The organism is Litoreibacter arenae DSM 19593, from assembly GCF_000442275.2.
GTDB lineage: Bacteria > Pseudomonadota > Alphaproteobacteria > Rhodobacterales > Rhodobacteraceae > Litoreibacter > Litoreibacter arenae.
This window is the reverse complement of sequence record NZ_KE557306.1, coordinates 656,214-711,268: the sequence shown is the minus strand read 5'-3', so window position 1 is coordinate 711,268 and position 55,055 is coordinate 656,214. Positions and strand designations below refer to the sequence as shown.

The 55,055-nt window shown below is 61.0% G+C and carries 58 protein-coding genes and 2 pseudogenes (1 of these 60 only partly in view); 32 read left to right on the top strand and 28 right to left on the bottom strand.

Translation table 11 applies throughout. The features are described from left to right. Positions 1–17: 17 nt before the first annotated feature. The 4 genes from THALAR_RS03640 (at position 18) to THALAR_RS03625 (ending at position 2,396) form a co-directional block, all read left to right on the top strand. Positions 18–527, top strand: coding sequence for an SspB family protein (locus THALAR_RS03640; RefSeq protein WP_021100131.1), 510 nt, complete (start codon positions 18–20; stop codon positions 525–527). A 95-nt stretch (positions 528–622) separates the two neighbouring features. Continuing rightward, positions 623–2,014, top strand: coding sequence for a class II fumarate hydratase (fumC, locus tag THALAR_RS03635; protein ID WP_021100130.1), 1,392 nt, complete (start codon positions 623–625; stop codon positions 2,012–2,014). Next, positions 2,011–2,184: a DUF4169 family protein gene (locus THALAR_RS03630; protein ID WP_021100129.1), complete on the top strand. Its 174-nt coding sequence runs from the start codon at positions 2,011–2,013 to the stop codon at positions 2,182–2,184. The genes fumC and THALAR_RS03630 overlap by 4 nt, the downstream gene beginning before the upstream one ends. Next, entirely contained in the window at positions 2,181–2,396 is a 216-nt protein-coding gene (locus THALAR_RS03625) for a ribbon-helix-helix domain-containing protein (protein WP_021100128.1), read from the top strand. Before THALAR_RS03630 ends, THALAR_RS03625 begins: the two co-directional genes overlap by 4 nt. Positions 2,397–2,961: 565 nt before the next feature. Here THALAR_RS03625 and THALAR_RS03620 read toward each other — a convergent pair. Genes THALAR_RS03620 through THALAR_RS03610 form a run of 3 tightly spaced genes read right to left on the bottom strand, consistent with a single transcriptional unit; the run spans position 2,962 to position 6,048 of the window. Continuing rightward, positions 2,962–3,438 (bottom strand): DUF3592 domain-containing protein, encoded by a 477-nt coding sequence (locus THALAR_RS03620; protein ID WP_021100127.1) that lies wholly within the window; start codon positions 3,436–3,438, stop codon positions 2,962–2,964. Beyond that, positions 3,431–4,783, bottom strand: coding sequence for a cytochrome P450 (locus THALAR_RS03615; protein ID WP_021100126.1), 1,353 nt, complete (start codon positions 4,781–4,783; stop codon positions 3,431–3,433). The genes THALAR_RS03620 and THALAR_RS03615 overlap by 8 nt, the downstream gene beginning before the upstream one ends. Next, positions 4,780–6,048 carry a hypothetical protein gene (locus tag THALAR_RS03610; RefSeq protein WP_021100125.1) on the bottom strand — a complete coding sequence of 423 codons (1,269 nt, stop codon included), beginning with the start codon at positions 6,046–6,048 and terminating at the stop codon, positions 4,780–4,782. The genes THALAR_RS03615 and THALAR_RS03610 overlap by 4 nt, the downstream gene beginning before the upstream one ends. Positions 6,049–6,130: 82 nt before the next feature. On the opposite strand from THALAR_RS03610, the gene THALAR_RS03605 reads away from it, so the two are divergent. Continuing rightward, on the top strand, positions 6,131–6,358 hold the full coding sequence (locus tag THALAR_RS03605) for a sulfurtransferase TusA family protein (RefSeq protein WP_021100124.1): 228 nt from the start codon (positions 6,131–6,133) through the stop codon (positions 6,356–6,358). Positions 6,359–6,397: 39 nt separating this feature from the next. Here THALAR_RS03605 and THALAR_RS03600 read toward each other — a convergent pair whose 3' ends face one another. Further along, the gene (locus THALAR_RS03600; RefSeq protein ID WP_021100123.1) at positions 6,398–9,805 is read right to left on the bottom strand and encodes an indolepyruvate ferredoxin oxidoreductase family protein; all 3,408 of its coding nucleotides are present in this window, start codon (positions 9,803–9,805) and stop codon (positions 6,398–6,400) included. A 148-nt stretch (positions 9,806–9,953) separates the two neighbouring features. Here THALAR_RS03600 and THALAR_RS03595 point away from each other — a divergent pair, with 148 nt between their 5' ends. Next, on the top strand, positions 9,954–10,859 hold the full coding sequence (locus THALAR_RS03595; RefSeq protein ID WP_021100122.1) for a LysR family transcriptional regulator: 906 nt from the start codon (positions 9,954–9,956) through the stop codon (positions 10,857–10,859). 220 nt (positions 10,860–11,079) lie between these two features. On the opposite strand, the gene THALAR_RS03590 is transcribed toward THALAR_RS03595, so the two are convergent. The 4 genes from THALAR_RS03590 to THALAR_RS03570 all read right to left on the bottom strand — a co-directional run bounded on the left by THALAR_RS03590 (position 11,080) and on the right by THALAR_RS03570 (position 15,454). Further along, positions 11,080–11,397, bottom strand: a complete 318-nt coding sequence (locus THALAR_RS03590) for a hypothetical protein (protein WP_154666738.1) — start codon at positions 11,395–11,397, stop codon at positions 11,080–11,082. Positions 11,398–11,705: 308 nt separating this feature from the next. Beyond that, positions 11,706–12,872, bottom strand: a complete 1,167-nt coding sequence (argE, locus tag THALAR_RS03580) for an acetylornithine deacetylase (protein ID WP_021100119.1) — start codon at positions 12,870–12,872, stop codon at positions 11,706–11,708. A gap of 4 nt (positions 12,873–12,876) precedes the next feature. After that, entirely contained in the window at positions 12,877–14,061 is a 1,185-nt protein-coding gene (locus tag THALAR_RS03575; RefSeq protein ID WP_021100118.1) for a M24 family metallopeptidase, read from the bottom strand. A 19-nt stretch (positions 14,062–14,080) separates the two neighbouring features. Continuing rightward, positions 14,081–15,454: an aspartate aminotransferase family protein gene (locus THALAR_RS03570; protein ID WP_021100117.1), complete on the bottom strand. Its 1,374-nt coding sequence runs from the start codon at positions 15,452–15,454 to the stop codon at positions 14,081–14,083. Between the two features lie 319 nt (positions 15,455–15,773). Between THALAR_RS03570 and purL the strand changes: the two genes are divergently transcribed. The 4 genes from purL (at position 15,774) to THALAR_RS03550 (ending at position 18,974) form a co-directional block, all read left to right on the top strand. Beyond that, positions 15,774–17,933 carry a phosphoribosylformylglycinamidine synthase subunit PurL gene (gene purL / locus THALAR_RS03565; protein WP_021100116.1) on the top strand — a complete coding sequence of 720 codons (2,160 nt, stop codon included), beginning with the start codon at positions 15,774–15,776 and terminating at the stop codon, positions 17,931–17,933. Between the two features lie 72 nt (positions 17,934–18,005). Continuing rightward, positions 18,006–18,230: a BolA family protein gene (locus tag THALAR_RS03560; RefSeq protein WP_021100115.1), complete on the top strand. Its 225-nt coding sequence runs from the start codon at positions 18,006–18,008 to the stop codon at positions 18,228–18,230. Between the two features lie 3 nt (positions 18,231–18,233). Then, a complete protein-coding gene (gene grxD, locus THALAR_RS03555; RefSeq protein WP_021100114.1) occupies positions 18,234–18,596 on the top strand; it encodes a Grx4 family monothiol glutaredoxin in 363 nt (120 codons plus the stop codon). 12 nt (positions 18,597–18,608) lie between these two features. Then, entirely contained in the window at positions 18,609–18,974 is a 366-nt protein-coding gene (locus THALAR_RS03550; RefSeq protein WP_021100113.1) for a glutaredoxin domain-containing protein, read from the top strand. A gap of 74 nt (positions 18,975–19,048) precedes the next feature. Here the strand turns inward: THALAR_RS03550 and tkt are convergent, their stop codons facing one another. Next, the gene (tkt, locus tag THALAR_RS03545) at positions 19,049–21,064 is read right to left on the bottom strand and encodes a transketolase (RefSeq protein ID WP_021100112.1); all 2,016 of its coding nucleotides are present in this window, start codon (positions 21,062–21,064) and stop codon (positions 19,049–19,051) included. 214 nt (positions 21,065–21,278) lie between these two features. Between tkt and THALAR_RS03540 the strand changes: the two genes are divergently transcribed. The 15 genes from THALAR_RS03540 to THALAR_RS18320 all read left to right on the top strand — a co-directional run bounded on the left by THALAR_RS03540 (position 21,279) and on the right by THALAR_RS18320 (position 33,459). Beyond that, on the top strand, positions 21,279–21,728 hold the full coding sequence (locus tag THALAR_RS03540; protein ID WP_021100111.1) for a hypothetical protein: 450 nt from the start codon (positions 21,279–21,281) through the stop codon (positions 21,726–21,728). Positions 21,729–21,731: 3 nt separating this feature from the next. Next, a complete protein-coding gene (locus THALAR_RS03535; RefSeq protein WP_021100110.1) occupies positions 21,732–22,115 on the top strand; it encodes a cell division protein ZapA in 384 nt (127 codons plus the stop codon). Between the two features lie 127 nt (positions 22,116–22,242). Beyond that, positions 22,243–22,791 carry a fasciclin domain-containing protein gene (locus THALAR_RS03530; protein ID WP_021100109.1) on the top strand — a complete coding sequence of 183 codons (549 nt, stop codon included), beginning with the start codon at positions 22,243–22,245 and terminating at the stop codon, positions 22,789–22,791. A gap of 72 nt (positions 22,792–22,863) precedes the next feature. After that, the gene (gene msrB, locus THALAR_RS03525) at positions 22,864–23,337 is read left to right on the top strand and encodes a peptide-methionine (R)-S-oxide reductase MsrB (protein ID WP_021100108.1); all 474 of its coding nucleotides are present in this window, start codon (positions 22,864–22,866) and stop codon (positions 23,335–23,337) included. 194 nt (positions 23,338–23,531) lie between these two features. Continuing rightward, positions 23,532–24,530 (top strand): type I glyceraldehyde-3-phosphate dehydrogenase, encoded by a 999-nt coding sequence (gene gap / locus THALAR_RS03520; RefSeq protein WP_040817149.1) that lies wholly within the window; start codon positions 23,532–23,534, stop codon positions 24,528–24,530. A gap of 24 nt (positions 24,531–24,554) precedes the next feature. Continuing rightward, positions 24,555–24,698, top strand: coding sequence for a hypothetical protein (locus THALAR_RS18540; protein WP_021100106.1), 144 nt, complete (start codon positions 24,555–24,557; stop codon positions 24,696–24,698). Between the two features lie 127 nt (positions 24,699–24,825). Further along, on the top strand, positions 24,826–25,830 hold the full coding sequence (gene gap, locus THALAR_RS03510) for a type I glyceraldehyde-3-phosphate dehydrogenase (protein WP_021100105.1): 1,005 nt from the start codon (positions 24,826–24,828) through the stop codon (positions 25,828–25,830). Positions 25,831–25,930: 100 nt separating this feature from the next. After that, on the top strand, positions 25,931–27,109 hold the full coding sequence (locus tag THALAR_RS03505) for a phosphoglycerate kinase (protein ID WP_021100104.1): 1,179 nt from the start codon (positions 25,931–25,933) through the stop codon (positions 27,107–27,109). Between the two features lie 3 nt (positions 27,110–27,112). Further along, positions 27,113–27,883, top strand: coding sequence for an SDR family NAD(P)-dependent oxidoreductase (locus tag THALAR_RS03500; protein WP_021100103.1), 771 nt, complete (start codon positions 27,113–27,115; stop codon positions 27,881–27,883). An 86-nt stretch (positions 27,884–27,969) separates the two neighbouring features. Further along, complete coding sequence (locus tag THALAR_RS03495; protein ID WP_021100102.1) at positions 27,970–28,863, top strand: fructose bisphosphate aldolase; 894 nt, start codon at positions 27,970–27,972, stop codon at positions 28,861–28,863. A 116-nt stretch (positions 28,864–28,979) separates the two neighbouring features. Next, positions 28,980–29,282, top strand: a complete 303-nt coding sequence (locus THALAR_RS03490; RefSeq protein ID WP_021100101.1) for an FtsB family cell division protein — start codon at positions 28,980–28,982, stop codon at positions 29,280–29,282. A 126-nt stretch (positions 29,283–29,408) separates the two neighbouring features. Continuing rightward, on the top strand, positions 29,409–30,410 hold the full coding sequence (pdhA, locus tag THALAR_RS03485) for a pyruvate dehydrogenase (acetyl-transferring) E1 component subunit alpha (RefSeq protein ID WP_021100100.1): 1,002 nt from the start codon (positions 29,409–29,411) through the stop codon (positions 30,408–30,410). A gap of 3 nt (positions 30,411–30,413) precedes the next feature. Then, entirely contained in the window at positions 30,414–31,787 is a 1,374-nt protein-coding gene (locus THALAR_RS03480; protein WP_021100099.1) for a pyruvate dehydrogenase complex E1 component subunit beta, read from the top strand. A gap of 12 nt (positions 31,788–31,799) precedes the next feature. Beyond that, a complete protein-coding gene (locus tag THALAR_RS03475) occupies positions 31,800–33,092 on the top strand; it encodes a pyruvate dehydrogenase complex dihydrolipoamide acetyltransferase (RefSeq protein ID WP_021100098.1) in 1,293 nt (430 codons plus the stop codon). Positions 33,093–33,291: 199 nt separating this feature from the next. Next, positions 33,292–33,459 carry an SH3 domain-containing protein gene (locus THALAR_RS18320; RefSeq protein ID WP_154666737.1) on the top strand — a complete coding sequence of 56 codons (168 nt, stop codon included), beginning with the start codon at positions 33,292–33,294 and terminating at the stop codon, positions 33,457–33,459. A 76-nt stretch (positions 33,460–33,535) separates the two neighbouring features. On the opposite strand, the gene cysE is transcribed toward THALAR_RS18320, so the two are convergent. The 7 genes and pseudogenes from cysE to fabF form a co-directional block, all read right to left on the bottom strand. After that, positions 33,536–34,345, bottom strand: coding sequence for a serine O-acetyltransferase (cysE, locus tag THALAR_RS03470; RefSeq protein WP_021100096.1), 810 nt, complete (start codon positions 34,343–34,345; stop codon positions 33,536–33,538). Between the two features lie 107 nt (positions 34,346–34,452). Then, positions 34,453–35,103, bottom strand: a complete 651-nt coding sequence (locus THALAR_RS03465; protein ID WP_021100095.1) for a DUF2793 domain-containing protein — start codon at positions 35,101–35,103, stop codon at positions 34,453–34,455. Positions 35,104–35,155: 52 nt separating this feature from the next. Next, positions 35,156–36,445: a phage tail protein gene (locus tag THALAR_RS03460; protein WP_021100094.1), complete on the bottom strand. Its 1,290-nt coding sequence runs from the start codon at positions 36,443–36,445 to the stop codon at positions 35,156–35,158. 22 nt (positions 36,446–36,467) lie between these two features. Next, positions 36,468–37,364 (bottom strand): annotated as a pseudogene (locus THALAR_RS03455) (phage portal protein); the annotation flags it as partial. Between the two features lie 157 nt (positions 37,365–37,521). Continuing rightward, positions 37,522–38,850, bottom strand: coding sequence for a DNA-packaging protein (locus tag THALAR_RS03450; protein ID WP_051153649.1), 1,329 nt, complete (start codon positions 38,848–38,850; stop codon positions 37,522–37,524). Positions 38,851–39,359: 509 nt separating this feature from the next. Further along, entirely contained in the window at positions 39,360–40,517 is a 1,158-nt protein-coding gene (mltG, locus tag THALAR_RS03445; protein ID WP_021100090.1) for an endolytic transglycosylase MltG, read from the bottom strand. A 7-nt stretch (positions 40,518–40,524) separates the two neighbouring features. After that, on the bottom strand, positions 40,525–41,778 hold the full coding sequence (fabF, locus tag THALAR_RS03440; protein WP_021100089.1) for a beta-ketoacyl-ACP synthase II: 1,254 nt from the start codon (positions 41,776–41,778) through the stop codon (positions 40,525–40,527). A gap of 153 nt (positions 41,779–41,931) precedes the next feature. Between fabF and THALAR_RS03435 the strand changes: the two genes are divergently transcribed. Continuing rightward, positions 41,932–42,603, top strand: coding sequence for a glutathione S-transferase family protein (locus THALAR_RS03435; RefSeq protein ID WP_021100088.1), 672 nt, complete (start codon positions 41,932–41,934; stop codon positions 42,601–42,603). On the opposite strand, the gene mgtE is transcribed toward THALAR_RS03435, so the two are convergent. The 8 genes from mgtE to fabD form a co-directional block, all read right to left on the bottom strand. Beyond that, positions 42,567–43,910 carry a magnesium transporter gene (mgtE, locus tag THALAR_RS03430; RefSeq protein ID WP_021100087.1) on the bottom strand — a complete coding sequence of 448 codons (1,344 nt, stop codon included), beginning with the start codon at positions 43,908–43,910 and terminating at the stop codon, positions 42,567–42,569. The two genes, THALAR_RS03435 and mgtE, sit on opposite strands and share 37 nt — an antisense overlap. A 78-nt stretch (positions 43,911–43,988) precedes the next feature. Continuing rightward, positions 43,989–44,612 (bottom strand): DUF2270 domain-containing protein, encoded by a 624-nt coding sequence (locus THALAR_RS03425; RefSeq protein ID WP_021100086.1) that lies wholly within the window; start codon positions 44,610–44,612, stop codon positions 43,989–43,991. A 240-nt stretch (positions 44,613–44,852) separates the two neighbouring features. Next, positions 44,853–45,041, bottom strand: a complete 189-nt coding sequence (locus THALAR_RS03420; protein ID WP_021100085.1) for a hypothetical protein — start codon at positions 45,039–45,041, stop codon at positions 44,853–44,855. A 556-nt stretch (positions 45,042–45,597) separates the two neighbouring features. Then, complete coding sequence (locus THALAR_RS03415; RefSeq protein WP_245622337.1) at positions 45,598–45,978, bottom strand: BLUF domain-containing protein; 381 nt, start codon at positions 45,976–45,978, stop codon at positions 45,598–45,600. Between the two features lie 194 nt (positions 45,979–46,172). Beyond that, the gene (locus THALAR_RS03410; RefSeq protein ID WP_021100083.1) at positions 46,173–46,406 is read right to left on the bottom strand and encodes an acyl carrier protein; all 234 of its coding nucleotides are present in this window, start codon (positions 46,404–46,406) and stop codon (positions 46,173–46,175) included. Positions 46,407–46,625: 219 nt separating this feature from the next. Beyond that, positions 46,626–47,363: a 3-oxoacyl-ACP reductase FabG gene (gene fabG / locus THALAR_RS03405; protein WP_021100082.1), complete on the bottom strand. Its 738-nt coding sequence runs from the start codon at positions 47,361–47,363 to the stop codon at positions 46,626–46,628. Positions 47,364–47,387: 24 nt separating this feature from the next. Next, a complete protein-coding gene (locus tag THALAR_RS03400) occupies positions 47,388–47,948 on the bottom strand; it encodes a COG3904 family protein (RefSeq protein ID WP_051153561.1) in 561 nt (186 codons plus the stop codon). After that, complete coding sequence (gene fabD, locus THALAR_RS03395) at positions 47,941–48,879, bottom strand: ACP S-malonyltransferase (RefSeq protein WP_021100080.1); 939 nt, start codon at positions 48,877–48,879, stop codon at positions 47,941–47,943. Before fabD ends, THALAR_RS03400 begins: the two co-directional genes overlap by 8 nt. A gap of 229 nt (positions 48,880–49,108) precedes the next feature. Here fabD and THALAR_RS03390 point away from each other — a divergent pair, with 229 nt between their 5' ends. Next, on the top strand, positions 49,109–49,483 hold the full coding sequence (locus tag THALAR_RS03390) for a cupin domain-containing protein (RefSeq protein WP_021100079.1): 375 nt from the start codon (positions 49,109–49,111) through the stop codon (positions 49,481–49,483). A gap of 90 nt (positions 49,484–49,573) precedes the next feature. Then, positions 49,574–50,767, top strand: coding sequence for a cytochrome b/b6 domain-containing protein (locus THALAR_RS03385; RefSeq protein WP_021100078.1), 1,194 nt, complete (start codon positions 49,574–49,576; stop codon positions 50,765–50,767). Here the strand turns inward: THALAR_RS03385 and THALAR_RS03380 are convergent. The 3 genes and pseudogenes from THALAR_RS03380 to THALAR_RS03370 form a co-directional block, all read right to left on the bottom strand. Next, a pseudogene (locus THALAR_RS03380) lies at positions 50,764–50,946 on the bottom strand (nucleotide-binding domain containing protein); the annotation flags it as partial. The gene THALAR_RS03385 and the pseudogene THALAR_RS03380 sit on opposite strands and share 4 nt — an antisense overlap. Before the next feature lie 46 nt (positions 50,947–50,992). Then, entirely contained in the window at positions 50,993–51,892 is a 900-nt protein-coding gene (ltnD, locus tag THALAR_RS03375) for an L-threonate dehydrogenase (protein WP_040817623.1), read from the bottom strand. A 154-nt stretch (positions 51,893–52,046) separates the two neighbouring features. Then, the gene (locus THALAR_RS03370; RefSeq protein WP_021100075.1) at positions 52,047–52,616 is read right to left on the bottom strand and encodes a YceI family protein; all 570 of its coding nucleotides are present in this window, start codon (positions 52,614–52,616) and stop codon (positions 52,047–52,049) included. Positions 52,617–52,779: 163 nt separating this feature from the next. Here THALAR_RS03370 and THALAR_RS03365 point away from each other — a divergent pair, with 163 nt between their 5' ends. The 4 genes from THALAR_RS03365 (at position 52,780) to rplI (ending at position 54,911) form a co-directional block, all read left to right on the top strand. Further along, the gene (locus THALAR_RS03365; protein ID WP_021100074.1) at positions 52,780–53,502 is read left to right on the top strand and encodes a hypothetical protein; all 723 of its coding nucleotides are present in this window, start codon (positions 52,780–52,782) and stop codon (positions 53,500–53,502) included. 154 nt (positions 53,503–53,656) lie between these two features. Beyond that, positions 53,657–54,007, top strand: a complete 351-nt coding sequence (gene rpsF / locus THALAR_RS03360; RefSeq protein WP_021100073.1) for a 30S ribosomal protein S6 — start codon at positions 53,657–53,659, stop codon at positions 54,005–54,007. Positions 54,008–54,038: 31 nt separating this feature from the next. Next, entirely contained in the window at positions 54,039–54,266 is a 228-nt protein-coding gene (gene rpsR / locus THALAR_RS03355) for a 30S ribosomal protein S18 (RefSeq protein ID WP_021100072.1), read from the top strand. Positions 54,267–54,278: 12 nt separating this feature from the next. After that, positions 54,279–54,911 carry a 50S ribosomal protein L9 gene (gene rplI, locus THALAR_RS03350; protein ID WP_021100071.1) on the top strand — a complete coding sequence of 211 codons (633 nt, stop codon included), beginning with the start codon at positions 54,279–54,281 and terminating at the stop codon, positions 54,909–54,911. A 138-nt stretch (positions 54,912–55,049) separates the two neighbouring features. Here the strand turns inward: rplI and THALAR_RS03345 are convergent, their stop codons facing one another. Beyond that, positions 55,050–55,055, bottom strand: the 3' portion of a protein-coding gene (locus THALAR_RS03345; RefSeq protein ID WP_021100070.1) for a hypothetical protein. Its footprint extends 576 nt past the window's final position; 6 of the gene's 582 nt are visible here — the last part of the coding sequence; the start codon falls outside the window, past its right edge; its stop codon occupies positions 55,050–55,052.

Here is a 55,055-nt window from a genome sequence, read left to right as displayed (position 1 = left end):
AGCGGGGCTGAGACGACATGTCCGACACGATCGACTATGGCAACAAGATGCATCGCGCCATGCGTGGGCTTATTGCCGAAGTGTTGGAAGATGTCGGCGCACACGGCCTGCCGGGCGATCACCATTTCTTCATAACCTTTGACACCCGCCATCCGGATGTGGAAATGGCCGACTGGCTGTTCGACCGCTACCCGTCCGAGATGACCATCGTTGTGCAACACTGGTTCGACAACCTGATCGTGGCCCCGGACGGGTTCCAGATCACCCTGAACTTCGGCGACAATCCGGAGCCTTTGGCGATCCCCTTCGACGCCATCCGCACCTTTGTCGACCCGTCCGTGGAATTCGGCCTGCGGTTCGAGTCTCAGGACGACGAGGAGGAGGAACACGAGGTGGTGGACCTGCCCGACGTGGACCTTGCCGAAGCGCTGCATCTGGACAAGGCGGAGACGGGCAAAGACGACACCAGGGGCAAGCCCGCCAAGGACGCCGACGTGGTCTCGCTGGACGCGTTTCGCAAGACCTGAGCGCCTGTTAGCGCAACCGGTGCGCTCCCCCCGATTGTCATCCTGCCCGCACCCCGCTACATCGGGGAAAACCTGATTTTCTGGAAGGACGATCCATGACCGACACGCGCACCGAGACCGACAGCTTTGGCCCTCTGGAGGTTCCTGCCGACAAGTATTGGGGGGCGCAGACGCAGCGCTCGATCATGAATTTTCCGATTGGCTGGGAAAAGCAGCCCGTGGCCATCGTGCGGGCGCTTGGGGTGATCAAGAAGGCCGCCGCGACGGTCAATCTGGAGTTCGGCGATCTGGATGCGGAGCTTGCGCCTGCCATCCAGCAAGCGGCGCAGGAGGTGATCGACGGCAAGTTCGACGACAACTTCCCGCTGGTGGTCTGGCAAACGGGTTCCGGCACGCAGAGCAACATGAACGCGAACGAGGTGATCTCCAACCGCGCCATCGAGATCATGGGCGGCGAGATGGGGTCCAAGAAACCCGTCCACCCCAATGACCATTGCAACATGGGCCAGTCCTCCAACGACACTTTCCCCACCGCGATGCATGTCGCTATCGGCATGGTGGCCCGCGACACGCTGCTGCCGGGGCTGCGCAAGCTGCACGCGGCGTTGGAAGCCAAATCCGAAGAATTCAAGGACATCATCAAGATCGGCCGCACCCACACGCAGGACGCGACGCCGTTGACTTTGGGTCAGGAATTCGGCGGCTATGCGCACCAGATGAAAAAGGGCATCGAGCGGGTCGAAATGTGCCTGCCCGACATCTACGAGCTGGCCCAAGGCGGCACGGCGGTCGGCACGGGCCTGAACACCCGCAAAGGCTTTGCAGAAAAGGTCGCGGCCGAAATCGCCGCCATCACCGGGCTGCCCTTCGTGACCGCCCCCAACAAGTTCGAAGCACTTGCCGCCCATGACGCCCTGGTCATGTTCTCCGGCGCGTTGAAAACCGTCGCCGCGTCGATGTTCAAGATTGCTAACGACATGCGGTTTCTGGGCTCCGGCCCCCGCTCCGGTCTGGGCGAGTTGATACTGCCGGAAAACGAGCCGGGCTCGTCGATCATGCCGGGCAAGGTGAACCCGACGCAGGCCGAGGCGCTGACCATGGTGTGTATCCACGTCATGGGCAACGATGCCGCTGTGGGCATGGCTGGTAGCCAAGGCCATTTCGAGCTCAACGTCTACAACCCGATGATGAGCTACAACGTCATCCAGTCCATGCAGCTACTCGGCGACGCGGCGGGCAGCTTCACCGACAACATGGTGGTCGGCACGCTGGCCAACAAGGAACGCATTGACAAGCTGATGAAAGAGTCGCTGATGCTGGTGACAGCGCTGGCGCCGACCATCGGCTATGACAACGCCACCAAAGTCGCCAAGACGGCGCATAAGAACGGCACGACCCTCAAGGAAGAGGCGATTGCCCTTGGCTTGGTGGACGAGGAAACCTTCGACCGCGTGGTGCGGCCGGAAGATATGATTGGACCGAAATGAAAGCCAAGAACCTGAGCAAGGCTCGCAAGGAACGCACACGCGCTGACAAACGGGCACAGGGCGATGCCAACGCGCTCAAATTCGGGCGCACCAAAGAGCAAAAGCAGGCTGACATGAAGGCGCAGCTTGCTGCGCGCTCCAAACTCGACGGTCACAAGCTGGACAAATGAGCCGCCCGCTGAAACGTTCCCTGACCCTCAAGGGGCACCGCACATCGGTGTCGCTTGAGGACGAGTTCTGGTATGAATTCCGCCGTATCGCCAAAGAAAAAGACCGCCCGATCAACGATCTGGCGGCCGAAATCGACACGAGTCGCGCACCTGACCTAGGGCTGGCCTCTGCTATAAGACTCTTTGTGTTGAACGACCTGAAATCGTCTTAGACGAACGCCCAACACCGAAATGCGTTCTGGAGCGTGCCGTTTCCAAGTGAACGACGTTTTTACGTTCCTTCATCAAATTCAGACATCTTAAACCGGATAGATCGGCCTCGAACAACTCCGCCAACTCATCGCGCTCCAGCGTATTGGAGGACACCATAGCGCGTTTCAGATGCACACGTCGTGAAAGAGTTGGAATCGCGATTCGAAAGTGAGGCATCCAATGCAAACCAAACGGGCGTTTAGTAGGCTCTGAGGTGTCGGCAATATTCGTCATGGCAGCTTTCCTTTCGGTCAGTAAGCGGAATATTGCGGATCAGAGCGTAAAAAGCAGGGGGGAACGGTAAAAAAAATTCCCCACACCTGAGAATACCGATTCGTTAACAAATAATTAACATCTTGTTAAATAACGATTAAATTATAATTGCGCTGATTTGTGCGACAAAAATGACGCTACGTCAAATCAAAAATTTGGAGTGCAATAGGGTATTTTACAGGTCTGAATTTCAGCGAATATTAGAGGATTCTGAGCAATTTATCGCCGAATCGGGTACGGTTTAACGTAGCGTTAGGGCCGTCTTAGCTGTGAAATGCGCGTAAATCCGCGCACGACAATAAACCAGATTGACGCCAGCACCATGACAGCACCGGCAAATGTAAATGTCCACATCACGGCTGCCAGCCCGAGATGTCGTTTGAACGGCACCTGAATCGCGATCGACTGGTCTTGCGCGCGCCACAGCACCGTTACCCGGTCACCTTTACGGAAGTTGTAGTGGCTGGAGCCGGATTTCACGCTCATCTCCCGCAGCACTCCTCCGGGGTCGGTGAACTCCACCCGTGGCGTGAATGTCAGGTAGCCGTCACTTGGCGAGACGCGGTGACTGCGTGTCTCCACAATGCGGCCCGGCACCGGCTCACCTGATGAAGTCAGCTGCCAGAACACACGATCCGCGTTGCCCGCGCCAAGAAGCGGCAGCCCAAGCACGAAGCAGAGAGTGATTACGGCCCATGGCGGTCGGACGCCCTTGCGATAGTCAGGCATCGGGCGCTCTCCTCGTCAGCTTCAGCCAAATCCCGTCTTTGGAGCGTACGGTCAAATGCGCCACGGGAACAGGGGTGCGCTCGGTGGTCTCAAACCGGAAGTTGCGCACCAGCATGGACAAGAGCAGCGGCCCCTCGACCATGGCGAACCCCGCGCCGGTGCAAACGCGCGGACCACTGGAGAACGGGATGAACGCCTCGCGCATACATTGCTTGCCGTTCTCGGTGGCCCACCGCGCGGGGTCGAACCCGTCGGGATTGTCCCAGAGCCGTTCATGCCGGTGCAGGTGCCAGGGCGAGATCACCATCTGCGCGCCGGGTTGTATGTCGCGGTCGCGGAGGCGTTCGGGGCATGTGGACTCCCGCACCATCATCGGCACGGGGGGATAAAGCCGCAGCGCCTCGCGAAACACATCGCGGGAAGTACGCAGTTTCGACATCACCTTGAAGTCGCAACCCGCATCAAGCGCCTTCGCTTCCTCGGCCAGCTTTTCCTGCCAGTCGGGGAACAGCGCCAAAAGATACAGCGTCCATGCCAGAGCCGACGCGCTGGTCTCGTGGCCTGCGAGGAAGAAGATGGCGACTTGGTCGACCATTTCCTCGGTGGTGAAGGTCTCGCCCGTCTCAGGGTCCGCCGTGGTCATGATCTTGGTCGCCAGATCGTCCGGCGCGGTGCCGTCCTTGATCTGCGCCATGCGGGTCTCGGTCAACTGCCGGATCAGCGCACGGATGGAGCGTGCGGTCTGCTTGGTCCTGGCGCGGTGCAAACGTGGCATCCACGCGGGGCCTTTGACGAAGGCGGCAAGGTTCAGGATCGGCTGCGTGCGCTGGTAGTCGCGGAACTCGGTGAACACGGCCTGCGCGATGCGATCCTCTATGGGGATCGAGAACAACGTGCGGAAAATCACGTCGGCTGCTGCGAAGCTGGTGGCCTCCTCGACCTCTTGCGTGCCGTCTTTCAGCCGTGCGACCGCCGCCTGCCCTGCGGCCCACATCGCGGGGAAGGTGTCGCGCAAACGGCCACCCTCGAAGGCCGGGTCGATGATGCGGCGTTGCCGTTCCCACACCTCACCGTTCGTCAGGAAGACCGAGTTGCCCAGCAGCGGTCGCAGCCCCGCACCGATGCGATCGGACTTGGGGAACGCTCTGGGGCGTTCATTTAACACTGTCTTAACCAGTGACGGCTGGTTGATAAGATAGCTGCGGAAGAACGGCGTTCTGAACTCCGCCATCCATGCGCGATAAAGTTTCGCGGGTTGCGCCGACAGGATGTCCTGTCGGAACAGCCGCAGATATTTCAGCAACGACACCTTTTCGGGCCGCGCGGGCGGCTTGGGCGGGATCATGTCATGTCCGTGTAGCCTGACGCCTCGACGTCGATGCGGGAGCGTGATTGCGGGCGGTCGTGGTAGCGCTCGTGCAACGTCAGCGGGCCTGCGGTGATCTGGAAATAGTCGTAATCCTTGGGCCGGTCGAAGGCGCAAAGATACTGGAAATGCAGCCGGAAGAAGCGCCAGCGCAACTCTGTCCATTTCTCGGGGCTGAGGGACTGGGTAAAGGCGGCAGAGAAAACCAGCGGCCACTTCTTGTCCTGCGGCTCGACGCCGGAAACCGACACCGGATCGCAGAGCGCGAAGGAGCAGCCGTCGCCCGGCGCTGTGACGTCGATCCATGTGAGCGCATCGCTGGAGGAAAGAAAATGAAGATCGCCACGTAATTTACTGGCTTTTGGCAAGAAAGAGACCATGGGCACCACCTGCCCGAGGCTGAGAAAAGCCAGTTTCGGGCCATCCTCCGGTACGCCGCCTTCACGGATCAGATCCGCCAGAATGGACACCGCCAGATGCGCGCCGGAGGAATGGCCGACGACCAGAACCTCGTCCACGTCGTCTTGTAGGGCGGTGGCGATAGTGGCGCGAAACTCGGCCATCCGGTCCTCCAACGCGGGCGGATTGGCCCCCATGTAGCGGGCGGAATAGGCGTAGTCATGCATCAGGTAATAGGCGTAGAGCTTGCCGTCCTTCTTTTGGAACCAGCGGAGAACGACCGCGACCACCCCTGCCGTAACAACCCATCCCGATACATTGAGTATCCATAAATATTGCCCGGAGATAAGCGGGCCCAGCACCATGCGCAGCACCCGCTCGCCGCCCCATTCCAGCAGCCCTGCCGCAATGCGGCCCAGCAGGAACGCCAGCAGCAATTGCCCCAGCAACATCCCGATGGGATAGAGCGCCGCGATGATCGGCCCCTTGCGCAGACGCATCAGCCGGAACAACGCGCCGGTGGCGATATACGTGAACGCGGTGCGAACCAGCTGCCAGTAGGTCGCGGGGATGGAGTTGGACATGGAGTTGCGCACGATATCGGACCAGACCAGCACATCGACCTGTGCCTCCGTGCGCTGGCCGTCGATGATGGCCGACGCGTGCCAGCCATAGGCGCCCTCTTCCGCTTTCGGTTTCAGATCAATCTGGTATCCGCTGATCTTCGCCTGCTCCGCGCCCTCTTTGCGGTACAGCTCGCGGTAGCGGCGCGGATGTATAGGATCGTAGCCGGGGATGTAGAACACCCGCCGCCGTTTCACGCTTTGATCCGTCGCCATTTCCATGGCCGCACGTTAGCCCGCAGTTTTGGCAAAAGTAAGAAGCGCTTGCATGGACAAGGCCCCGCGTGTCGCCTAGATCACGGTTATGGATCATGACGCCGAACTCGACGCATTGGGGTTGCTTTGCCCCCTACCTGTGCTGAAGGCCCGCAAGCGGTTGCAGGCGCTCGCCTCGGGTCAGGTGTTGCGGGTGCTGGCCGACGATCCGGCGGCGCTGATCGACATGCCGCATTTCTGTGCCGAAGCTGGTCACGAGCTGGTTGGCGTGACCGAGGACGGGGCGCATCATATCTACCTTCTGCGCAAGGCCTGACGGGCCCTTCGGGGAGAATATTTTAGCCAAGATGAAACGCTATTGCGCGGCCATTGCGGGCTCTGTCGTGTTGAGGCTGGCCAACAATTCCTCGCGCCGTTTGGCGGCCTTGGCCTCGTTGGCCTCTTTCACCGGACCGAAGCCGCGAATTTGCAAGGGCAGCTCCGCCAATGCGATGGCCGCGTCGCGGTTGGAGGCGGCGAGGATTTTGGGCAGGTCATCCTCGTATTGCTTTATGAGGGCACGTTCCATCTTGCGTTCGTCACTATAGCCGAACGGGTCGAACGGCGTGCCGCGCAGGGATTTGAGCTTGGCGAGGATGCGGAAACCGCGCTGCATCCATGCGCCGTATTCCTTCTTCACCGGACGACCGTTGGCCCCCATCTTCGAGAAGATCGGCGGGGCCAGATGGTAGGTCAGCTTCAAGTCGCCGTCGAAGGCGTCCCGCGCCTTGGCTTCGGTGTCGAGATGCAGCCGCGCGACTTCGTATTCGTCCTTGTAGCTCAACAGCTTATGGTAGCCTTTTGCCACGGCCTCTTTCAGCGCGGGATCGTCGATCTGCGCCAGCGCCTTCTCGTAGCGTTTGGCCAGCCTGTTGGACTGGTAGTCCTTCAGATGGTCACTGCGGAAGGCGATTCTCTCGTCGAGCGACTTGGGCAGCTTAACCACCTTATCGGTGACATAATCCGCCGCCTGCTCCGGATGCTCCGCGGCCCAGCGGCCAAGGGCGAAGGCGCGTTTGTTGCGCTCGGGTGCGGCACCGTTCAGCTCGATGGCCTGCATCAACGCGTCATGGCTGATCGGCAGCAAACCCTTTTGCCACGCGGCGCCAAAAATCATCATGTTGGAATAGATGCTGTCGCCCATCAGCACGCGGGCCAGATCGGATGCGTCAAAGAACTGCACGCGGTCTTGCAGGCGGGCTTCCAGCGACAATTCAAGCCGGTCGGAGGGGATCTTGAACTCGGTGTCGCGGGTGAAATCGCCGGTGACGATTTCGTGGTTGTTGACCACCGCGCCGGTGCGCCCTGTGGTCATCAGGCCAAGCGTCTTGGCCCCTGCGGTCACCACCAGATCACCGCCGATCACGGCGTCGGCCTCGCCGGTGGCGACGCGGATTGCGGTGATATCGCCGGGTTTGTTGGCAAGGCGGCAATGGATATGCACCGCGCCGCCCTTCTGGGCCAGCCCCGCCATTTCCATCATGCCAGCACCCTTGCCGTCGATATGCGCGGCCATGGCCAGCACCGCGCCGATGGTCACCACACCGGTGCCGCCGACGCCGGTGATGACGACGTTATGGGTGCCGTCGATTTCCGGCAATTGAGGCTCCGGCAAATCGGGCAAATCCACCTCGGCGGTGGCCTGTTTCTTCAACTCCGCCCCCTCGATGGTGATGAAGGACGGGCAGAAGCCGTTGACGCAGGAGTAGTCCTTGTTGCACGACGACTGGTCGATGGCGCGCTTGCGGCCCAGTTCGGTTTCGACCGGCACGATGGAGACGCAGTTGGACTGCACCCCGCAATCGCCGCAGCCTTCGCAAACATCGGTGTTGATGAATACCCGCTTGTCGGGGTCGGGAAACAGCCCGCGTTTGCGGCGGCGGCGTTTTTCGGCGGCGCAGGTTTGCACATAAACTATGGCCGATACACCTTTGACCTTGCTTAATTTTTCCTGAACCGCAGGAAGCTCGGCCCGCTCGTAGCTTTCCAGATCGCGGGGGAATTGGGTCAGGTCGACATCTTCTTTCTCGTCATAGACCAGCACCAGATTCCTGATGCCCATCGCCTTGAGTTCGGCCACGATGCGCGGCGCGTCCAGATCGCCTTCATTGGGCTGACCGCCAGTCATCGCGACCGCGTCATTGTAGAGAATTTTGTAAGTAATGTTCGTCCCCGCCGCGATAGCCGCGCGGATCGCCTGGATGCCGGAGTGGTTATAGGTCCCGTCGCCAAGGTTCTGGAATACGTGTTCGCGTGTGCTGAACGGCGCCTCACCGATCCAGTTCGCGCCCTCGCCGCCCATCTGGGTGAAGCCGACGGTGTCACGGTCCATCCATTGCACCATGTAATGACAGCCGATCCCCGCATAGGCGCGGGAGCCTTCGGGCACCTTGGTGGACGAGTTATGCGGGCAACCGGAGCAGAAATACGGCAGCCGCGCCGCGATGTCCTGCGCGTTGTCTGACCGTTTGGCCTCTGCCAGTTTCGCCAACCCCGCTTCGATGCGATCCGTGCGGCGGCCTTCCTCGATCAGGATGTCGCCAATTTTCTGAGCGATATCAATCGGGTCAAGGGCGGCACGGGTCGGGAACAACTCCAGCCTGCGGCCGTGCTCCCAGGTGTCGCCCTTGTGCCAGCCATAGACGCGCTGGCCGTGGTGGTCGTCGAACAACGCCTCCTTGACCTGCACCTCGATCAGCTTGCGCTTTTCCTCGACCACGATGACCAGATCAAGGTCCTTCGCAAAGTCGTGGAAGCTGTCCATGTCCAGCGGCCAGACCTGTCCGATTTTGTAGGTGGTAAGCCCCAGACGCTCGGCTTCCGCCGCGTCGATGCCCAAGAGAGAGAACGCGTGTTGCAGATCCAGCCAGTTCTTGCCGGCGGCGGCGAAGCCGATCTTCGCGCCGGGTTTTCCCCAGACGCGCTTGTCAATTTTATTAGCCTTCGCAAAGGCTTCCGCCGCAAACCTGCGGTAGTCGATTACGCGCGCCTCTTGCAGTTGCGGGGTGTCCACGAGGCGGATGTTCAGCCCGCCGTCGGGCATGTCGAATTCCGGCAGCACAAACGACATGCGGTCGGGACGGCCATCGACGACCGAGGTCACCTCGATCGTATCCTTCATTGTCTTGAGGCCGACCCAAAGGCCCGAGAACCGCGACAAGGCCCAGCCATAAAGCCCGTAATCCAAAATTTCCTGAACGCCCGCAGGTGACAGCACGGGCATATAGGCGTCGACCATCGCCCAGTCGGACTGGTGCAAGGTGGTGGAGGATTCGCCGGTGTGGTCGTCCCCCATCGCCATCAGCACGCCGCCATGGGGCGAGGTTCCGGCCATGTTCGCGTGCCGCATCACGTCGCCGGAGCGGTCCACGCCGGGGCCTTTGCCATACCACAGACCGAAGACGCCGTCATAGCGCCCCTCGCCCCGCAGCTCGGCCTGTTGCGCACCCCAGATCGCGGTTGCGGCAAGGTCCTCGTTCAAACCCGGCTGGAAGGTAATATCGGCCGCGCCCAAGACCTTGGACGCTTTCGACATCTGCAAATCGACCGCGCCAAGCGGCGAGCCGCGATAGCCTGTGACCAGCCCGGCGGTGTTCAGCCCTGCGGCGCGGTCGCGTTCCTTCTGCATCAAAACAAGGCGCACCAGCGCCTGCGTGCCGTTCAGCAAGACGGGTGATTTGCTCAGATCGAAGCGGTCGTTCAGTGAAATGGATTGAGTCCCCATGTCGCGCCTCCCAGTGCTCAGGTTACAGGCATCATAGGTCACAAAAGCTGACCTATCAACCGATTTTTGCAAACAGTTCTTTGCGGGTGAAGCCCGAAGGGCTACATGGTCTGAAATTATAACGCCTAACTTAGAAAGTGGGTCCGTAATGGATTGGGACAAGCTCAGAATTTTTCACGCCGTCGCGGATGCGGGCAGCCTGACCCATGCCGGTGACACGCTGCACCTGTCGCAATCCGCCGTGTCCCGTCAGGTGCGCGCGTTGGAGGAATCACTGAACACCAACCTGTTTCACCGTCACGCCCGCGGCTTGATCCTGACCGAGCAAGGCGAGCTGCTGTTCGACGCCACCCGCGCCATGACCAAGCGGCTTGACGCGGCCTCGGCTCGCATCCGCGACAGCGAGGAGGAGGTGTTCGGCGAGCTGCGCGTCACCACCACCATCGGCTTCGGCACGCTTTGGCTGGCCTCCCGCCTGTCGAATTTCTACGCGGATTACCCTGATCTCAACATTGACCTGATGCTGGACGAGCGGGTTCTGGACCTGCCCATGCGCGAAGCCGACGTGGCGATCCGGATGAAGGAGCCGTCACAGGCCGATCTGGTGCGCAAACGTCTGATGTCCGTGCGGATGCGGCTTTACGCGACCCGTAGCTACCTGGAGACCCACGAGATGCCGCAGACGATCGAGGATCTGCAGGAGCACCGTCTGATCTGCCAGAACCTAAGCTCGGAACAGGTGTCGGCGGGGGCCACGATGGTGCGTGAATTGATGAGCTACGACCTGCCCAGCCTGCTGACCGTGAACAACTATTTCGGCTGTCTGCAAGCTGTGCGCAACGATCTGGGCATCGGCGTCCTGCCCGATTACGTGGCCATTGACGACCGCGATCTGGTGCGGGTGCTACCGGAAGTCGAGTCGAATGCGGTGCCGGTTTTCCTTGCCTACCCGGAGGAGCTGCGGCAATCCAAACGCATTTCCGCCTTCCGCGATTTTGTGGTGGCCCAAATCGACGCGCAGAAGAAACGCGCGCAAATGATTGAAAACGGCTGATTAAGGCTCGATATGCACCCCGCGCATAGCCGATATGCTTTAATTTCAGCCTATTTTTCTTGAACCAGAGCAGTCTGACGCCTAATTCTTGTGCATGGGCGGCGCTGAGGCGCTTCCCACCTCCCTGTTGGACTTCGGCCGAGCTTTATGCTCGGCCTTTTTTTTTGCGACGTGCAAAACCTGAATGTCGTCCGATGTCGTCAAGGCAATCCCAAAAACTCTAGAGACTTGCCTCCGCCGCCCGTTGCAGTCCCATCCCAAGAAAGACCATGCCCATCAGACCGACGAAGGCGAGGCCGAAAATCGCGTATACCAACCGCCCGACAGGGCTGAAATCCCCGAAATGCTGATACATCTCGTTCATCGGTATGCCGCGAGGTTTGAACAACATGGTGAGGGCGAAAAATACCATGGTCACGACAAACAGCACGCCGACATATTGGTCCATCCAGTCCGGCCCACGAACAAACCCGAAATCGAAAGCATAGACCTGCGTTGGGATAAGAAGCGAAAGAAAGATAAGAACTTGACGGCTCATGGTCGTCTCGTGAGATAAAAATAGGCGTTGTGCGATGCCACCCGTTTTGGCGGCCAACTGCGCCGCGGACAGCATCGGCGCGATCTGTTTCGCGAAACAATCGGGCTATTTTTCGACAGTACAACGCAACATTTGTGACAGTGACCTATCGAAGAGCTTCACCCCTTCCCTTCCGGCGCTGCTGCAATATGACATGCGCAAGCAGAAATGCGCCGGGGAGGTCGAAACATACACGAACCACAAATCACCGATGATCCGTTCGCGGCACACGGGCTTTTGCTCGGCCTTTTAAGCGCGCTCTGCGTGAGTTATCCGTCAACCGGCGCGGACAGTTTATCACCGAGCTTTTCCAGCATCGTCAGGCACTGCGCCAACTGGTCGACGGCCACGAATTCATCCGCCTTATGCGCCTGCTCGATCGAGCCGGGCCCGCAGACCACCACATCCATGCCCAAGGCCTGAAACACACCGGCCTCGGTTCCGAACGCCACTACGTCGGCGCCATTGGCTCCGGTCAGGGCGGACAGGATTTGCAGGGCTTCGTTATCGTCGGTCGGCGTCAGCCCCGCGACCTCGCCGACGACCTCCGTTTCGATGGAGGCGTCTGGATAGACCGCGCGCATGGCGGGCAACAGCACGTCGTCGCAATAGGCCTTGACCTGCGCCTTGACGAACGCCGCGTCACTGGCCTGCACCGGACGCAGGTCCCAGTCCACCTGCGCTTTGGGGGCGATGACGTTATGCACCGTCCCGCCGTTCAACGCGCCGACGTTCAGCGTGGTCCAGGGCGGGTCAAAGCGGCTGTTTTCAGGATATCTGGATTTCAACTCGTCGCGCAGGTCCAGCAGGCGGCCAACGTAGCGGGCGGCGTATTCGACGGCATTCACCCCAAGATGCGGGGCGGAGCCGTGGCCCTCCAACCCCTGAAAATGCGTCGAGTACTCGCAACAGCCTTTGTGGCCTTCGATGATCCGCATGCTCGTCGGCTCCCCGATGATCGCGATGGCGGGCTTGATCTCGCGGTCGATCAGGGTTTGCGCAAGGTTTTGCGCGCCGATGCAGCCTGTCTCCTCGTCATAGGTAAAGGCGAAATGCAAAGGCCGGTTGAGCGTGCCTTGCGCATAGCGCGGTGCCATCGCCAAGGTGGCCGCGATAAAGCCTTTCATGTCGCAGGTGCCGCGCCCGAACAGCAGGCCGTCTTGTTTCCACAGTCTGAACGGATCGCTCGACCAGTCCTGATCGGTGACAGGCACCACATCGGTGTGCCCCGACAAAACGATGCCGCCATCGCCGTCCGGCCCGAGGGTGGCGAAGAGATTGGCCTTCTGCCCGCGCTCGTCCAGCAGCACTTCGACCCGTGCGCCGCAGTCCTCCAGACGGGTGGCGAGATAGGCGATCATCTCCAGATTGCTGTCGGCGGACACGGTGGGAAAGGCGATCAGGTCCGACAGGATATCGGTCGTCTGCTCGATCATCGGGTCAGTCCTTCACAAACAGTTTGCGCTCGATGTCGCATAAGGTTTCAGCGGCACCATCCTCCCGGATCAGGATCGTCTCGGTGGTCTCCAGCCCCCAGCTGTCCATCCACAGCGCGGGCATGAAATGGAATGTCATCCCCGGCTCAAGGACAGTCTCGTCCTCGCTGCGGATGGAGGCCGTCCGCTCGCCCCAATCCGGCGGATAGCTCAGGCCGATCGCGTAGCCCATGCGGCCCGAGCGCTCGATGCCGTGCTTGGCCATCACCTGCATGAAGGCATTGGCAATGTCGCAGGTCCGGTTGCCTGCCCGCGCAGCCTCCAGACCGGCGGCGAGCCCTTCCATCTGGGCCTGTGCCGTGCGGAGCATTTCATCCGGCGGCGTGCCAAGAAACACCGTGCGGCAGAGCGGCGCGTGATAGCGGCGATAGCAGCCGGACAGCTCGAAAAACGTCGCTTCCCCCTCGCGCATGGGGGCGCCGTCCCATGTCAGGTGAGCAGCGGTGGCGTCGAGGCCCGACGGGGTCAGCGGCACAATCGCGGGGTAGTCGCCCCAGTCGTCACCAACACCGGAGATGCCCGCATGCATGATATCCGCCACAAGGTCGTTCTTGCGCACGCCGGGGGCCGCGCGGTCGATCGCGGTCTGCACGACCTTTTCCGAAATCCGCGCCGCCTTGCGGATGAAGGCGATCTCGGCGTCGGATTTGACCAGCCGCTGCCAGTTCACCAGCGCGGTCGCGTCGATCAAATGCGCTTGCGGCAACTCCTCCGTCAGGACGGCGTGGGCTTTGGCCGAATAGTAGTAGTTCTCCATCTCGACGCCGATACGCGCGCGCTCCAGCCCGCGTGCTTTCAGGTGCGCCGCAAGATCCTGCATCGGGTGTATCACCGTCGACTGCACGTAATGGTCGCCATAGCCGACGATATTGTCTTGCTGCATCCAGCAGGTCCGGCGGCCGCCCATCATGTCCATATGACGGCCCCACCAGACCGGTTCGCCCTCCATGGTGAGGATCACGCCTTGATGCACGTAGAAGGACCAGCCGTCATAGCCGGTCAGCCACGCCTGATTGGACGGGTCCGTGACGAATATCGCATCCAGCCCCGCCGCGGACATGGCCGCGCGGGTTTTGGCGATGCGTCGGTCATATTCCGAAGTCTCGAATGCGGAGTTCTGCGTAGCCATTATGTATCCCTTCGTAGCGTCAGCCCAGAACAGAAGTTACGGCCTGATAGGTTGCGGCAACCACCTGATCGGCCTCGGCGCGGGTCAGGCAAAACGGCGGGGCGAAGCCCAGAATATCACCTTGCGGCATGGCCCGCGCGATGACGTTGTTCTGCTCCAGCAGTTTGCCCGCGATCTGCGGCCCGATCTTGTCGCCCGCGTCATAGAAACGGCGGCTCTGCTTGTCGGCCACGAACTCGACCGCGCAAACCATCCCTTCCCCGCGCACATCCCCGACATGGGGGTGGTCGCCAAGGGCGGCGCGCATTTCAGCGTTCAGATACGCCCCAACCGTGCCCGCATTCTCGACCAGCCCCAGCTTGTCGATCAGCTCAAGGTTGGCCACGCCCGCAGCGGCCCCGATGGGATGCGCCGAGTAGGTCCAGCCGTGCCCGATGGGGCCGTTCTCGTCGGTGCCTTGCTCCAGCACCGCCCACATTTTGTCGGAAACAATCGACCCCGACAGCGGCGCATAGGCCGATGTCAGCCCTTTCGCGATGGTGATGAGATCGGGGCGCATGCCGTAATGGTCCGAGCCGAACATCGTCCCGAGCCGCCCGAACCCGGTGACCACCTCGTCCGCGACCAGCAATATGTCGTGGCGGTCCAGAACCTCCTGGATCGCGGGCCAGTAGCCTTCGGGCGGTGGCACGATCCCGCCCGTACCAAGCACCGGCTCCCCGATGAACGCGGCGATAGTGTCGGCGCCTTCACGGTGGATCATCGCCTCAAGCTCGGACACGCAATGGGCGACGAACGCGCTTTCGCTTTGTCCCGGATCGTCGCGCCGGAAGTAATACGGGGCCTCGGTATGGATCACCTGCGCCAGAGGCAAATCGAACTTCTTGTGAAACAGCTCCAGCCCCGTCAGCGAGCCGGTCATAAGGCCCGACCCGTGATAGCCGCGCCAGCGCGAGATGATCTTCTTTTTCTCGGGGCGGCCCAGAATGTTGTTGTAGTACCAGATCAGCTTGATGTTGGTCTCGTTCGCGTCGGAGCCGGACAGGCCGAAATAGACCTTGGACATATGATCGGGCGCACGGTCCAGCACCATTTTCGCAAGCGTGATCGAAGCCTCGGTGCCGTGCCCCACATAGGAATGGTAGTAGGCCAGTTCGCGGGCCTGCTCGGCGATGGCCTCGGCAATTTCCGACCGCCCGTAGCCGACATTGACGCAATAAAGCCCCGCGAACGCATCCAGCATCCGGTTGCCGTCGCGGTCCTCGATATGGCACCCCGACCCGCCGGTGACGACCCGGTGAGGCACGTTGCCCCGCGCGAATTCGGCAAGGTGGGTGGACGGGTGAAAGAAGTTCTCGCGGTCCCATTGTTCGAGTTTGTCGTTATGTAGCATGGCTTACCCTTCGGCTTTGGCGGCGCGCCGCCTGATGACAAATGACTGAAGCCTGTTGCACGCATCACGCCATATCGGCCTGAAAGATGAGCAGACGGCTCCGCTCCCCCAAGCAGCAGCGCGCAATGCCTTTATTGCCAAGGTAATGCCGCGACTGAACCACGCCTGCTCGAAAAAAATCAATGATTTTTTTGTGGGGGACGCGCGCTGCTGCCTCCGGACAGGTGAGGCGCTCAAAGAACAGCCCATTCCCCCTTCCCCCTGCGGCCCTCCTGCAATATGACGTGCGCAAGCAGAAATGATCCGGGGACGTCGAAGCATGCAGGAACCACAAATCACCGATGATCTGATTGCGGCGCACGGGCTTTCGCCTGACGAATACGACCGCATCCTGGAGATCATCGGCCGCGAGCCGACCTTCACCGAACTCGGCATCTTTTCGGCCATGTGGAACGAGCACTGCTCCTACAAATCCTCCAAGAAATGGCTGCGCACGCTGCCCACCGAAGGCCCGCAAGTGATCTGCGGTCCGGGCGAGAACGCAGGCATCGTGGATATCGGCGATGGCCAATGCGTCGTCTTCAAGATGGAGAGCCACAACCACCCGTCATACATCGAGCCCTACCAAGGGGCTGCGACCGGTGTGGGCGGTATTCTTAGGGATGTGTTCACCATGGGCGCGCGCCCGATTGCGGCAATGAACAGCCTTAGCTTCGGCGAGCCGGACCATCCCAAGACCAAGCAGCTGGTCAACGGCGTGGTGGCGGGCATCGGCGGTTATGGCAACTGCTTTGGCGTGCCGACCGTGGGTGGCGAAGTGCGCTTCCACCCAGCCTATAACGGCAACTGCCTTGTGAACGCCTTTGCGGCAGGCATCGCGGATACCGACAAGATTTTCTACTCCGCCGCGTCCGGCGTCGGCATGCCCGTGGTGTATCTGGGTGCCAAAACCGGCCGTGACGGGGTTGGCGGCGCGACCATGGCCTCGGCGGAGTTCGACGACACCATTGAAGACAAGCGCCCCACCGTGCAGGTTGGCGACCCGTTCACCGAGAAACGCCTGATGGAAGCGACGCTGGAATTGATGGCGACAGGCGCGGTTATTTCCATTCAGGATATGGGGGCCGCTGGTCTCACCTGCTCTGCCGTGGAAATGGGCGACAAGGGTGGCTTGGGCGTAAAGCTGCATCTGGAAAAAGTCCCGCAGCGCGAAGAGAACATGAGCGCCTATGAAATGATGCTGTCCGAGTCTCAGGAACGCATGTTGATGGTGCTGAAGCCGGAACTTGAGGCCGAGGCCCGTGCGGTGTTCGAGAAATGGGACCTCGATTTTGCCATCGTCGGCGAGACCATCGACGAGGACCGTTTCCTGATCCTGCATAACAACGAAGTCAAAGCCGACCTGCCGCTGAAGACGCTGTCCGGCTCTGCGCCCGAATATGACCGCCCTTGGGTGGCAACCCCTGCCCCCGCCCCGCTGGAGGACATCCCCCAGGTCGATGCCATCGACGCGCTGCGCATACTTCTGTCCAGCCCGAACTATGCGCGCAAGCAATGGGTGTGGGAGCAATATGACAGCCAGGTCATGGCCGACACGATCAATCCGCCCGGTGCGGGCGCTGGCATCGTGCGGGTGCACGGCACCGACAAGGCGCTGGCGTTTACCTCCGACGTGACCCCGCGCTACGTCAAGGCGAACCCGATCGAGGGCGGCAAACAGGCGGTGGCGGAAGCCTACCGCAACCTGACCGCCGTGGGTGCGGTGCCGCTGGCGACCACCGACAACATGAACTTCGGCAACCCTGAAAAGCCCGAGATCATGGGGCAATTCGTAGGCGCTATCAAGGGCATAGGGCTTGCAGTTAAGGCGCTGGATATGCCCATCGTTTCGGGCAATGTCTCGCTCTATAACGAGACCGACGGCACCGGCATCCTGCCCACACCGACCATCGGCGCGGTCGGTCTGATCCAGCATCTGGACGACATCATCGCAGGCACCGTGCGCGACGGTCATGTGCTGTTGATGGTCGGCGACGCGGAAGGCCATCTGGGCCAGTCCGCCCTGCTCGCCGAAGTGTTCAACCGCGAGGACGGCGACGCGCCGCATGTCGATCTGGACGCCGAAAAACGCAATGGCGACTTCATCCGCGCGCAGCGCGAGTGGATCGACGTCTGCACCGATGTGTCCGACGGCGGCGTGGCCTTGGCCGCGTTCGAGATGGCGGATGCTGCTGGCGTCGGTCTGACCTTGGACGATGACACCACCCAAGTGGTCTTCGGCGAGGATCAGGGCCGCTACCTGATCGGCTGCTCCTTCGACAAGGCCGAAGCCTTGATGGGGGCCGCCGGACAGGCGGGTGTGACCCTGACAAGCATCGGCAAATTCGGGGGCGATCAGGTCACGATCGGCAGCTCCTCCGCCCCGCTGGCGGAGTTGTCGGAAATCTACCACACCAGCTTTGAGCAGGCGGTGGGCTAACACGGGTTGTCAGTCACCACGCGGCTGCCTACCTTCTATTCAACGACCACCTGACAGGAGCCCCGTGCGCCCATGCAAACCAAAGAGATAGAAGACCTGATCCGCGAGAGTTTTCCCAACGCGCAGATCGAGGTGCACGGCGACGACGGCGCACATTTCTCGGCGCTTGTGGTGGATGAAAGTTTCAAAGGCCAGAACCGTGTGCAGCAACAACGTGCGGTGATGGCAGCTGTGAAAGACAAGGTGGACAGCGGCGAATTGCACGCGCTGGCCCTGACAACGAAAGCACCGGAGTAAGACATGAGCGACGCTAATACCCAGATCAAAGACACCGTGACCAGCAACGATGTAGTGCTGTTCATGAAAGGCACCTCAAGCATGCCGCAATGCGGCTTCTCGTCGAAAGTGGCGGGCGTGCTGAACTACATGGGCGTCCAGTACAAGGACGTGAATGTGCTGGAAGATGACGGCATCCGTCAGGGGATCAAGGAATACTCGGACTGGCCGACCATCCCGCAACTCTACGTCAAAGGCGAGTTCGTCGGCGGCTGCGACATCATCACCGAGATGACCCTGTCGGGCGAGCTGGATACCCTGCTGGAGCAGAACGGCGTCAGCTTCGACAAGGACGCGGCGAACAAGATCCGCGAACATAACAGCTAAGGGGGCTGCGCGATGAGCGATGAGATCGAGGAATATCTAAGCGACATCTTCTCGGAGCATCGCGTCGTGCTGTTCATCAACGGCCCCGTGCAGTCCCCTGCGGATGCGGAATCGATGATGGCGCGGGATATTCTCGCGGCGCTGAAGATCGACTTTCACCCTGTCGATGTCAGCAGTGACCCTCGCATTCTGCCTGCCGTGCAGGAGCGGTCCGACTGGCAACAACTGGCGCAGCTGTTCATTGACGGGCAGTTCATCTGTGACAGCTTCAACCTGACGCCTGCGCTGAAAACCAAGCAGTTGGACAAAATCCTGAAAGACAAGAAAATCCCGTTCGACGAAGCCGTTGCGCAGCAGTTTCGGGACATGAACCCGTAGGCGGGTAGCAGACACAAAAAAGCCCGGCGAAGCGATGCTTCTGCCGGGCTTTTTTTTATTTCCATAGCGGCGACTTAGAGCAGACTCTTCACCTTCTCGGCCACATCCTTGGCGGTGATGCCGAAATGCTTGTAAAGCTCCTCCGCCGGTGCTGATGCGCCAAATCCGTGCATACCGATGAAGCCGGATTTCTCGCGCTTGCCACGCTCGCCGAACAGCCAGCGGTCCCAGCCAAAGCGGATCGCGGCCTCCACGGCGACACGCACCGGACCAGCTGGCAACACCTTGCGGCGATATTTCTCGTCTTGGCTCTCGAACAATTCCCAGCACGGCATGGAGACGACGCGGGTGCCGATGCCCTCGGCCTCCAGCAACTCGCGGGCGGCCAAGGCGATTTCCACCTCGGAGCCGGTGGCCATGATGATCGCCTGACGCTTGCTCTCGGCCTCGGCCAAAACGTAAGCCCCCATCGCGGTCTGGTTCTTCAGCGTGTGATCCTTGCGCACGGTCGGCAGGTTCTGGCGCGACAGCGCCATCACGGTGGGCGTGGTTTTCGACGTCAGCGCCAGTTCCCAGGCCTCGGCGGTTTCCACTGCATCCGCCGGGCGGATCACGTTCATGTTGGGCGTCGCACGCAGCATGGCGAGGTGTTCCACCGGCTGGTGGGTCGGGCCGTCTTCGCCGAGACCGATGCTGTCATGGGTCATGACGTAAGTCACCGGCACGCCCATCAGCGCGGACAGGCGCATGGCCCCGCGGGCGTAGTCGGTAAAGCACATGAACGTCCCGCCGTAAGGCTTTGTTCCACCGTGCAAAGCCATGCCGTTCATCGCGGCTGCCATACCGTGTTCGCGGATGCCGTAATACATGTAGCGGCCCTTGCGGTTCTCGGGGGAGAACACGCCCATATCCGACGTCAGAGTGTTGTTGGAACCAGTCAGGTCGGCAGAGCCGCCGAAGGTTTCCTGCATGATCGGGTTGATCACCTCCAACGCCATTTCGGACGCTTTGCGGGTGGCCACCTTGGGCTGGCTTTCGCTAACCTGCTTTTTCAGCGCCTTGATCGTGGCGGACAGCTTCTTCGGCGCGTCACCTGCGTAGCAACGGGCAAATTCCTTCTGCTTGGAGTTCGACACCTCGCCCAGACGGGTTTCCCACGCCTTGCGGTCCTCTGCCCCGCGCTTGCCGATGTCTTCCCACTGGGATTTCACGTCGTCGGGGATTTCGAACGGGCCGTAGCTCCAGCCATAGGCTTCCTTGGTGTCGCGGATCAGCTCGTCCGAGGTGAGTGCGCCGTGGCCCTTGGAAGTGTCCTGCGCCGAGGAGCCGAGCGCGATATGCGTCTTGCACGCGATCATCGACGGCTTCTTGGTCTTCTTGGCCTTCTCGATAGCCGCGTCGATCTGTTCGGGATCATGGCCGTCAATTTCCTGCACATGCCAACCGGACGCCTTGAAGCGTTGGACTTGATCGGTGCGGTCGGACAGGTCCACTTTGCCGTCGATAGTGATGTTGTTGTTGTCCCAGAACACCACAAGGCGGCCCAGCTCGTGGCGGCCTGCAAGGCCGATGGCCTCCTGGCTGACGCCTTCCATCAGGCAGCCGTCACCGGCGATGCAGTAGGTGTAGTGGTCCACAATCTTCTTGCCGAAGCGCGCGCGCTGGCTTTCCTCGGCCAGTGCGAAACCCACCGCGTTGGCGATGCCTTGGCCCAGCGGGCCGGTGGTGGTCTCGATGCCCTTGGCGTGGCCGTATTCGGGATGGCCTGCGGTGATCGCGCCCAACTGGCGGAAGTTCTTGATCTGCTCCAGCGTCATGTCGGAATAGCCCGTCAGGTGCAGCAGCGAATAGATCAGCATGGAGCCATGGCCCGCCGACAGGATGAAGCGGTCGCGGTCGGGCCAGTCGGGGGCGGACGCGTCGAACTTCAGGTGCTTCTCGTAGAGGACGGTGGCAACGTCGGCCATGCCCATCGGCATGCCGGAGTGGCCGGAATTCGCCGCCGCGACAGCGTCGAGGGTCAGCGTGCGGATGGCGGCAGCGCGCATCCAGTGTTCGGGGTGGGCTTTGCGCAGGGCTGCAATATCCAAGGCTCTTATCCTTATGAGGCGGTGCGTGTTGGGGGCGGTGATACCAGCGTGGGCGCGAAGTTCAAGACGCGTCGACCGCCGCTTTGCCACAACATCCGCTTAAAGGGGAGGCATTCGCCGCAATCTGTGGTTAAAATCAAGCCTGTGAGGCATGGAGTTGATTCGTGGCGGGATAAACCGCCTTTCGGGTCCTCCCACGAGACGAGGAAGACAAATGACAGACGTCACCGAGCTGGAGCAGCGCATCATTACCGCGCTGGACCGAATAGCCTACAGCGCCGATCAGATCGCCAGCGCCCCTGCGGCGCCGGATGCCGAACTGGTTGAAGAGCTTGAGATTGAACGCGATACCAACGCCCGGCTGGTGGAAGCGGGCCAGCAAAGCCTGGCGCGGATGGAACGGCTGGAAACCCGCGTGGCCCGCCTGACCGACCGGCTCGAGAAGATGGACACCGAGAACAAGCGCCTGCAAGCCGTCATGGGGGCCTTGCGCGAAACCAACCGGCAATTGCGCGCCGCGAACGCCGAACATCAGGGCGCGGAGAGCACCGTCAACACCGCTCTTGAGGCCGAGAACGAGGCCCTGCAAGCCGCCCGCGCCGCCGATCTGGCGGAGATGGACGACATACTGAGCGAAATTGCGCCACTGGTTAAGGAGGGATAAGCCATGCCCGAGATCAATATCGACATCGGCGGCCGCACCTTTCAGGTCGCCTGCCAGACCGGCGAGGAACACTTCTTGCAAACAGCCGCCAGGCTGCTGGATAACGAAGCCAGCGTGCTGGCCGAACAGATCGGACGTATGCCCGAGACGCGGATGCTGCTGATGGCAGGTCTGATGCTGGCCGACAAGACCGCCGGGCTGGAGGAAGACCTGCGTGCGGCGGAAGACCGGCTCGACAAGTTGAATGGGGAACTGGAGCGGCTGAAATCCGCGCCGCCGGAGAAGGTGGAAGTGCCGGTCGTCCCAAGCTCGGTCACCGACACACTGGCGGAGCTTGCCGCGCGGTCCGAGGCGCTGGCGGAGACACTTGAGGCCAAACGCGCCTGACACATGAGAAGCGGTCACAAACACGTGACCGCTTTTTTCGCGGTAACGTGAAACTTCCCCACGCACCCCTTCGTGAGTTCTTGCATGGCCGGGCAGTTCGCCCCGCTCAATGTAAAGGACGACGCACATGTTTAAACACTTCCTCGCCGCCACCGCCGCAACTCTTGCGCTGACCGCTGCCGCAAATGCCGCCAACCCGAATGTCGGCGGCGCGCCCATGTTCGAGAACAAGAACATCGTGGAGAACGCGGTCAACTCCGCCGACCACACCACGCTGGTTGCAGCCGTGAAAGCCGCCGGTCTGGTCGATACGCTCGCCAGCCCCGGCCCGTTCACCGTGTTCGCCCCGGTCAATTCCGCCTTTGACGCCCTGCCCGCCGGCACCGTCGAGACCCTGCTGAAGCCGGAAAACAAGGCGATGCTGACCAAGGTGCTGACCGCCCATGTGGTTGCGGGAAAGATGTCGGGTGCCGATCTGGTGGCGAAAGCCAAAGCCTCGGACAGCGGCTTCTACCAATTCCTGACCGTCTCGGGCGACACGCTGTCGGCCACGGTCAAGGGCGGCAAGCTCTACATCGTCGATGAAAGCGGCACCGGTGCTGGCGTGACCATCCCTGACGTGAACCAGTCGAACGGCGTGATCCATGTGGTGAACTCGGTCCTCGTTCCCAAATAAGCGCAAACGCATAGTGGGGTGGCCATGTCCGGCCCCCCGCCCCTTTTCACTCCGGAACAGGACAGACACGTCATGCAAAGATCAACCCGCCGCACATTCCTGCTGAGCGCAACTGCCGCCGCCCTCTTTAGCCGCCAAGTCCGCGCGGCAACGGGCAATTTTGAAGTGACCCGCACCGAGGCGGAATGGCGGGCGATGCTGACCGACACGCAATATCTGGTGATGCGCGAGGAAAAAACCGAAAAGCCCTATTTCAGCCCGCTCAATGACGAGACCCGCGCGGGCACCTACATCTGTCGCGGCTGCGACCTGCCGCTTTATGCGTCGGAAACCAAATACGACTCCGGCACCGGCTGGCCAAGCTTCACCGCGCCGCTCGGTAATGCGGTGCGCACCAAGCCGGACAACACGCTGTTCACGCGTCGAACCGAAGTGCATTGCCGCCGCTGCGGCAGCCATCTGGGGCATATCTTCGACGACGGCCCTGCGCCGACCGGCAAGCGGCATTGTCTGAACGGCTCGTCTCTGGTGTTCGTGGCGAAGTGAATCGCCACGGGCTGATTCAGAGATCTTCTCAATTCGTTAACGCTAACACGGAAACTGCGACATTCTGCGCTCGCAGATTGTCCACTTGTTAACGCTATCACGCTCTTTTTTAAGCCAAATCAGCCTATCCATATGTGGTGTCGCCCCTTATACCCCGTGACAAGATTAAGCGGAGCGTAAGGGGACCAGTGAACATGACGACGACAGTAGCTATCAACGGGTTTGGCCGCATTGGCCGTTGTACTCTGGCCCATATTGCCGAAAGCGCCCGAAACGACGTACAAGTCGTCGCCATCAACGCCACCGGCCCGATTGAAACCAATGCGCATCTGCTGAAATATGATAGCGTCCATGGCCGGTTCGGCCAGGAGGTGCGCGTCGACGGCGACACGATGGATATCGGCCGCGGCCCGATGAAAGTGTTTTCCACCTACAACCCCGAGGAACTGGACTGGAGCGGCGTCGACGTCGTTCTGGAATGCACCGGCAAGTTCAACTCCAAGGAGCAGTCCGAAGTTCATCTGTCACGTGGCGCCAAACGGGTGCTGATCTCGGCCCCCGCCAGCAATGTCGACCGCACCATCGTCTATGGCGTGAACCACCGCGACCTGCTGCCGGAGCATCGGGTGATCTCCAACGGCTCCTGCACCACGAACTGCCTGGCACCTTTGGCCAAGGTTCTGAATGACGCCATCGGCATCGAGCGCGGGATCATGACGACGATCCACAGCTATACCGGCGACCAGCCGACGCTGGACCGCCGCCACTCCGACCTGTACCGCGCACGGGCAGCCGCCATGGCGATGATCCCGACCTCCACCGGCGCGGCGAAAGCCTTGGGCGAAGTGCTGCCCGAACTGGCAGGCAAGCTGGACGGCACCGCAATGCGCGTCCCGACCCCGAACGTGTCCGCCGTGGACCTGACATTCGAGGCGTCCAAGGACGTCACCGTCGAGGATGTGAACGAGGTTGTCCGCGAAGCCGCCGCCGGTCACATGGGCGCGGTGCTCAGCTATGATCCCGAGCAGAAGGTCTCCATCGACTTCAACCACACCAATTATTCGTCCATCTTCGCACCGGACCAGACAAAGGTTGTCGGCGGGCGCACGGTTCGGGTATTGGCTTGGTATGACAACGAATGGGGCTTTTCATGCCGCATGGCCGACGTGGCCTCTGCGATGGGACGCCTCTGACACCTCAGAGGGCCTGCGCCTTACATGACCAACAAGCTGGCAATCGTTCTGGCACTTATAATCGGCGGCATCCTTGCCGCTGATTTTTTCGTGTTCGGTTGGGATTTGCACATCTTCCTCGGCCGCAAGCTGTTGGCATTAATCGAATATATGGCATTCTGGCGGTAATATCTGCATCCACTTTCCGACTAGTATATATCTGGCTGTGTCGCAGTCTTGGTTGACCTTTGCCCAAAAATGTAATTGTTAGCGGTAACAAGTCTTTTGCCAACCGCCCATCAGGAGGGTTTCTTCCATGTCAGTCAAAGTAGCTATCAACGGATTTGGTCGCATCGGGCGCAACGTGTTGCGCGCGATCATCGAAAGCGGCCGCACCGATATCGAAGTCGTCGCGATCAACGATCTGGGCCCGGTCGAGACCAACGCCCACCTGCTGCAATATGACAGCGTGCATGGCCGCTTCCCGCAGGAAGTCACCGTGCGCGGCGACACCATCGACGTAGGCCGCGGCCCGATCAACGTCACCGCCCTGCGTAACCCTGCGGACCTGCCTTGGAACGACGTGGATATCGTTTTGGAATGCACCGGTATTTTCACCTCGAAAGACGCCTGCCAGGCCCATCTGGAAAACGGCTCTTCACGTGTGCTGATCTCGGCACCCGGTAAAAACGCCGACAAGACCATCGTTTACGGGGTGAACCACGAGACGCTGACGTCGGATGACATCGTCGTCTCCAACGCGTCCTGCACCACCAACTGCCTGTCGCCTGTGGCGCATGTGCTGCAAAATAACGTCGGCATCGTCAAAGGCTTCATGACCACGATCCACAGCTATACCGGCGACCAGCCGACGCTGGACACGATGCACAGCGACCTCTACCGCGCCCGGGCCGCCGCACTGTCGATGATCCCGACCTCCACCGGCGCCGCCAAGGCCGTGGGTCTGGTGCTGCCGGAACTCGACGGCAAGCTGGACGGCGTGGCGATCCGCGTGCCAACCCCGAATGTATCGGTCGTGGACCTGACATTTGAAGCCGCCCGCGACACGACGGTCGAGGAGATCAACGAGATGATGTCCGCCGCCGCCGCAAGTGGTCCGCTGAAAGGCATCCTTGGCTATACCGACAAGAAGCTGGTGAGCTCCGACTTCAACCACGATCCGCGCTCGTCGATCTTCGCGGCGGATCAGACCAAGGTCATGGACGGCACCATGGTGCGTATTCTGACCTGGTATGACAACGAATGGGGATTCTCCAACCGCATGGCGGACACCGCCGTGGCGATGGGGAAACTCATCTGAGCTTCATCTTGGCATAAATATTCAAATGCTACGACTGGATCACGCGGCCCGCTCCTTATAGAAGCGGGCCGTTGGCATTTTGCAAAAAGGCGATACGGATATGGCTTGGAAGACCCTCGACGACATGGACCTGAACGGCAAACGCGTGCTGATCCGCGTGGATATCAACGTGCCGATGGAAGATGGCCGCGTCACCGACACGACCCGCATCGACCGCATCGTGCCCACCGTGCGCGACGTTCTGGCAGCGGGCGGCACCCCGATCCTGATGGCGCATTATGGTCGGCCCAAGGGGAAAGTGGTGCCGGAGATGTCGCTCTCCCACGTGGTCCCTGCCCTGTCGGACATTCTGGGCCAGCCGGTGACGTTCATCGACGGCAATTACGGCGAACGGGTCGCAGCGCTGGAGACGGGCGAGATCGCCATGCTGGAAAACCTGCGCTTCAACCCCGGCGAGGAAGCGAATGATGACGCTTTCGCAGGCCGCCTCGCCTCGCTTGGCGATGTTTATGTGAACGACGCGTTCTCGGCGGCGCACCGTGCGCATGCCTCGACAGAAGCGCTCGCCAAGCTGTTGCCTGCCTGCGCAGGTCGCCTGATGCAGGCAGAGCTGAGTGCGCTGGAAGGCGCATTGGCAACGCCCAAGCGTCCGGTGGTCGCGGTTGTTGGCGGCGCGAAGGTCTCGACCAAGCTGGACCTGCTGGGCAATCTGGTCAGCAAGGTGAACCATCTGGTGATCGGCGGCGGCATGGCGAACACGTTTCTGGCCGCCAAGGGCATCGACGTAGGCAAGTCGCTCTGCGAGCACGATCTGGCCGACACCGCCCGCGACATTCTGCAAAAAGCCGATGCGGCTGGGTGTAAGATTCACCTGCCCACCGACATCGTTGTCGCCCGCGAGTTCAAGGCGGGGGCGGAGCATGAGATATTGCCCGTTGACCAATGCCCCGCTGACGCCATGATCCTCGATGCAGGCCCGGACACGGTGAAGGCGCTGGAAAAGGTGTTCACCGACTGCAACACCCTCATCTGGAACGGCCCGCTGGGCGCGTTTGAAATCCCCCCGTTTGACTTCGCCACCAACGCCGCCGCACGCAAGGCGGCGGATTTGACCCGCGCGGGCAAACTGGTCTCGGTCGCGGGTGGCGGGGACACGGTCGCGGCCCTGAACGGTGCGGATGCGGCGGATGACTTCACCTATATCTCCACCGCAGGCGGCGCGTTTTTGGAATGGATGGAGGGCAAGACCCTGCCCGGTGTCGCCGCGTTGGAAGGATAAGACATGGGCTATGTGCTGATTACCGGAGCCTCCGAGGGGATCGGCAAAGCCATCGCCCGCCGCGCCGCGAAAGACGGGCGTGATCTGATCCTTAGCGCACGGTCGGAAGACAAGCTGAACGCGCTGGCCGATGAGCTGCGCCAAGGCGGACAGAACGTGCATGTGGTGGTGGCGGATTTGAACGCGCCTGACGAGGCCAAAAGGCTATGGGCCGAGGCCGCGCAAATCGGCCCCATCGAGGTGCTGGTGAACAATGCGGGGCTTGGGATCAATGGTCCGTTCGCCAAGACGGATGCGGATCGCGAAGAGACATCTGTTCAGGTCAACATGGTCGCGCTGACCAAGTTGATGAAGGCGGGCGTGCAGCACATGACCGGCAACGGTGGCGGCAAGATCTTGAACGTGTCGTCCACCGCCGCGTTCATGCCCGGCCCGCATATGGCCGTCTATCACGCCAGCAAGGCCTACGTGCTGTCGCTGTCGGAGGCGGTCGCGCAGGAACTGGCGGGGGCCGGTATCACCGTGTCGGTGCTTTGCCCCGGCCCCACCAAGACGGATTTCTTCAAGGATGCCGACATGAAGGATGTCCGGCTTTTGAAGCTGGGCCTGTCCATGAGCGCCGAGGATGTGGCTGACGCTGGCTGGTCCGGCATGATGCGCGGCAAGCGGGTGATCGTGCCGGGGTTTATGAACAAAGTCTTCGCCTTCATGCCCCGCATCACCCCGCGCGGGCTGCTGACATGGGTCGTGGCGCAGTTTTACGTCCGCTCCTGAGCGCCGTTAGCGCAAGCATGATTGCAACATCACGCCCCCTCGCCTAGAGATTGCTGAAATTAGCGTATCCATTGGCGAGGCCTCTCATGTCGAATTCCGAACAGCTCGAACAAATCCGCAACGGCAAGGGCTTCATCGCCGCGCTGGATCAAAGCGGCGGCTCGACCCCCAAGGCGCTGCGGCTTTATGGCGTCGAGGAAGACGCCTACGCCAATGACGAAGAGATGTTCGACAAGATCCACGAGATGCGCACCCGCATCGTGAAGGCCCCTGCGTTCAACGGCGAAAAGGTTATCGGCGCGATCCTGTTCGAAAAGACCATGGACCGCGACATGGGCGGGATGCCGTCGGGCCAGTTCATTTGGGAAGACAGTGGCGTGGTGCCGTTCCTGAAGATCGACAAGGGTCTGGAGGACGAGGCCGACGGCGTGCAGATGATGAAGCCGATCGACGGGCTGGACGCGCTGCTGAAACGCGGCGTTGAGAAAGGCATGTTCGGGACCAAGATGCGCTCGGTCATCAATGCGGCGTCGGCGTCCGGTATCGCGGCCAACGTGGCGCAGCAGTTTGATCTGGGTCGTCAGATTTTGGGCCACGGTCTGGTGCCGATCATCGAGCCGGAAGTGAATATCAAGATCACCGACAAGGCCGAGGCCGAGGACATTCTTCTGGCCGAGCTGACCAAGCAGCTCGACGCCCTGCCCGAAGGCAAGGATGTCATGCTGAAACTGACCCTGCCCGAGAAAGCGAACCTCTATCAGTCGCTGGTCAACCACCCCCGCGTGATGCGTGTCGTGGCGCTGTCCGGCGGCTATTCCCGCGAGGAAGCCAACGCGCGGCTGGCGAAGAACACGGGCGTAATCGCCAGCTTCTCCCGCGCATTGACGGAAGGTCTGTCGGCGCAGCAAAGCGATGCGGAGTTCAACGACATGATCGCTGACACGATCGACAGCATTTACCGGGCCTCCGTGGCCGGATAATTGCCGAAATAGCCAATAAAACTGGAGTTTTGGCAATTTAGGGGATTCACAAACCGAATCGCATGTGCGATTCATATGGGGCAGCGTCCAGCAAGAGACGCCCCCTGAGGCTTGTCATGACCAACACCCGCGCCACGTTTGGCATCACCCCCCTGCTGATCTTCTCGCTCCTGTTTCTGATGGGCGCATATTTCGTATTCGCGGCGGTGCAGGGTGACTACGGCATCTTCCGCCGTGTGCAGGTCGAGGCCGAAATCGAAACCCTGCGGGCCGAACTGGACGCGCTGGAGATCGAGGTCGCTGATATGCGCAACAAGACGCGGCGTCTGTCGGACGGGTATCTGGACCTTGACCTGCTGGACATGCAGGCGCGCGCCACACTGGGCCTGATGCGGTCCGACGAGATATTGCTGCGCTAACCCCGCTTTCAGATCAATTGCCCGCTCCTGTGGAAACAGGGGGTGTTCTTTCTCATTGGCTCTGATAAAATATAGTTTAACGTTAAACTATACGATCCGCGCCAAGATTTCGGGAGGACTGCCAACATGGCTGCCAAGAAGACCACCAAGAAAGCGAATGTGTCGAAGGAGGAGCTGCTTAGCTACTACCGCGACATGCTTTTGATCCGCCGTTTCGAAGAAAAGGCGGGCCAGCTTTACGGCATGGGCCTGATCGGCGGCTTCTGCCACCTCTATATCGGTCAGGAGGCCGTTGTCGTCGGGCTGGAAGCGGCGGCGAAAGACGGTGACAAACGCATCACCTCCTACCGCGATCACGGGCATATGCTGGCCTGTGGCATGGACCCAAACGGCGTCATGGCCGAGTTGACGGGCCGCGAAGGCGGCTACTCCAAGGGCAAGGGCGGCTCGATGCATATGTTCTCCAAGGAGAAACACTTTTACGGCGGCCACGGCATCGTGGCGGCGCAAGTGCCGCTTGGGGCGGGTCTGGCGTTCTCGGATAAATACCGCGGCAATGACAACGTGACCTTCACCTATTTCGGCGATGGCGCGGCGAACCAGGGTCAGGTCTACGAGACGTTCAACATGGCGGCCTTGTGGGATTTGCCTGTGATCTTCGTGATCGAGAACAACCAATATGCCATGGGCACGGCGATGGCACGGTCCACCTCCTCGCCCGACATCTATACCCGCGGCGCGGCCTTCGGGATCAAGGGCGAAGCGGTCGACGGCATGGACGTGCTGGCGGTGAAAGAAGCGGGCGAAAAGGCCGTGGCGCACTGCCGTGCGGGCAAGGGTCCGTATATTCTGGAAGTCAAAACCTACCGCTATCGCGGCCACTCCATGTCGGACCCGGCGAAATACCGGACCCGCGAGGAGGTGCAGAAAATGCGCGAAGAGCGGGACTGCATCGAGCATGTTCGTGACATGCTGCTCACTGGCAAACACGCGACGGATGACGACCTGAAGGCCATCGACAAGGAGATCAAAGGCATCGTCAACGAATCCGCCGACTTCGCCAAGGAAAGCCCGGAACCGGACGTGTCCGAGCTTTACACCGACATTTACCTGGAAGCGGAGGCTTAAGACATGGCGACCGAAATTCTGATGCCCGCCCTCTCGCCCACCATGGAAGAAGGCACGCTGGCCAAATGGCTGGTCAAGGAGGGGGACACCGTGTCCTCCGGCGACATTCTGGCCGAGATAGAAACCGACAAGGCCACCATGGAGTTTGAAGCAGTTGATGAGGGTATCATCGGCAAGATCCTGATCGAGGAAGGCACCGAAGGCGTGAAAGTGAATACCGCCATCGCTGTGCTGGTCGAGGAAGGCGAAAGCGCCGATGACGTTGAGGCGTCCTCTGATGCCGGGTCTGACGACGACGAGGACAAGGCCCCTATCGACGAGCCGATGTCCGCCAACCCCGGCGCATCTGTCGCGGTGGTGGTTCCTGACGAAATGGACATCCCCGAAGGCACCGAAATGAAACCCACCACAGTCCGCGAAGCCCTGCGCGACGCCATGGCCGAGGAAATGCGCCGCACGCCCGAAGTGTTCCTGATGGGCGAGGAAGTGGCCGAATACCAAGGCGCCTACAAGATCAGCCAGGGACTGCTGGACGAGTTCGGCGCCAAGCGCGTGATCGACACGCCAATCACGGAACATGGCTTTGCGGGTATCGGCGTGGGGGCTGCGTTCGGTGGATTGAACCCGATTGTGGAGTTCATGACGTTCAACTTCGCCATGCAGGCGATTGACCAGATCATCAACTCCGCCGCCAAGACGCTGTATATGTCCGGCGGCCAGATGGGCTGCCCCATCGTGTTCCGCGGCCCGAACGGTGCCGCTGCCCGCGTAGGTGCGCAGCACTCCCACGACTACGCCGCGTGGTATGCGCAAATTCCGGGTTTGAAGGTTGTGATGCCGTATTCCGCAGCGGATGCCAAAGGGTTGCTGAAAACGGCCATTCGTGACCCCAACCCCGTGATCTTCCTTGAGAATGAAATCCTCTACGGCCAGTCCTTCGACGTGCCGGTGATGGACGACTACACCGTGCCGTTCGGCAAGGCCAAGATATGGCGGGAAGGCACGGACGTGACCATCGTCAGCTTCGGGATCGGGATGAAGTACGCTTTGGAAGCCGCTGATAAACTTGCAGAAGACGGGATCAGCGCCGAAGTTGTGGACCTGCGCACGTTGCGCCCGATGGACACCGGCGCGATCATCGAAAGCGTCAAGAAAACCAACCGCTGCGTGACGGTGGAGGAAGGCTTCCCCGTCTGCTCCATCGGCAACCACATCTCAGCGGTGTTGATGCAGGAGGCGTTCGACTACCTCGACGCCCCCGTCATCAACTGCACCGGCAAGGACGTGCCGATGCCTTATGCCGCGAACCTCGAAAAGCTGGCGCTGACGACGACCAAAGAGGTCATCGACGCCGTCAAAGCTGTCACCTACCGTTAAGGAGCGCAGACCATGCCCATTGAAATTCTCATGCCCGCGCTCTCTCCCACGATGGAGGAAGGCACTCTGGCCAAGTGGCTGGTAAAGGAAGGCGACACCGTGAACTCCGGCGACATCATGGCGGAAATCGAGACCGACAAGGCCACGATGGAATTCGAAGCCGTGGATGAAGGTGTGGTTGGCCAAATTCTGGTGTCGGAAGGCACCGACGGGGTGAAGGTAAATACGCCGATTGCTGTTTTGCTGGAGGACGGCGAAAGCGCCGACGATATCGGCGAGACATCTTCCAAACCTGCCAAGAAACCCGATGCCAAGGCAGAAAAGCCCAAGAGCGGCGCGCCCGCAGCGGCCTCAGCGCCTGCTGCGCCATCCAAGTCAGACGGCGAGCGCATCTTCGCCTCCCCCCTCGCCCGCCGCATTGCTGCGGACAAAGGCATCGACCTCGCGGACCTGAAAGGCTCCGGCCCCAAGGGGCGGATCGTGAAGGCGGATGTGGAGGGTGCGAAGGCCGCGCCGAAAGCCGAGAAACCGGCGGACGCACCAGCCGCCAAAAGCGCGCCTGCCATGGCGTCCGGCCCCTCAACAGACCAAGTGCGCAAGATGTACGAAGACCGCGAGTTCGAGGAAATGCCGCTCGACGGCATGCGCAAGACCATCGCCGCCCGCCTGACCGAGGCCAAGCAATCCGTGCCGCATTTCTACCTGCGCCGCGATATCCAACTGGATGCGTTGCTGGCGTTCCGCTCCACCTTGAACAAGCAGTTGGAAGCGCGCGGTGTGAAGCTGTCGGTTAACGATTTCATCATCAAGGCCTGCGCGCTAGCGTTGCAACAGGTGCCGGATGCGAACGCTGTCTGGGCCGGTGACCGCACGCTGAAACTGAAGCCCTCCGATGTGGCCGTTGCCGTCGCCATCGAAGGCGGGCTATTCACACCGGTGCTGAGGGATGCGGATATGAAGTCACTGTCCGCCTTGTCCACCGAAATGAAAGACCTTGCCGCTCGTGCCCGCGACCGCAAACTTGCGCCGCACGAATATCAAGGCGGAAGTTTCGCTGTATCCAACCTTGGCATGTTTGGCATCGACAATTTCGACGCGATCATTAACCCGCCACACGCTGCCATTCTGGCGGTTGGTGCCGGTGCGAAAAAACCAGTCGTGGGCGAAGATGGAGAGCTGAAAGTCGCAACGGTCATGTCCACCACTCTCAGCGTCGACCACCGCGTGATTGACGGAGCACTTGGGGCAAACCTGCTGAACGCGATTAAAGACAATCTGGAGAACCCGATGGGTATGCTCGCTTGACGAAAGCATAACAACGCTGCCGGAGCAGTTTCCGGCAACGTTGCTACGTAAAGCCTGACCCATGCGTTTTCTACAATATGGGAATGCTGGAAAAGGCATCGAAAACAAATGACAATGTGCCTATCTTGATTTCAACAGCGCGATTACGACGCGCAGCTAGAGATAACCCGATCTTATTCGGACATAGGGGACAATGAACATGGCACACACTGCATTGAAATCGCTTGTCAACCGTTTGGCCGCCTGGCTAAATTCCTCCCTCTCCTTTTCGAAGGAAGAGACCATCGCGCTGGCGCAGCACCGCGACATGTGGTCGAGCAAGCGCAGCCAGCACCTGAAACGGAAAGTAAGCTATTACGCCTACTGATTTTCTGTGAAATCTGTCATTCGTAAAAGACCCGCAATAGAACGTCATTGCGGGTCTTTTTTCAGCTACAGCGAACTTAGGAGCTTCGCCCCAGCAACTGATCCATGGAGATCGAGGGCTGCGCACATCCGGCCTCTCCCACGATTTTCGCGGGAACACCTGCGACCGTTTTCATCGGCGGAACTGGCTCGAGCACCACGGAGCCGGCAGCGATGCGAGAGCAATGACCCACGGTGATATTGCCCAGAACCTTGGCCCCTGCCCCGATCAGCACGCCATTTTCGATCTTGGGATGGCGGTCGTCATGTTCCTTACCAGTACCGCCAAGCGTAACTGAATGCAGCATTGAGACATTGTCACCGACCACAGCCGTCTCGCCGATAACGATGGAATGGGCATGGTCGATCATGATCCCCTTGCCAATCCGTGCGGCGGGATGGATGTCGACGCCGAACGCTTCGGATATGCGCATCTGAACAAAGTAAGACAGATCCTTACGCCCTTGCGTCCAAAGCCAATGTCCAATGCGGTAGGCTTGGATCGCCTGAAAACCCTTGAAGAAAAGAACTGGCTGAATAAAGCGCTCGCAAGCCGGGTCACGATCAAAGACAGCGACAATATCAGCCCGGGCTGCTTCGCCTAGACCTAGATCAGACGCATACGCGCTGTCCGCGATCTCGCGCAGGATTTGCTCGGACATCTCTGCCGATGCCAACTTTTGCGAAAACCGGAAGGCCAAGGCGGTTTCAAGTTTGTCGTGGTGCAAAACCGACCCGTGAATGAGCCCGCCCAGAAGAGGCTCATCGACGACAGCTGCGCGCGCCTCATCAGTGATTTGCGCCCAGACCGGATCGATTTCGGCCAGCATGGGGTTGGAATATGCCATCTGAATTCCTTTCGGGTGTTGGCCTTTTCCATACACCAAATAGGAGAAAACTGGCAATTCCAAACCCCTCTTACACGCAAAAGCGTGAACATGCCGACAAGCAGACCTTACTGGCGTGGGATATCGAAGCGCAGCAAATGCACCGCCAGCCGCACGGTGCCCCCCGCAAAATCCCCGCCATTCGCCGTTAGTTTCAGCTGAGTGTTGCCGTAGTAAGCCTGCGGTTGACCGGTCACACCACGCAGCCACGAGCCCGTACCAATCCCAAGTCCCGATCCATAACGTATGTCGGACACCTCTACCCCCAATGACCAGTCCGTCAACGTGCCGGTGATTGCATTTATCACAAGCCCCGTCACCGCAAGCACAATGGCTCCGTCAGGGATCACGTAGCCGGTTAGCACGCTTGGGCCTGCGCCAATGTCAAAATCGAACTCGACTGTTTCGGCACGCATTGCCGCACCGAAAGGTGAGGTGGACAATACGTTGTCTTGCCAGCCAAGGCCGTCGAATGTCACGCTTACCGCCTCGTCGGCAACGAAAATGCGCCAACCTGCAATTGGAGAGAGGAAGTCCCACCCGCCATTGATGAAGAATGCCAGGTTTCCGTCCTCACCATCCCAGTCATTCACCCCGCCGGACGGAACCAGATAGCTGTCGCCTTGTTCCGGCAGTGCCGGCGGCGTTGCAAGGGACCGGCTGACGACGCCCAATTGCAAGGCGGCGTCAATACGCGCCAAGGCTTCGTTTACCGTCACATGTTTTTGAGCCTGTGAAGGTGCCAATAGAGGAAGTCTAAGATTTACCGTATCAACCATTGATTTCAATCCTTGAGAAGAGTCCTGGGCCAAAGCGCAGGGAGACCTGCGCCACCTCGATTTCATAGGGGCCTGTCAGCCCGTCCTGTGATTGTTCAGCGTCGACGTAGGTCCAAGCCGCAGATCCTGTTTCCACCTCACGCACAACGCTGCCATTGTGGGTGACACGCACCAAATACCGCTCGAATTCCTCACCCAGAGGCACCTCCAGCGATGCCCAGCTGTCACCGTCAATCCGGGTCCGACGCACCCAGCTTAGGTGGGTATCTCCTCCCGTTTGCCGCACTTTGAGGTGCGCAGGGGCGTAAGGGCGCAAGCCAACTCCTTGGAATGCCTCGACGTAGTAGCGATAAGAAGGGTCATCATAGGGCCTCAGAGACGGGCCGATCCGGTAGTGTCGCGCCAATCCGCGCGAGGATAGCTCCATGCCAATCTGGGTCGGCGCACCATCGAGCAGGACGAAGCGGCTTCCCGTTGGCCAAGAATCCGGAACCAATCCATCGCTTCCCGCCTGCCCGCGCAATAGGCCGGACAGGTCGTAGGTGTCGGGCGCAACTAAGTCTGCCCTTGCAAACTGGATAACCTCCCACTTGTCGGACGATCCGTCGCCGATAGCTGCCACATTTGCCCCGTTCAGTACGGCGTCAGCTGTCACAGAACTCAACGGTGCGCCCGCTACGTTCACCCGCAAAGGCCTGCCCCGCTGCCACAGTCCCGCTTCCGCTTTTTCCAGCGAAGTTTTTAGCACGCCCATTCTGGCAGGTCGTTCGATCACGGTGTTGAGGCTGTAGTCGCTGTCCTCGGCGGAGCCATACACCGCAACACCCCCCGGCCAGGGGCGCGCCGTCGCGGCGATATAGGGGGTGTGTGGCACCTCATCGCCCTTCAATAAAGGTAAGTCCATGAACTGCGCGGACACAGGGACTGGAACCGCGAAAGGTCTCACCTCCCCCACACTTTCCACGGCCTCGCTTGGCGTGTAGATTTGCCGCTCCACCCTCACCGCCTCGACGTGCCGCGCGCCACGGTCTTCGATCCGGTCGACCCGGTAGAGCGTCGAGCCACCGCTGGCATCGGTCAATTTGGCCAGGTCACCCGCCCGCAAATCGCTGCGCGACGGCGGAAGGCTGAAGCTCACTCCGTCACGCGCCACGCGCGCCCCGGACAGCCAACGCTCCGCAATTGTTGTCGCTTCCGCTTCGGTCAACGCCAGCGGCAATTCGTTCTGCGTCACGTCCGTTGCCTCGTCATGGGGAAACCGTGCATCAGTGACCCGGGCCACAAACTCCCCTTCTGCCTCAACATATCCCCAGCAGCATCGGCGGCACCCCGAAGGCCTGCGCAATCTCGCGCGCGGCGGCTTCCTTGGTCTTCTGGAATTCCATATCTGAGGGCGAGAACCCCATCGGCTTCCAGTCCAGGCCACCCTCCAGCAGCATCGGCCGCCCCGCATTCCGCGCGCCCTGATGGTGCGCTTCCATCTCGACCTGCAACCGCTCGAACTGGTCATTGGTCATCGCTTGCTGGCCATCACCGCCCTTGTAGACAATCGCCCCCGAAGGCCGCGCCGCGTTGTCCAGCAGCGCCTTGGACCAGCGCGAGGCAGAGTTATGCACGTCAATCGCCGTTGCCGCCGCCTGCAGGGGCGAGAACCCGTAATGGTCATCCTGCGGATGGAAACTGCGGATATGGCAGATCGGTGCCAGCTCCCCCGTCATGTCAAACCGGTGCTTGCGCCCGCCCACTGCGTATTCATACGCCGCAGGCCAGCCATCCGCGCCCGGAACCAAGCTCATCCGGTCAGAGCGCAGCACATGCAGCTCCACCGGAACGCCCTCTCCAAGCCCCACGGCCTCCAGATACCCGTTCCCCGACAGCAGCAGCTGGCCATAGAGCGCTTCCAGCATCTCCGCCCGCCCCTGCGCCTGATTGGGCCGCGACATCAGTCCCAGAACAGGGTGCGTGTCATAGCGCTGCGCCCCGTCCTGCAACACCAGTGGCAACGCCGCCGCCGCCTCGGCGATCATCTTCACCGACCGGAACCCCACAGGGTTCGACGCAAAGCCGGACCGCGTCAGCGACGGCGTATCCCGTGGGCTCCAGGCAATGCCGCGCCCGCCATAAGCCAGCACCTTGCCCGTGGCCGAGGCCTTCGCCTCCGGCACCTCCGCCTGTCCACGCCGCAAAAAGTCAAACACCATCATCCGGCTCCTGTTCGTCCAAAAAGAAAAGGCCCCCGTGTTCATGTCACAGGGGCCTCAATTGTCTGTCGCATCAGGGCCGAAACCCCTTTATCGCGTCGTTAAGGGCAATCTATGTCGCCGCCCCTAAGATCGTCTTACACCACCGTACGGTGCTCTAGAGCGTGCGGATCCGCGCCTGTGGCGCACTCGCACCCATCAGTTCCGTCAACGCCCAGACCAGCGCGTCCACACGGTCCGGCGAGCCGGAGCCCTGAAAGCCCGTCACCGTCATCTGGCACATCTGGTCCTCCAACGGCCCCAAGGCGCCATAGTGCTTAACACGCCCCTGTTCATACAAAGCCGCCACAGGCTCCGCCCGCGCCGCCTTGCCCCGCGAGGCATGGACAGACCGGTACGGCACCACAGGGTCCAGCTGATGGATCAACGTCTCCACCAGATCGCCGCCTTGGTTCACCTCCGCCACGATCCGGTTCGCACCGTGCCGCTCATACGCTGCCAAGGCCGCATGCGCCCAGCCTGTGGGCGACGCCCCCTCAACGGTTGCGTCCTCAATCACCACGGCTTCCCAGTCCTTGCCGGACCGCACCAGCCCGGCGACCACGATCCCGCACGCGTCCGACGCCTTCTTCGACGACACCGCAGGGTCCACCGCGACCACCACCCGCTCGAAGTGGGGCAATTCACTCACCCGCAAGTCCTCCAGCATCGACGCGGTCCACAAGGCCCCGTCCACATCATCCAGCAGCAGACCGTCCAGTTCCTGACGCCCCATCCGCGTGTCGCCATAGCGCCTGCGCACCTCTTCCAAAAACGACGCCGCAAGGTTGTCCTTGTTGGCCTCGGTCGGCGCATTGGTCACCACCGTCGACCCCGCATCCAGTATCTGCTTCAGCACCGTCACATTGCGCGGCGTGGTCGTAATCACCTGCTGCGGACGGTCCCCCAGACGCAGCGCGAATTGCAGCTGGTCATAGGCCTCCCGCGCCTTGGTCCACTTGGCCAGCTCATCCACCCAAGCCGCGTCAAACTGCGGCCCGCGCATATGCTCCGGCGAGGACGCGCTATGCGCCTCCGCAATCGCCCCGTTGGGCCAGACCAGCCGCCGCCGCGTGGCCTGCCACTCAGGCCGACGGTCAGGGGGCGAGCACGCCAGTATCCCGCTATCGCCAAAGATCATCACGTCGCGCACTTGGTCAAAGGTTTCACCTACCAGCGCCACGCGCCGCACACGGCCCGGATCGCCGGGCATGTCGCCCTCGACCATCATCCGCACCCATTCGGCCCCCGCACGGGTTTTGCCCGCGCCGCGCCCGCCCATGATGACCCAAGACCGCCAGTCGCCCGCAGGCGGCAGTTGATGCGGATGCGCCCAGAAATCGAACAGGAACGGCAGCGCCGAGGCCTCCTCGTCGCTCAGACCCCCAAGAAACGCCTCGCGGATCTCGTCCGTCTCGGATGCGATCAAGGCGGCGCCTGATCTCAAGCCGGGCCGCTCCAAGATCAACGGCGTATTCTGCGGCGCGCCCGGCACGCTTTCTGCGGTATTCATCAAGTTTTCCTTCCGCGTCTCTGCTTGTGTTCAACAGGCTCTGAAGATCCTGCTTCAGCTTCGTTCTGAAGTCCGGCGCGACCGACTGGTCTGCGATAACGCGCCGCCATTCCCGTCTGACTTGTGCCGTCAGTTCCCGGGCCATCATCGTCAGGTCTTCCAAAATCTCGTCTACGGATTGGGTCACCAATTGGTCCGGCAAGCCGGTTGGTTCGGGTGTCTCGTTCATGTGGGCCTCCTACGTCCCTCGCCAGCGGCGGGAAGGCTCTATCTAGGGTCGGAAAACAAAAAAGCGGCCTTGGGTCATGGTGACCCGAGCCGCTTTCTCACTTGTTCCGTCTTGAGATGCCTTTTCACCCATCACAGGCCAAAAGTCAAGAAAATGCGCGATCCGCAAACCTGCGAACGGTGAGCGTTAACAACGGGTTAACGCGCGACCTTCCTCAGTTCTGCGCGGCCCGCTCCGCCTCGATCTTGCGCCATTCGGCGACGTTGCGGTTGTGGTCCTCGATGGTCACCGCAAACGCATGACCTCCCGTGCCGTCCGCCACAAAGAAGATGTAGGGGGTGTCGTCCGGGTTCAGCGCTGCCTCAATCGACAACTTGCCGGGGTTGGCAATCGGGGTCGGCGGCAAGCCGGGGATCACATAGGTGTTGTAAGGCGTCTCGCGGCGCAACTCCGACTGGCGCAGGCCACGGCCCAGCACTCCTTCGCCGCGCGTGACGCCATAGATCACCGTCGGGTCCGTTTGCAGCTTGATGCCCTGACGCAAACGGTTGGTGAACACGCTCGCCACCTGCCGCCGCTCCTCGGGAACACCCGTTTCCTTCTCGATGATCGAGGCAAGGATCAACGCCTCCTCCGGGCTCTCCAGCGGCACGTTCGGGTCACGCGCCTCCCACGCCTCCGCCAGTATCTTCTCTTGCGCTGCCGTCATTTTCGCGATCAACGCTGCACGGTCCGCACCCGGCTGCACTTCGTAGCTGTCCGGCGCAAGGCTGCCCTCCGGCGGGGTTTCGTCGATCTCGCCTTCGAACACGTCCAGCGCCCGCAGGCTATCCACGATCTGCCAGCTAGTCGCGCCCTCGGCCACCGCCACGCGGTAGCGCACATCACGGTCGTCACGCGCCTCCACATAGACCTGAGGCGCTTCGTCCACACCAGGCGTAAACTTGGCCGTCTCGATATACTCGTTCGTCGTCGGGTCCAACTCCCGCACCACCGCGCTGCGCGAGGTCACACCGATGCGGTACACCACTTCCGTGCCGCATGTGTTCTGCCCGCCACGGGTGACGATGTCGACAATCTGCTCCATCGACGCGCCCGCAGGCACCAGAAAGCTGCCCGCTTTCAGCTGTTGCGACTTGTCCGCATAATCCGCACCGATGCGGAAAATCCGCCCGTTCGACACGGCCCCTTTCGCCTCAAGGTCGCGTGAGACCAGCGCCATCGAGCCGCCCAACGGCACCCGCACACAAATCGCGTCCTCCAGCGGGCCGGTCTTGGTGTATTGCGCCTGTCCCCAGCCCACCAGCGCGCCAGCAGCGACCAGTAGCAGGATGAACAGCGTCAGGAAGTTCGAGGCGATGGATTTCCACATAAGGGGCTTACACTTTTCCCATAATCAGGCAGGCATTGGTCCCGCCAAAGCCGAAGCTGTTTGACAAAACAACATTAACTTCGCGCTCTACCGCTTTGTTTGCACACAGGTCTATGTCGGTTTCGACCGCCGGATTGTCAAGGTTGATCGTCGGCGGGCACACTTGGTCACGGATCGCCAGAATGCAGAAGATCGCCTCGATGGCGCCAGCAGCCCCCAGCAGGTGGCCGGTCATCGACTTGGTGGACGACATGGTCGCCCCCTTGCAGGCATCGCCCAGCAGCCGCTCTACCGCGCCCAGCTCGATCGTGTCGGCCATGGTCGAGGTGCCATGCGCGTTGATATAGTTGATCTGCGACGGCTCGATGCCAGCCCGCTTCACCGCAGCCCGCATGGCGCGTTCCGCGCCCTCATGATCCGGTGGCGGCGCAGTGATGTGGTGTGCGTCGCCCGACAGCCCGTAGCCCAGCACCTCCGCGTAAATCTTCGCACCGCGCGCTTTGGCATGCTCGTATTCTTCCAGCACCACAACGCCCGCGCCCTCTCCCATGACAAACCCGTCGCGGTCCGCGTCCCAGGGCCGCGAGGCCTTCTCGGGATCGTCCGCATGGGCCGTCGACAGCGCCTTGCACGCGTTGAAACCGGCAATACCGATCTCGCAAATCGGGCTCTCCGCGCCGCCTGCGATCATCACATCCGCGTCGTCCAGCGCGATCAGCCGCGCCGCGTCACCGATGGCATGTGCGCCGGTGGAACACGCGGTCACAACCGCATGGTTCGGCCCCTTGAAGCCGTAGCGGATGGACACCTGCCCCGACACCAGATTGACCAAAGCGCCCGGAATAAAGAACGGAGACACCCGACGGGGCCCACGTTCCTTTATCAAAACAGCCGTATCGGCAATCGACGACAAGCCGCCAATGCCAGAGCCGATCATCACGCCGGTGCGCTCCAGCTCGTGCTGGTCATCCGGTGTCCAGCCCGCGTCTTCCACCGCCTGCTGCGCCGCCGCCATGCCGTAGAGGATGAAATCATCCACCTTGCGCTGCTCTTTGGGCTCCATATACGCGTCGGCGTTGAACTCGCCCTCACCTTCGCCACGCGGCACTTCGCAGGCGTAGTCGGTCCCAAGGTGGGAGGCGTCAAATTTCTTGATCGTCCGCGCGCCGGATTTCCCCGCCAGCGCGTTTTTCCAGGTGGTCTCCACCCCGTCGCCCAAAGGCGTCACCATTCCAAGCCCGGTCACAACAACTCGACGCATACCCACCCCTTTATCCTGTAGCACAAGGTCTATCCCTCGCGTCTTACACGCCCGCGACCCATAGGGGCAAGGCGTCCGCTTGGGAATTCACAACTGCGTACAGCATGTATTGGCAACTTCACGCCTGCAAGGGGGAAGGCTACACTGGCCCGCATGTATGAAATCTTTTCCGTCGACCATTCGCTTTACTGCGCCAAGCTGCGCCTTGCCTTACGCACCAAGGGGCTGGAGTGGCGCGATCTGGCCCCGCCCGCCGACTACCTGTCGCTGGTCCCTACAGGGAACCTTCCCGCGCTAAAAGACGGCAATCTGACCCTCACCGATAGCGAGGCGATTGCCGAATACCTTGAGGAAAAGCATCCCGATTCCGCCATGCTGCCCAAGGGCCTTATCCCCCGCGCCAAATGCCGCGAGCTGTCGCGCTTTCACGACACAAGGCTGGAGCCCGCCCTGCGCCTGCTGTTCTCAAATGTCAGCCCGGCGACGCGCGTTGCATCCGAAACCGAGGCAGCGCACGCAGAGATCACCAAACGTCTCACCGCGCTCAGCACGCTGCTTGACCAAAGCCCGCTCCCCCGCGACCGCCTGTGGCTAGGCGATTGCGGCCTCATCGTCACGTTGGAGTGGCTGGATCTGATGGAGCAACACAGCGTCCTGCGCCCGTTGCACTGGTCGCCCACCGTACGCAGCTACCGTGCGCAGATGCAGGCCCTGCCCCAAGTCGCGCAGGAGTTGGCGTCCTACCGCCCGCATATGCAGGACTGGATGGACGGGAAGTTACGCGAAAATCACAGCGACAACACCATCGTCGCGATCGAGAAATAGATCATCACGCCAACCGCGTCCGAGATCGTGGTGACCAGCGGGCCGCTGGCCGTTGCGGGGTCCAGCTTCAGGCGGCTCAGCAAAAACGGCAATGACATGCCCACAAGGCTGCCGATGATCACCACCAGCACCATGGTGAGGCCCACCACCAGCGCCACATCCGCGCCGCCCCGCCAGATGCCGATGGGGAACACCACCAGCGCCATCGTCGCGCCAAGCGCCGCCGCGATCAGCAACTCGCGCCCGATCAGGTCGCGCCAGTCCCGCATCGCCACGTCCCCCGTGGCCAGCGCGCGCACCATCAACGTCGCCGACTGCGCCCCCGCATTGCCGCTGCTGTCGATCAGAAGCGGCAGGAAGAAGACCAGCGACACATAGGCCAGAATGGTCTCCTCGAAATAGGCGATGCCCGCGCCGGAAAACAGGTTGCCGAACACCAGAAGCGCCAGCCAGACGATCCGTCTCGAATACAGCACGCGGATGCTGGCATCGCGCATGCTCTGGGAGAACGGCAACACGGTCGAGATTTTCTGGAAGTCCTCCGTCATTTCCGCCTGCAACGCGTCGGAGGCGTCGTCATGCGTGACGATCCCCAGCAGCACCCCCTGCGCATCGACCACGGGCAAGGCAAACAGATCGTATCGCGCGATCAGATGCGCGACCTCTTCGCGGTCCGCCTCCAAAGGCACCGACACCGGGTTCGCCTCCATCAAATCGCCGATCAGCGCGGTATCCGCCGCCAGAACAAGCCTGTGCAACTGGATCGACCCGATCAAGCGCCGCTGTTCATCAAGAATGTAGGAGCGGTAGATGGTCTCGGTCTCCGGCGCCTGCCGTTTCAGCTCCGAAATGGCCTCCACCGCCGTCATATCCGACCCAAGCACGGCATAATCCGACGTCATGAGCGCCCCGGCAGAGCCTTCGTCATGCGCCGACAGTTGCCGGATGTCGTCGCGATCTTCCCGCGCCAGTTGCCCCATCAACTGCTGCTGTTCCTCCGGCGTCAGGCGGTTGAACAGATCGACGCGGTCGTCGGCATCCATCTGCGTCACGATCCCCGCCAGATCGGGCATGGTCATCAACCGCGCCAGATCGACCTGCGCGTCCAGCGACATGTTGCCAAAGACCTTGGCCCGCTGCGCGCGCTGCAAAGCCAGCAGGCGCTGGCTGGCGTCAGGTCGGGAAAGCTGCTCCAGCCACCCCGCCACATCGACGACATGGGCGAACTCGACGAAGGCTGCAATTTCCTGTGCCGACGCATCGGTCTCGGGATAGATGCGCGGAGCGTGCGGGCTGGAAAGTGGCATAGGGGCGGTCCTTTGGCATGTTGCCCACATGCTATGGCCAGACTGCCGGTAAGGCCATCGGCTTTCACCGATGGCACCCTAGCCGATCGCCCCGTTGGCGCTGCCCCTTTCTCGGGCGTTTCTCGTGTCGTTCACCTTGACCCAGACAGACAACGCGACCCCTGCCGCCAGATAGAGCGCCCCCGTTATCAGCACCAATTCGCCCGGGAAAACGCCGATATTGGCGCGGTCCAGAAACATGTGGACATCTTCCACCGGAAACGGGTGGATCATCAGCTTGCCGCAATAAGCCAGTGCCTGAATCAGCAATATCCACAGGTAGTTGCGCCGCACCCTTCGCGCCAAAGCCGTGGCATAGCTGATATGGAACTGCGGTTTTTGGTAGTCCTGTGCCAGCGTCTTCTGCCAGTCATCCTCGGTATGCAGGTCGCTTGCCAGCAACATGGGGGAGTAGAAATGCGTCTCAAGCCAGCGCGACCGCGCCCGCCAGACGTTGAAATAGCGGTAGCGGCGGGCTTCCAGCGACAAAAACAGCAAGATCAGCACACCCACCAGCAGCAAAGGCAGCGCAGAGGCCTCCGGCGAGGCAAAGGTGATCGACAGCGCCACCCCAAGGGTCACGACGGCCCAGTTGGTGGTCGTATCCAGCCGCGTGCGCCAGATCGTGCTGCGATAGACCTCGCCCCGATACAGATGCGCCAACGCCGATATTTCCGCCGCAGTAAATTCCTGCGTGTCCTTGGCCTTACGCTTGCTGATAGCCCCGCCTTCCCGAATTAACCGCCTACACCATAAGCTTGGTGTCGGTTTAGACCAAGCTTTTCGTCCAGACAGAGATCGCGGGCCGACCGTCGGGCAGCAAGGCCCTGGGTCATTGGCAGCCTTGCTTCCGCGAAGGCAGATTTGCGCGGGCCGGATGCCAACCCGATGTCAGGTGCCAGTTCAGACGGGGACGTTGTCGAACAGCAGATCGTCATCCGGAACGATACTCGCCCGAACCGTTGATCGCGTCTCTAGGATCGACGCCAAACGGCGCAAACGGCTTTTAACAAGCTCTTTGTCGGTGACAGTGCTCGCAGCGGCCTGACGCTCCAGTTCGTTCAATGTATCTTCTAGAGAAAAGGTGTTCATTGAGGGCTCCACTTTGACAAGCAGCGACGTTGCCAGCGTCTGGGTAAAAGGAGGATAGGAAAAGCAATTGTCGACGCCGGGGCAGCAAGAGAATGGCGAACGACCAGCACTTGTCAAAACGCCTCGCGTGCCTCCCAACAACACGACGCGTAATTAGAGTTTATGATTTACGTAGCGTAACGGACTTTTGCTCAAAATCAACCAGCTTGTTGATTTGGAAAATGCGCTTGCGGAACTTCGCCAATCCGGCGCTACGGAGCGGCTTACTGCCGGAGTATCGGCCAACCAAACGCCACGTCGACCGCAGGAAGAGCGGGTCGGACAGATGCTGGCTGGAGCCTAATGGTCCGCCCCACCGCCCTACGCCCGTTGCGCTGATCAGACACCGTTCGCACCCACCGCACGCAGACAAAGCATGGGGATGGAGCGAACGTAGTGGTGTGTAGCCGAACCTGCGTCCATCGACAGTTGGGCCAGATACAATGCGGATATCCGCAACCTGATGAACCGGGCGGATCCAGCTAAAACCCAGATTATCGACCTTGCTTTGCGGCCTTCATGACACTGGTTCGCGGTCACGGCTGTCCGCACTCATGGCATTGATGACGTAAGAAAAATCTAGGTCATCGACCAGCCGCAGCCCCCAATCCTTGAAATAGCGGGATTGAACTGTCTTTTCATCCAGCACTTTGAAACCGCTATGGCGGTCATCCTTGCGGATCGTTTCAATCAACGCTCTTATTTGGCCTTCTTCACCCTCAAGGCACTGGCAAAAGTTTCTGCCATTATACGCCAGCGAGCCCGTTATCCCTCTTTTCAAGTTCGCCTCAGACGCATGCGACGCGATAGCGTCGACATCGGCTCGCGTCAGGTTTGCACGGGCCGTGCTGAAGTACAAAATTCGTATCATACGTTGCTGCTCCTTGTCGGCTCTCATCTGCACCGATGTACTATTAGCCAACTATGAAACGTTTTAGCAATTCCGAAGTGGACTGTTGCCGGTCATGGAAGCGGAAGCCTGATGTGTCCCAAGAGGTAACACCCTATCTCTAATCAAACAGACTATAACCAAATAAAAAATGGCGCCCTAAGGGACGCCATCTCTAATCTCGTCAAAGCTCTAAGTTAAACTCAGGAGGCTTCTTTGATGAATTTCGTTGCGTCGCCGAAGGTCTGGATGGTCTCAGCCGCGTCGTCGGGGATCTCGATCCCGAACTCTTCTTCGAACGCCATGACCAGCTCAACGGTGTCGAGGCTGTCTGCGCCCAGATCGTCGATGAACGATGCGTTTTCAACAACTTTGTCTTCTTCCACACCCAGGTGCTCGACAACGATCTTTTTAACGCGGTCTGCGATATCGCTCATGTTCTATTCCTCGTAGTTGCTCGGGGCTGGCCCGATATGTTGCGGACAGGTTTCCCCGCCCAAGTGGTGGTGGCCATTTGGCCTGTTATTCTCGCCGCATACACGGCAACCGAGGGGTCACCCCGGCAATATCTGCGCCGCCTATAGCATACCAAATGGGGAACGCAAACGCTTATGCAACCCCGAATTGACCATAGGGAAATCGCCGCAGCGCAGCGCCTAGATCATCGCCATTCCGCCGTTCACATGCAGCGTGGTGCCTGTGGTATAGCCCGCCTCGGGGCTTGCCAGATACAGCGCGGCGGCCGCGATCTCGCCCGCCTCGCCCATTCGGCCAGCGGGGATTTGCCCAAGGATGTCGGCCTTTTGGTCATCATTCAGCTTGTCGGTCATTGCCGTGGTAATAAACCCCGGCGCGATGCAGTTGACGGTGATCCCCCGCGACGCGACCTCGTAGGCCAGCGATTTGGACATCCCCACCATGCCCGCCTTGGACGCCGCGTAGTTGCCTTGCCCCGGATTGCCCGTGGCCCCCACGACCGACGAGATATTCACGATCCGCCCCCACCGCGCCTTCATCATGCCGCGCAACACGCCTTTGCACAGCTTGAAGGTCGAGGTCAGGTTGACGTCGATCACCGACTGCCATTCGTCATCCGACATGCGCATGAACAGGTTGTCGCGGGTGATGCCCGCGTTGTTGACCAGAATGTCCACCGCGCCCATCGCCTCCACCGCCTGCTTGGGCAGCGCGTCGACGGCGTCGAAATCGCTCAGGTTGCAGGGCAGCACATGCGCGCGCTCGCCCAGCTCTGACGCCAGCGCCTCCAGCGGCTCCACCCGCGTGCCGGACAGGGCGACCGTTGCGCCCTGCGCGTGCAGCGTCTTGGCGATCTCGCCGCCAATCCCGCCGGACGCACCTGTGACAAGCGCCGATTTTCCTTCTAGATTAAACATCTTACTGACCTTTCTTAATGTATTTCAACGCGTAACCACGCCGTATCTGATCAATTCGTCTCGGGTCATGACATGCACATCGTTGAACGATGCGGCCTCCACCGTGAACCAGTAGAAGGCGTCAGAGCCCAGCATATCCTCGATATATCCCCGCGTCGGTTCGTGCTGACGCGAATCGCGCGGATAATCCCGCGCCGAGCCGAAGCTGGTCTCCCACTCATGCACGCCAACCACAGCGCCCGCAGGCACCGTGCGTTGCACACCCGCCAGAAACAGGTCCACCCCGCCGGAAAACACTTCCGAGCTTGGCAGCATCCGCGTCGCCAGCCCCCGTTCGCGCAGGGTGTAGCCCATTTCGGCCACCACCTCGTCATCCAGCGAGCCGTCGATGCGGCCCAGAACCACCTCACGCAGGCCGGGATTGTCGTCCAGCGTTTGCACGAACTGCCGCAATGCCCGCGTGTTGATGACCCCATCCATGCGCAGGCTTTGCCCGTCGACCTGCATATTCAGGGTCTGGGACATGTTCTCCACCGTCCCGCAGCCCGCCACGAGGGCGAGCGAGAGCAGTCGGGCTTTAAGCATTCAGCGCTTCCACGGCGGCTTTCACGTCATCCGCCGTGCCGACCGCGCGGGTCGCGATATCGCGGTTGATGCGGCGGATCATGCCGGACAGCGCCTTGCCCGCACCGACCTCCCAGATCTCGGTCACGCCCTGCGCGCCCATATATTCCACACTCTCGCGCCACCGGACGGAGCCGGTGATTTGTTCCACCAGAAGCGTGCGAATGGTTGCGCCATCGTTAACAGACGACGCCCGAACGTTCGCCACCAGCGGGACGGAGGGGTCCTTGATGTCCACCTCCTGCAACGCCTCTGCCATGGCACGGGCCGCAGGCTCCATCAGGGCGCAATGGAAGGGGGCGCTGACCGGCAACAGCACCGCACGCTTGGCACCGCGCGCCTTGGCCAAGTCCACCGCACGCTCCACCGCAGCCTTGTGGCCGGAGACCACCACCTGCCCCGGATCATTGTCATTGGCGGCTTGGCACACCTCGTCGCCCGCAGCCTCTGCCGCGACGCCCTGAACCGCCTCGAAATCCAGCCCCAGCAGCGCCGCCATAGCACCGACACCCACCGGCACGGCCTCCTGCATCGCCAGCCCGCGTTTGCGTAGCAGGCGGGCGGTGTCGGCCACGGAAATGGACCCTGCCGCCGCCAATGCCGAGTATTCCCCAAGCGAATGCCCCGCCACGAAGGACGCGGCGTCGATGCCGACCCCTTCGGATTTCAAAGCCGCCATCACCGCCAGAGACGTCGCCATCAGCGCCGGTTGTGCGTTCTGGGTCAGGGTCAGCGTGTCCTGCTCCCCCTCCCAGATCAGGGTGGACAGCTTTTCGCCCAAGGCGTCGTCCACCTCGTCGAATACGGCTTTAGCTTCAGGGTAGTTTTCCGCCAGATCGCGGCCCATCCCGATGGTCTGGGCCCCTTGGCCCGGAAATACAAATGCGCGCATATGGCTGCTCCCCTGTTTGTTTGTCGTGTTTTTTAAAGGTCTAGCCGACCAATTGCCCCCTCACAAGCACCGCGCGGTGCTTCGCGCACAAAACCTGTGCGCCGGTTCGCAGTTTTTTGGCGATGTTACAGATGGTCATGCAAGGCCCGCTGACCTAAGTTCCGGCAACGCTTTGCGCCAACCCTGGACCGGTCGGGCGCGTCCGGTAGCCAACGAGGGAGATTGTAAGATGAGACCGCAAAAACCCGCGCAGCACGTAAAACACGTCGACTGGAAGTCGGACAAGGATAATTGGAAAGGTGTCATAGGCGGGTCGCTGATCGATTCCGACGTCACGGTCCTGTTCTACGCCACCGACGAGGTCGGTATCGGCCCCAAATGGCATGTGCATCCCTATGACGAGATTTTCGTCCTCCGCAAAGGCCGCGCCCGTTTCACCATCGGCGACGAGGTGATCGAGGCCTCCGAAGGCGACGTTTTGATGGGCCCCGCTGCGGTCCCGCACAAATACGAGAACCTCGGGCCGGGCCGTCTGGAAAGCATCGACATTCACCTCAGCCGCGACTGGATACAGACCGATCTGGTCGATCCCGACGCGACCTGAACCACCGCTCGCAGCGATGCACAGTTTCGTGCATTCAGCTTCCCGCCCTTCGCGTCTAGTTTGACGCTCGACCAAAAACAGGAACACCCCATGCGCGGCAACAGCACGACCACTTACGGGTCCGTCACAAAGAGTTTCCACTGGCTGATCGCCCTGTTGATCATCACCATGATCCCGCTGGGCATCTACGCCAATGGCCTGCCCTACGACACCGGCGAGGCGCTGGCGTTCAAGGCGCAGATGTTCTCCATCCATAAGACGCTGGGTGTGTTCATCTTCTTCACCGCCCTTGCCCGCATCGCGTGGGCCATCTCGCAGCCCAAGCCCGCCCTGCTGAACGCCGACAAGCGGCTGGAGGCCATGCTGGCCGAACTCATCCACTGGACGCTCTACGCCGCCTTGGTGCTGGTGCCGTTGACCGGCTGGATCCACCACGCCGCCACCACAGGCTTCGCGCCGATCTGGTGGCCGTTCGGGCAGGGTCTGCCCTTCGTCCCAAAAGACGACGCTTTCGCCCACATCTTCGCGTCCCTGCACATTATTTTCGAACGGGTGCTGGTCATCTCCATCCTGCTCCACGTCGCAGGCGCGCTGAAACACCACTTCATCGACCGCGACATCACCCTGAAACGTATGCTCCCCGGCACCACCGAGCCGGATAGCGTGCCGGAGCAACACCGCTCCGCCCTGCCGATCATCGGCGCGGTGGGAGCATATATGCTGGCCTTGGTGGTTGGTGCCAGCCTTGGGCTGTTCGCAGCCACCGAGCAGGACAGCGTGCCAAGGCTCGCGGCGGTCGAAAGCGGCTGGACCGTGCAGGACGGCACCCTGGCGATCACCGTGCGCCAGTTGGGCAGCGACGTGGAGGGCAGCTTCGCCGACTGGACCGCCGCCATCAATTTTGCCGAGGAGCCGGACGCGAACGGCGTCCATGGCGATGTGGAGGTGCAGGTCGCAATCGGCTCGCTCAGCCTTGGCTCGGTCACCGCGCAGGCCATGGGGCCGGATTTCCTCAACGCGGAGGCACATGACACTGCCGTGTTCAAGGCGGATATTCTGGAGGACGGCCCCACCTACACGGCGAACGGCACATTGACCTTGAAAGGCATGGAGGTGCCGGTGAACCTGCCCTTCTCGCTACAAATCGACGGGGATACGGCGGTGATGCAGGGCCAGACGCGGTTGAACCGGACCAGCTTCAACATTGGCGAGACCTATCCCGACGAAAGTTCGGTGGGCTTTGACGTGGCCGTGACGGTCAACCTGACCGCCACCCGCAACTAGAGTTTTGCCACCGCGTCGGCAAAGAAGCTCTCTGCGCCGAAATTGCCGGATTTGAGGGTCAGGGCAATGTCCTGACCCGCGCTTGTGGCAAAGCACCACGGCACGCCGGGCGCGATTTCCGCTCCGATGGTCTGCTGCGTCACGCCAAGCGCCTTGGTCACCGCGCCGGAGGTCTCGCCAGATCGGTAGCACCCGTGAAGTCGTCCGCGATGCAACCCAGAACGGTCATGTCATGCCCGGCAGTTTGATGCCGCCTTTGGTCGCCAGCAGTTTCGCCACCGCCGCGTCATCCTCGCGGCCCATGCCAGCGGCGGAGGCTTCCTTGAACAGCGCCAGCGCGGTTTGCGACAAGGGTACCGGATGATCCGCCGCCTCGCCGGTCACAATGCCCAAATCCTTCACGAAAATGTCCACCGCAGAATGGGGCGTGTAGTCGCCCGCCACGATATGCGCGCCGCGATTGCCGAACATCCACGAGTTACCCGCGCATTCCTGAATGACCTCGTGCAGCATCCCCAGATCAAGGCCGATCTTCGCCCCCAAGGTCAGCGCCTCGGCGGCCGCGGCAATGTGGACGCCTGCCAGAAGCTGATTAATCATCTTGACCTGAGAGCCTTTGCCCGCCGCGTCCCCCAAACGGTAGACCTTGCTGGCAATCGCATCCAGACACGACCCCGCCTTGTCGAACGCTTCCGCACGGCCCGACGCCATGATCGTCATCTCGCCCGCTTGCGCCTTGGCCGAGCCGCCCGACACCGGCGCGTCCAGCGCCAACATGCCTGCCGCTTCCAGTCGTTCCGCCAGATCAATGGCGCGGGACGGCTCCATGGTGACACAGATCACGAACACGGTGCCTTTGCGGGCGGACGCAACCGCGCCGCCTGAGCCGAACAAGACGTCTTCGGCTTGCTGGCCGTTGACGACGAAAATGAACACCACGTCTACATCAGCCACGGCGTCGCTCGCCCTGTCGAAACTGCTGCCACCTTCGGCTCTAAACTTCTCCAGCACCTCCGCACGCAGGTCCACACCGTGCGTTGCGATGCCCGCGCGCAACAGCGATACGGCTGCGCCCCAGCCCATGGAGCCGAGCCCGATGACCGCGGCGGTTGGTTGATCTGTCATGACGCCCTCCCCAAGCACGCAAATTTCAAGATTGCGCAAAATCTCGAAATTTGTCGCTTTTTTCGAGAATTGAGTCAATCGCAGGGGCTCCGAGCGCACAAAAAAGCCCCGCGCGGTGGTCACCGTGCGGGGCCTTGCAGATCAAACAGAAGGATTACTCGGCCTTCTGCGCCTCGACCGAGATCATCACCTCAACCTCGTCCCCAATCGCCGGGGCAAACGCGCCCAAGCCGAAATCGGAGCGCAAAAGCGTCGTGCTCGCGTCGAACCCGAGCCATGCCTTGTTTTCCATCGGGTGGGTATCCGCCTTGTTCAGCTTGGCGTCCAGCACGACCGACTTGGTGACGTCGTTCATCGAAAGATCGCCGGTGATCTTGGCGGTGTCGTCGCCAGTCACCTCAATGCCGGTCGAGGTGAAGGTAATCATGTCGCCATCCTCTACGCCAAAGAAATCCGCGCTCATGAAATGGCTGTCACGCTGTTCCCAGCCGGTGAACATGCTTTTGACGGGCATGGACACGCTGACCGAAGACGCTGCCGGATCGGCTTCGTCAAAGGAAATCTCGCCCTCGAACCCGGCAAACATGCCGTGGGTGGTCGAGAAGCCAAGGTGATTGTAGCTGAACACGACCTGACTGTGGCTGGACTCCAGCGTATAGGTGTCGGCGGCGTAAGTTGCGGTGGTCGACAGCGCGAGCGCTGCTGCAAAGGCGAGGGTTTTCATTAATGTAGCTCCGTTGTTGGGTTCCGTCGCGGCTTAGTGCCAGCCCTTCCCCTCGGTAAGCAATTCACCAGCGGTCAACAGTTTGTGTGCGCAAATACACGATGACCGCGAAAAACTACTCGCAAGCTGCTATCATCGGGCTTTCAGCACGCGGGATGGTCGGATGATTGGCCTCGTTAAAGAGTATTGGGACGACTATCTGCGCTTCTGGCAATTGCTGGGCGCCGCGCTGCTGCGCCCCATCGACGAGCTATCCTACAGGGTGCGCAATGACCGGGGCATGCGCAATTCGGTGCTGTTTCTGGCGGCCGCGCTGCTGACAAACTCGGTGCTGATCACTCTGGTGCTTGGGCAAAGCCTGACCGACATGAGCCGTGTGGTGATCCTTGGCATCAACGCTGCCTTCCTGTCGCTGCTTGGGTTTGTCAGTTTCGCGCTGGCGTGGAAAATCTGCCGCTACAAGGGAAACTTCAGGCGGCTGATGCGGCTGGGGTTCTATTTCAACGGCATCTACGTGACGATCTCGACCTTCGTGGCGCTGCTGTTTTACGGCGCGTTCAAGGTGCTGTCGCCGCAGCTTTACCGTGAATACCACGACGGGCTGACCAATTGCGAGGACGGGCTTGGCGCGAAGATCCAGCGGCTGAACGATCTGGTGGCAAGCGATCCGCTGGTCAACACGCTTAACAACGTTCAGGCTACGGTCATTTTCGTCGCGCTGATCGCCTACTGGATCGCCTCGGTGCGGCTGTATTTCCGGCTGTTTCCGATGGGCGCGTTGCGCGGGGCGACCGCCTTCGTTCTGGCGTTGGTATTCTGGCATGCGCTGCTGGTGGTGGACTTCGTGTTTTTCCTCGCCATCGGCCAGTTGATCAACGGCTGCTAGGTCTGCCGCCAAAGCCCTTGCGCCCTGCCCCAACCCTGCTATACCGCCCGCACCTTCGTGAAACTGTTTGAACCGCGATGCCCCTCGTGGATGGGTGCGAAGGTCTGTGATGCCCGTCCTATGAAGCACGCCTGAAAAGTAAGAGGAACTACACATGCCAATGTATGAGCACGTGTTTATCTCGCGCCAAGACCTGAGCAACACCCAAGCCGAAGGCCTGATCGAGCATTTCGGTGCCGTCCTGTCCGACAATGGTGGCAAGGTCGTCGAGCACGAGTACTGGGGCCTGAAGACCATGGCCTACAAGATCAACAAGAACCGCAAGGGCCACTATGCCTTCGTCCGCTCCGATGCACCGGCTGCCGCCGTGCAGGAGATGGAACGCCTGATGCGCCTGCATGACGATGTCATGCGTGTTCTGACCATCAAGGTCGACGAGCACGAAGAAGGCCCGTCCGTCCAGATGCAGAAGCGCGACGAGCGTGAACGCCGCCCTCGCAACTAAGTCTTGTTACTTGAACTCAAGGAGCTAACCAATGGCTGCTAAACCATTTTTCCGCCGTCGCAAGTCCGATCCGTTCGAGGGTGATAACGCCCCGAAGATCGACTACAAAGACACCCGCCTGCTGCAACGCTACGTCTCCGAGCGTGGCAAGATCGTCCCGTCGCGTATCACCGCCGTCGGCGCCAAGAACCAGCGTGCGCTGGCCCGTGCCATCAAACGCGCACGGTTCCTGGCCCTGCTGCCCTACGCAGTGAAGTAAGGAGCAAAGCACATGCAAGTTATCCTTCTCGAACGCGTCGCGAAACTCGGCCAGATGGGCGATATCGTAGACGTCAAAGCGGGCTACGCCCGTAACTTCCTCCTGCCGCAAGGCAAGGCGTTGAACTCGACCGAGGCCAACCAGAAGGTCTTCGACGCGCAGAAAGCGCAACTCGAAGCCCGCAACCTGGAAACCAAGAAAGAGGCCGAAGCACTGGCCGACAAACTTGGCGGCCAACAGTTCATCGTGATTCGTCAGGCTTCCGATGCGGGCGCTCTGTATGGCTCCGTCACCACCCGTGACGCCGCCGATGCAGCAACCGCCGAAGGTTTCTCCGTGGATCGCGGCCAGATCGTGCTGGAACGCCCGATCAAGGAGCTGGGCGTCCACGAAGTCACCGTGCGCCTGCACGCCGAGGTCGACACCACGTTCACGCTGAACGTCGCCCGTTCCAACGAGGAAGCAGAGCTGCAAGCCTCCGGCAAGTCCATTCAGGAACTGGCCGCTGAAGCCGAAGCCGAAGCAGAGTTCGAAATCGCCGAGTTGTTCGACGATATCGGCGCTGCCGCCTCGGAAGACGAAGAGCTGGCCGAAGCTGTCGAAGCGGAAGCTGAAGACGCAGGCGAGGACGAAGACAAGGCGTAAGCCTTCTTCGCCGTCTCGATCCATTCAAGGCCGCCCTTCGGGGCGGCCTTTTTCGTTCGTGATCTCAGGGACAAAAAAAGACCGCCCCCGAAAGGACGGTCCGCTTAGCTGCTTAAAAGGTCTTGATCGAATGCCGGGTCAGGC

What these genes read in the sequence shown, in the direction of transcription:
- THALAR_RS03640 (WP_021100131.1), top strand. Translation starts at nt 18, where the DNA reads ATGTCCGACACGATCGACTATGGCAACAAGATGCATCGCGCCATGCGT.
- fumC (WP_021100130.1), top strand. Translation starts at nt 623, where the DNA reads ATGACCGACACGCGCACCGAGACCGACAGCTTTGGCCCTCTGGAGGTT.
- THALAR_RS03630 (WP_021100129.1), top strand. Translation starts at nt 2,011, where the DNA reads ATGAAAGCCAAGAACCTGAGCAAGGCTCGCAAGGAACGCACACGCGCT.
- THALAR_RS03625 (WP_021100128.1), top strand. Translation starts at nt 2,181, where the DNA reads ATGAGCCGCCCGCTGAAACGTTCCCTGACCCTCAAGGGGCACCGCACA.
- THALAR_RS03620 (WP_021100127.1), bottom strand. Translation starts at nt 3,438, where the DNA reads ATGCCTGACTATCGCAAGGGCGTCCGACCGCCATGGGCCGTAATCACT.
- THALAR_RS03615 (WP_021100126.1), bottom strand. Translation starts at nt 4,783, where the DNA reads ATGATCCCGCCCAAGCCGCCCGCGCGGCCCGAAAAGGTGTCGTTGCTG.
- THALAR_RS03610 (WP_021100125.1), bottom strand. Translation starts at nt 6,048, where the DNA reads ATGGAAATGGCGACGGATCAAAGCGTGAAACGGCGGCGGGTGTTCTAC.
- THALAR_RS03605 (WP_021100124.1), top strand. Translation starts at nt 6,131, where the DNA reads ATGGATCATGACGCCGAACTCGACGCATTGGGGTTGCTTTGCCCCCTA.
- THALAR_RS03600 (WP_021100123.1), bottom strand. Translation starts at nt 9,805, where the DNA reads ATGGGGACTCAATCCATTTCACTGAACGACCGCTTCGATCTGAGCAAA.
- THALAR_RS03595 (WP_021100122.1), top strand. Translation starts at nt 9,954, where the DNA reads ATGGATTGGGACAAGCTCAGAATTTTTCACGCCGTCGCGGATGCGGGC.
- THALAR_RS03590 (WP_154666738.1), bottom strand. Translation starts at nt 11,397, where the DNA reads ATGAGCCGTCAAGTTCTTATCTTTCTTTCGCTTCTTATCCCAACGCAG.
- argE (WP_021100119.1), bottom strand. Translation starts at nt 12,872, where the DNA reads ATGATCGAGCAGACGACCGATATCCTGTCGGACCTGATCGCCTTTCCC.
- THALAR_RS03575 (WP_021100118.1), bottom strand. Translation starts at nt 14,061, where the DNA reads ATGGCTACGCAGAACTCCGCATTCGAGACTTCGGAATATGACCGACGC.
- THALAR_RS03570 (WP_021100117.1), bottom strand. Translation starts at nt 15,454, where the DNA reads ATGCTACATAACGACAAACTCGAACAATGGGACCGCGAGAACTTCTTT.
- purL (WP_021100116.1), top strand. Translation starts at nt 15,774, where the DNA reads ATGCAGGAACCACAAATCACCGATGATCTGATTGCGGCGCACGGGCTT.
- THALAR_RS03560 (WP_021100115.1), top strand. Translation starts at nt 18,006, where the DNA reads ATGCAAACCAAAGAGATAGAAGACCTGATCCGCGAGAGTTTTCCCAAC.
- grxD (WP_021100114.1), top strand. Translation starts at nt 18,234, where the DNA reads ATGAGCGACGCTAATACCCAGATCAAAGACACCGTGACCAGCAACGAT.
- THALAR_RS03550 (WP_021100113.1), top strand. Translation starts at nt 18,609, where the DNA reads ATGAGCGATGAGATCGAGGAATATCTAAGCGACATCTTCTCGGAGCAT.
- THALAR_RS03540 (WP_021100111.1), top strand. Translation starts at nt 21,279, where the DNA reads ATGACAGACGTCACCGAGCTGGAGCAGCGCATCATTACCGCGCTGGAC.
- THALAR_RS03535 (WP_021100110.1), top strand. Translation starts at nt 21,732, where the DNA reads ATGCCCGAGATCAATATCGACATCGGCGGCCGCACCTTTCAGGTCGCC.
- THALAR_RS03530 (WP_021100109.1), top strand. Translation starts at nt 22,243, where the DNA reads ATGTTTAAACACTTCCTCGCCGCCACCGCCGCAACTCTTGCGCTGACC.
- msrB (WP_021100108.1), top strand. Translation starts at nt 22,864, where the DNA reads ATGCAAAGATCAACCCGCCGCACATTCCTGCTGAGCGCAACTGCCGCC.
- gap (WP_040817149.1), top strand. Translation starts at nt 23,532, where the DNA reads ATGACGACGACAGTAGCTATCAACGGGTTTGGCCGCATTGGCCGTTGT.
- THALAR_RS18540 (WP_021100106.1), top strand. Translation starts at nt 24,555, where the DNA reads ATGACCAACAAGCTGGCAATCGTTCTGGCACTTATAATCGGCGGCATC.
- gap (WP_021100105.1), top strand. Translation starts at nt 24,826, where the DNA reads ATGTCAGTCAAAGTAGCTATCAACGGATTTGGTCGCATCGGGCGCAAC.
- THALAR_RS03505 (WP_021100104.1), top strand. Translation starts at nt 25,931, where the DNA reads ATGGCTTGGAAGACCCTCGACGACATGGACCTGAACGGCAAACGCGTG.
- THALAR_RS03500 (WP_021100103.1), top strand. Translation starts at nt 27,113, where the DNA reads ATGGGCTATGTGCTGATTACCGGAGCCTCCGAGGGGATCGGCAAAGCC.
- THALAR_RS03495 (WP_021100102.1), top strand. Translation starts at nt 27,970, where the DNA reads ATGTCGAATTCCGAACAGCTCGAACAAATCCGCAACGGCAAGGGCTTC.
- THALAR_RS03490 (WP_021100101.1), top strand. Translation starts at nt 28,980, where the DNA reads ATGACCAACACCCGCGCCACGTTTGGCATCACCCCCCTGCTGATCTTC.
- pdhA (WP_021100100.1), top strand. Translation starts at nt 29,409, where the DNA reads ATGGCTGCCAAGAAGACCACCAAGAAAGCGAATGTGTCGAAGGAGGAG.
- THALAR_RS03480 (WP_021100099.1), top strand. Translation starts at nt 30,414, where the DNA reads ATGGCGACCGAAATTCTGATGCCCGCCCTCTCGCCCACCATGGAAGAA.
- THALAR_RS03475 (WP_021100098.1), top strand. Translation starts at nt 31,800, where the DNA reads ATGCCCATTGAAATTCTCATGCCCGCGCTCTCTCCCACGATGGAGGAA.
- THALAR_RS18320 (WP_154666737.1), top strand. Translation starts at nt 33,292, where the DNA reads ATGGCACACACTGCATTGAAATCGCTTGTCAACCGTTTGGCCGCCTGG.
- cysE (WP_021100096.1), bottom strand. Translation starts at nt 34,345, where the DNA reads ATGGCATATTCCAACCCCATGCTGGCCGAAATCGATCCGGTCTGGGCG.
- mltG (WP_021100090.1), bottom strand. Translation starts at nt 40,517, where the DNA reads ATGTGGAAATCCATCGCCTCGAACTTCCTGACGCTGTTCATCCTGCTA.
- fabF (WP_021100089.1), bottom strand. Translation starts at nt 41,778, where the DNA reads ATGCGTCGAGTTGTTGTGACCGGGCTTGGAATGGTGACGCCTTTGGGC.
- THALAR_RS03435 (WP_021100088.1), top strand. Translation starts at nt 41,932, where the DNA reads ATGTATGAAATCTTTTCCGTCGACCATTCGCTTTACTGCGCCAAGCTG.
- mgtE (WP_021100087.1), bottom strand. Translation starts at nt 43,910, where the DNA reads ATGCCACTTTCCAGCCCGCACGCTCCGCGCATCTATCCCGAGACCGAT.
- THALAR_RS03420 (WP_021100085.1), bottom strand. Translation starts at nt 45,041, where the DNA reads ATGAACACCTTTTCTCTAGAAGATACATTGAACGAACTGGAGCGTCAG.
- THALAR_RS03415 (WP_245622337.1), bottom strand. Translation starts at nt 45,978, where the DNA reads ATGAGAGCCGACAAGGAGCAGCAACGTATGATACGAATTTTGTACTTC.
- THALAR_RS03410 (WP_021100083.1), bottom strand. Translation starts at nt 46,406, where the DNA reads ATGAGCGATATCGCAGACCGCGTTAAAAAGATCGTTGTCGAGCACCTG.
- fabG (WP_021100082.1), bottom strand. Translation starts at nt 47,363, where the DNA reads ATGTTTAATCTAGAAGGAAAATCGGCGCTTGTCACAGGTGCGTCCGGC.
- THALAR_RS03400 (WP_051153561.1), bottom strand. Translation starts at nt 47,948, where the DNA reads ATGCTTAAAGCCCGACTGCTCTCGCTCGCCCTCGTGGCGGGCTGCGGG.
- fabD (WP_021100080.1), bottom strand. Translation starts at nt 48,879, where the DNA reads ATGCGCGCATTTGTATTTCCGGGCCAAGGGGCCCAGACCATCGGGATG.
- THALAR_RS03390 (WP_021100079.1), top strand. Translation starts at nt 49,109, where the DNA reads ATGAGACCGCAAAAACCCGCGCAGCACGTAAAACACGTCGACTGGAAG.
- THALAR_RS03385 (WP_021100078.1), top strand. Translation starts at nt 49,574, where the DNA reads ATGCGCGGCAACAGCACGACCACTTACGGGTCCGTCACAAAGAGTTTC.
- ltnD (WP_040817623.1), bottom strand. Translation starts at nt 51,892, where the DNA reads ATGACAGATCAACCAACCGCCGCGGTCATCGGGCTCGGCTCCATGGGC.
- THALAR_RS03370 (WP_021100075.1), bottom strand. Translation starts at nt 52,616, where the DNA reads ATGAAAACCCTCGCCTTTGCAGCAGCGCTCGCGCTGTCGACCACCGCA.
- THALAR_RS03365 (WP_021100074.1), top strand. Translation starts at nt 52,780, where the DNA reads ATGATTGGCCTCGTTAAAGAGTATTGGGACGACTATCTGCGCTTCTGG.
- rpsF (WP_021100073.1), top strand. Translation starts at nt 53,657, where the DNA reads ATGCCAATGTATGAGCACGTGTTTATCTCGCGCCAAGACCTGAGCAAC.
- rpsR (WP_021100072.1), top strand. Translation starts at nt 54,039, where the DNA reads ATGGCTGCTAAACCATTTTTCCGCCGTCGCAAGTCCGATCCGTTCGAG.
- rplI (WP_021100071.1), top strand. Translation starts at nt 54,279, where the DNA reads ATGCAAGTTATCCTTCTCGAACGCGTCGCGAAACTCGGCCAGATGGGC.